50 protein-coding genes, 1 tRNA gene, 1 rRNA gene, 2 riboswitches and 1 other annotated feature (1 of these 55 running past the window's edge) are annotated in these 57,671 nt (G+C 30.1%); of the genes, 40 read left to right on the top strand and 12 right to left on the bottom strand.

Annotation, left to right across the window (positions count from 1 at the left end; all coding sequences use genetic code 11):
• Positions 1–230: 230 nt before the first annotated feature.
• The 5 genes from rrf to P8F83_RS00025 all read left to right on the top strand — a co-directional run bounded on the left by rrf (position 231) and on the right by P8F83_RS00025 (position 5,038).
• A 5S ribosomal RNA gene (gene rrf, locus P8F83_RS00005) occupies positions 231–347 on the top strand.
• A 5-nt stretch (positions 348–352) separates the two neighbouring features.
• Positions 353–427, top strand: a tRNA-Glu gene (locus P8F83_RS00010).
• A gap of 240 nt (positions 428–667) precedes the next feature.
• Entirely contained in the window at positions 668–3,616 is a 2,949-nt protein-coding gene (locus P8F83_RS00015; RefSeq protein WP_326512938.1) for an ABC transporter substrate binding protein, read from the top strand.
• A 131-nt stretch (positions 3,617–3,747) separates the two neighbouring features.
• Positions 3,748–4,440 carry a DNA/RNA nuclease SfsA gene (gene sfsA / locus P8F83_RS00020; RefSeq protein ID WP_326512939.1) on the top strand — a complete coding sequence of 231 codons (693 nt, stop codon included), beginning with the start codon at positions 3,748–3,750 and terminating at the stop codon, positions 4,438–4,440.
• Positions 4,441–4,507: 67 nt separating this feature from the next.
• On the top strand, positions 4,508–5,038 hold the full coding sequence (locus tag P8F83_RS00025) for an NUDIX domain-containing protein (protein WP_021803187.1): 531 nt from the start codon (positions 4,508–4,510) through the stop codon (positions 5,036–5,038).
• A 22-nt stretch (positions 5,039–5,060) separates the two neighbouring features.
• Here P8F83_RS00025 and P8F83_RS00030 read toward each other — a convergent pair whose 3' ends face one another.
• Both P8F83_RS00030 and P8F83_RS00035 read right to left on the bottom strand, forming a co-directional pair.
• Complete coding sequence (locus P8F83_RS00030; protein ID WP_238903711.1) at positions 5,061–5,399, bottom strand: hypothetical protein; 339 nt, start codon at positions 5,397–5,399, stop codon at positions 5,061–5,063.
• Positions 5,383–6,648 carry a DUF1576 domain-containing protein gene (locus P8F83_RS00035; protein ID WP_326512940.1) on the bottom strand — a complete coding sequence of 422 codons (1,266 nt, stop codon included), beginning with the start codon at positions 6,646–6,648 and terminating at the stop codon, positions 5,383–5,385. The genes P8F83_RS00030 and P8F83_RS00035 overlap by 17 nt, the downstream gene beginning before the upstream one ends.
• A gap of 105 nt (positions 6,649–6,753) precedes the next feature.
• Here P8F83_RS00035 and P8F83_RS00040 point away from each other — a divergent pair, with 105 nt between their 5' ends.
• The 9 genes from P8F83_RS00040 (at position 6,754) to P8F83_RS00080 (ending at position 16,630) form a co-directional block, all read left to right on the top strand.
• Positions 6,754–7,428 carry a beta/alpha barrel domain-containing protein gene (locus tag P8F83_RS00040; RefSeq protein WP_073020582.1) on the top strand — a complete coding sequence of 225 codons (675 nt, stop codon included), beginning with the start codon at positions 6,754–6,756 and terminating at the stop codon, positions 7,426–7,428.
• A 73-nt stretch (positions 7,429–7,501) separates the two neighbouring features.
• Positions 7,502–7,668: riboswitch (Lysine riboswitch) on the top strand.
• A gap of 131 nt (positions 7,669–7,799) precedes the next feature.
• Positions 7,800–9,092, top strand: a complete 1,293-nt coding sequence (lysA, locus tag P8F83_RS00045; protein WP_326512941.1) for a diaminopimelate decarboxylase — start codon at positions 7,800–7,802, stop codon at positions 9,090–9,092.
• A gap of 152 nt (positions 9,093–9,244) precedes the next feature.
• On the top strand, positions 9,245–9,466 hold the full coding sequence (locus P8F83_RS00050) for a DUF3006 domain-containing protein (RefSeq protein WP_073020587.1): 222 nt from the start codon (positions 9,245–9,247) through the stop codon (positions 9,464–9,466).
• Entirely contained in the window at positions 9,467–10,060 is a 594-nt protein-coding gene (gene lepB / locus P8F83_RS00055) for a signal peptidase I (RefSeq protein ID WP_238903717.1), read from the top strand.
• 27 nt (positions 10,061–10,087) lie between these two features.
• The gene (ftsH, locus tag P8F83_RS00060; RefSeq protein WP_315115414.1) at positions 10,088–12,088 is read left to right on the top strand and encodes an ATP-dependent zinc metalloprotease FtsH; all 2,001 of its coding nucleotides are present in this window, start codon (positions 10,088–10,090) and stop codon (positions 12,086–12,088) included.
• A gap of 33 nt (positions 12,089–12,121) precedes the next feature.
• Positions 12,122–14,272, top strand: coding sequence for a HelD family protein (locus tag P8F83_RS00065; RefSeq protein WP_326512942.1), 2,151 nt, complete (start codon positions 12,122–12,124; stop codon positions 14,270–14,272).
• Positions 14,273–14,424: 152 nt separating this feature from the next.
• Positions 14,425–15,231 (top strand): transporter substrate-binding domain-containing protein, encoded by an 807-nt coding sequence (locus P8F83_RS00070; RefSeq protein WP_326512943.1) that lies wholly within the window; start codon positions 14,425–14,427, stop codon positions 15,229–15,231.
• 24 nt (positions 15,232–15,255) lie between these two features.
• Positions 15,256–15,921 (top strand): amino acid ABC transporter permease, encoded by a 666-nt coding sequence (locus tag P8F83_RS00075; RefSeq protein ID WP_073020592.1) that lies wholly within the window; start codon positions 15,256–15,258, stop codon positions 15,919–15,921.
• Entirely contained in the window at positions 15,908–16,630 is a 723-nt protein-coding gene (locus tag P8F83_RS00080; protein ID WP_021803176.1) for an amino acid ABC transporter ATP-binding protein, read from the top strand. The genes P8F83_RS00075 and P8F83_RS00080 overlap by 14 nt, the downstream gene beginning before the upstream one ends.
• Before the next feature lie 66 nt (positions 16,631–16,696).
• Here the strand turns inward: P8F83_RS00080 and P8F83_RS00085 are convergent, their stop codons facing one another.
• Positions 16,697–17,293: a DUF2628 domain-containing protein gene (locus P8F83_RS00085; RefSeq protein WP_326512944.1), complete on the bottom strand. Its 597-nt coding sequence runs from the start codon at positions 17,291–17,293 to the stop codon at positions 16,697–16,699.
• A gap of 154 nt (positions 17,294–17,447) precedes the next feature.
• On the opposite strand from P8F83_RS00085, the gene P8F83_RS00090 reads away from it, so the two are divergent.
• Complete coding sequence (locus P8F83_RS00090) at positions 17,448–19,256, top strand: LTA synthase family protein (RefSeq protein WP_326512945.1); 1,809 nt, start codon at positions 17,448–17,450, stop codon at positions 19,254–19,256.
• Between the two features lie 42 nt (positions 19,257–19,298).
• On the opposite strand, the gene P8F83_RS00095 is transcribed toward P8F83_RS00090, so the two are convergent.
• Positions 19,299–20,480 carry a cation diffusion facilitator family transporter gene (locus P8F83_RS00095; protein WP_326512946.1) on the bottom strand — a complete coding sequence of 394 codons (1,182 nt, stop codon included), beginning with the start codon at positions 20,478–20,480 and terminating at the stop codon, positions 19,299–19,301.
• Between the two features lie 164 nt (positions 20,481–20,644).
• On the opposite strand from P8F83_RS00095, the gene P8F83_RS00100 reads away from it, so the two are divergent.
• Together P8F83_RS00100 and P8F83_RS00105 are read left to right on the top strand one after the other, a co-directional pair.
• Positions 20,645–23,428: an SH3 domain-containing protein gene (locus P8F83_RS00100; protein ID WP_326512947.1), complete on the top strand. Its 2,784-nt coding sequence runs from the start codon at positions 20,645–20,647 to the stop codon at positions 23,426–23,428.
• A 79-nt stretch (positions 23,429–23,507) separates the two neighbouring features.
• Positions 23,508–24,803 (top strand): M18 family aminopeptidase, encoded by a 1,296-nt coding sequence (locus P8F83_RS00105; protein WP_326512948.1) that lies wholly within the window; start codon positions 23,508–23,510, stop codon positions 24,801–24,803.
• A gap of 37 nt (positions 24,804–24,840) precedes the next feature.
• Here P8F83_RS00105 and P8F83_RS00110 read toward each other — a convergent pair whose 3' ends face one another.
• Positions 24,841–25,056 carry a hypothetical protein gene (locus P8F83_RS00110; RefSeq protein ID WP_326512949.1) on the bottom strand — a complete coding sequence of 72 codons (216 nt, stop codon included), beginning with the start codon at positions 25,054–25,056 and terminating at the stop codon, positions 24,841–24,843.
• Positions 25,057–25,195: 139 nt separating this feature from the next.
• On the opposite strand from P8F83_RS00110, the gene P8F83_RS00115 reads away from it, so the two are divergent.
• From P8F83_RS00115 to P8F83_RS00125, 3 genes are all read left to right on the top strand, one after another.
• A complete protein-coding gene (locus P8F83_RS00115; protein WP_326512950.1) occupies positions 25,196–25,570 on the top strand; it encodes a desulfoferrodoxin in 375 nt (124 codons plus the stop codon).
• A 119-nt stretch (positions 25,571–25,689) separates the two neighbouring features.
• Positions 25,690–26,511, top strand: coding sequence for a Cof-type HAD-IIB family hydrolase (locus P8F83_RS00120; RefSeq protein ID WP_326512951.1), 822 nt, complete (start codon positions 25,690–25,692; stop codon positions 26,509–26,511).
• A gap of 145 nt (positions 26,512–26,656) precedes the next feature.
• Entirely contained in the window at positions 26,657–27,424 is a 768-nt protein-coding gene (locus tag P8F83_RS00125; RefSeq protein WP_326512952.1) for a M50 family metallopeptidase, read from the top strand.
• Between the two features lie 66 nt (positions 27,425–27,490).
• Here the strand turns inward: P8F83_RS00125 and P8F83_RS00130 are convergent, their stop codons facing one another.
• The 3 genes from P8F83_RS00130 to P8F83_RS00140 form a co-directional block, all read right to left on the bottom strand.
• The gene (locus tag P8F83_RS00130; protein ID WP_315115291.1) at positions 27,491–29,278 is read right to left on the bottom strand and encodes an ABC transporter ATP-binding protein; all 1,788 of its coding nucleotides are present in this window, start codon (positions 29,276–29,278) and stop codon (positions 27,491–27,493) included.
• Positions 29,275–31,014, bottom strand: a complete 1,740-nt coding sequence (locus tag P8F83_RS00135) for an ABC transporter ATP-binding protein (RefSeq protein WP_326512953.1) — start codon at positions 31,012–31,014, stop codon at positions 29,275–29,277. The genes P8F83_RS00130 and P8F83_RS00135 overlap by 4 nt, the downstream gene beginning before the upstream one ends.
• Before the next feature lie 1,164 nt (positions 31,015–32,178).
• The gene (locus tag P8F83_RS00140; protein ID WP_021803161.1) at positions 32,179–33,774 is read right to left on the bottom strand and encodes a peptide chain release factor 3; all 1,596 of its coding nucleotides are present in this window, start codon (positions 33,772–33,774) and stop codon (positions 32,179–32,181) included.
• Positions 33,775–34,018: 244 nt separating this feature from the next.
• Here P8F83_RS00140 and P8F83_RS00145 point away from each other — a divergent pair, with 244 nt between their 5' ends.
• The 13 genes from P8F83_RS00145 (at position 34,019) to yidA (ending at position 46,034) form a co-directional block, all read left to right on the top strand.
• Positions 34,019–34,834 carry a Cof-type HAD-IIB family hydrolase gene (locus P8F83_RS00145; protein ID WP_326512954.1) on the top strand — a complete coding sequence of 272 codons (816 nt, stop codon included), beginning with the start codon at positions 34,019–34,021 and terminating at the stop codon, positions 34,832–34,834.
• Positions 34,835–35,668: a Cof-type HAD-IIB family hydrolase gene (locus P8F83_RS00150; protein WP_326512955.1), complete on the top strand. Its 834-nt coding sequence runs from the start codon at positions 34,835–34,837 to the stop codon at positions 35,666–35,668.
• Positions 35,661–36,725: a pyridoxal phosphate-dependent aminotransferase gene (locus P8F83_RS00155; RefSeq protein WP_326512956.1), complete on the top strand. Its 1,065-nt coding sequence runs from the start codon at positions 35,661–35,663 to the stop codon at positions 36,723–36,725. The genes P8F83_RS00150 and P8F83_RS00155 overlap by 8 nt, the downstream gene beginning before the upstream one ends.
• A 23-nt stretch (positions 36,726–36,748) precedes the next feature.
• Positions 36,749–36,931: riboswitch (cobalamin riboswitch) on the top strand.
• Between the two features lie 123 nt (positions 36,932–37,054).
• Positions 37,055–38,101 (top strand): nicotinate-nucleotide--dimethylbenzimidazole phosphoribosyltransferase, encoded by a 1,047-nt coding sequence (gene cobT, locus P8F83_RS00160; protein WP_326512957.1) that lies wholly within the window; start codon positions 37,055–37,057, stop codon positions 38,099–38,101.
• Positions 38,098–38,658, top strand: a complete 561-nt coding sequence (gene cobU, locus P8F83_RS00165; protein ID WP_326512958.1) for a bifunctional adenosylcobinamide kinase/adenosylcobinamide-phosphate guanylyltransferase — start codon at positions 38,098–38,100, stop codon at positions 38,656–38,658. Before cobT ends, cobU begins: the two co-directional genes overlap by 4 nt.
• 1 nt (position 38,659) lies before the next feature.
• Positions 38,660–39,400, top strand: coding sequence for an adenosylcobinamide-GDP ribazoletransferase (gene cobS, locus P8F83_RS00170; RefSeq protein WP_326512959.1), 741 nt, complete (start codon positions 38,660–38,662; stop codon positions 39,398–39,400).
• Between the two features lie 8 nt (positions 39,401–39,408).
• Positions 39,409–39,996 (top strand): alpha-ribazole phosphatase, encoded by a 588-nt coding sequence (cobC, locus tag P8F83_RS00175; protein ID WP_326512960.1) that lies wholly within the window; start codon positions 39,409–39,411, stop codon positions 39,994–39,996.
• 33 nt (positions 39,997–40,029) lie between these two features.
• On the top strand, positions 40,030–41,487 hold the full coding sequence (locus P8F83_RS00180; protein WP_326514806.1) for a cobyric acid synthase: 1,458 nt from the start codon (positions 40,030–40,032) through the stop codon (positions 41,485–41,487).
• Positions 41,478–42,419 (top strand): adenosylcobinamide-phosphate synthase CbiB, encoded by a 942-nt coding sequence (cbiB, locus tag P8F83_RS00185; RefSeq protein WP_326512961.1) that lies wholly within the window; start codon positions 41,478–41,480, stop codon positions 42,417–42,419. The genes P8F83_RS00180 and cbiB overlap by 10 nt, the downstream gene beginning before the upstream one ends.
• 47 nt (positions 42,420–42,466) lie before the next feature.
• The gene (locus P8F83_RS00190) at positions 42,467–43,375 is read left to right on the top strand and encodes an ABC transporter substrate-binding protein (RefSeq protein ID WP_326512962.1); all 909 of its coding nucleotides are present in this window, start codon (positions 42,467–42,469) and stop codon (positions 43,373–43,375) included.
• A 13-nt stretch (positions 43,376–43,388) separates the two neighbouring features.
• A complete protein-coding gene (locus P8F83_RS00195; RefSeq protein WP_326512963.1) occupies positions 43,389–44,393 on the top strand; it encodes a FecCD family ABC transporter permease in 1,005 nt (334 codons plus the stop codon).
• Entirely contained in the window at positions 44,390–45,157 is a 768-nt protein-coding gene (locus P8F83_RS00200; protein WP_326512964.1) for an ABC transporter ATP-binding protein, read from the top strand. Before P8F83_RS00195 ends, P8F83_RS00200 begins: the two co-directional genes overlap by 4 nt.
• A gap of 67 nt (positions 45,158–45,224) precedes the next feature.
• A complete protein-coding gene (gene yidA, locus P8F83_RS00205; protein ID WP_326512965.1) occupies positions 45,225–46,034 on the top strand; it encodes a sugar-phosphatase in 810 nt (269 codons plus the stop codon).
• Between the two features lie 39 nt (positions 46,035–46,073).
• Here the strand turns inward: yidA and P8F83_RS00210 are convergent, their stop codons facing one another.
• Positions 46,074–47,066 carry an LCP family protein gene (locus tag P8F83_RS00210; RefSeq protein WP_420022614.1) on the bottom strand — a complete coding sequence of 331 codons (993 nt, stop codon included), beginning with the start codon at positions 47,064–47,066 and terminating at the stop codon, positions 46,074–46,076.
• 156 nt (positions 47,067–47,222) lie between these two features.
• Between P8F83_RS00210 and galU the strand changes: the two genes are divergently transcribed.
• Positions 47,223–48,098, top strand: coding sequence for a UTP--glucose-1-phosphate uridylyltransferase GalU (galU, locus tag P8F83_RS00215; protein WP_286904975.1), 876 nt, complete (start codon positions 47,223–47,225; stop codon positions 48,096–48,098).
• A gap of 94 nt (positions 48,099–48,192) precedes the next feature.
• Here the strand turns inward: galU and trpS are convergent, their stop codons facing one another.
• The 3 genes from trpS to P8F83_RS00230 all read right to left on the bottom strand — a co-directional run bounded on the left by trpS (position 48,193) and on the right by P8F83_RS00230 (position 51,037).
• Positions 48,193–49,191, bottom strand: a complete 999-nt coding sequence (trpS, locus tag P8F83_RS00220) for a tryptophan--tRNA ligase (RefSeq protein ID WP_326512966.1) — start codon at positions 49,189–49,191, stop codon at positions 48,193–48,195.
• 268 nt (positions 49,192–49,459) lie between these two features.
• Positions 49,460–49,690, bottom strand: a binding site (T-box leader).
• Positions 49,691–49,742: 52 nt separating this feature from the next.
• Positions 49,743–49,898 (bottom strand): lmo0937 family membrane protein, encoded by a 156-nt coding sequence (locus tag P8F83_RS00225; RefSeq protein ID WP_021803142.1) that lies wholly within the window; start codon positions 49,896–49,898, stop codon positions 49,743–49,745.
• Between the two features lie 68 nt (positions 49,899–49,966).
• Entirely contained in the window at positions 49,967–51,037 is a 1,071-nt protein-coding gene (locus P8F83_RS00230) for a GerAB/ArcD/ProY family transporter (protein WP_326512967.1), read from the bottom strand.
• Between the two features lie 97 nt (positions 51,038–51,134).
• On the opposite strand from P8F83_RS00230, the gene P8F83_RS00235 reads away from it, so the two are divergent.
• The 6 genes from P8F83_RS00235 to P8F83_RS00260 all read left to right on the top strand — a co-directional run.
• Positions 51,135–52,532 carry a spore germination protein gene (locus P8F83_RS00235; RefSeq protein WP_326512968.1) on the top strand — a complete coding sequence of 466 codons (1,398 nt, stop codon included), beginning with the start codon at positions 51,135–51,137 and terminating at the stop codon, positions 52,530–52,532.
• A gap of 2 nt (positions 52,533–52,534) precedes the next feature.
• Complete coding sequence (locus tag P8F83_RS00240; protein WP_326512969.1) at positions 52,535–53,656, top strand: Ger(x)C family spore germination protein; 1,122 nt, start codon at positions 52,535–52,537, stop codon at positions 53,654–53,656.
• A 122-nt stretch (positions 53,657–53,778) separates the two neighbouring features.
• Positions 53,779–54,921, top strand: a complete 1,143-nt coding sequence (locus tag P8F83_RS00245; RefSeq protein WP_326512970.1) for an AlbA family DNA-binding domain-containing protein — start codon at positions 53,779–53,781, stop codon at positions 54,919–54,921.
• Between the two features lie 51 nt (positions 54,922–54,972).
• Positions 54,973–55,395, top strand: coding sequence for a hypothetical protein (locus P8F83_RS00250; protein ID WP_073020658.1), 423 nt, complete (start codon positions 54,973–54,975; stop codon positions 55,393–55,395).
• 125 nt (positions 55,396–55,520) lie between these two features.
• Positions 55,521–56,741, top strand: a complete 1,221-nt coding sequence (gene tyrS / locus P8F83_RS00255; protein WP_326512971.1) for a tyrosine--tRNA ligase — start codon at positions 55,521–55,523, stop codon at positions 56,739–56,741.
• Between the two features lie 98 nt (positions 56,742–56,839).
• On the top strand, positions 56,840–57,671 hold the 5' portion of the coding sequence (locus P8F83_RS00260) for a flagellar hook-length control protein FliK (protein ID WP_326512972.1). 1,007 nt of this gene lie beyond the right edge of the window; the window shows 832 of its 1,839 coding nt (coding positions 1–832); its start codon is at positions 56,840–56,842; the stop codon falls past the right edge of the window.

Consider the following 57,671-nt stretch of genomic DNA (forward strand, 5'->3'; position numbering starts at 1 on the left):
CATACTAATAGATCGAGGGCTTGACCAATAGTTAACTGGAATATATAATAATATTATTAAAGGAAACTCTTTAGCTAAAGCTAATGAGTAAGTTCGGGGAACTAAATCATAGATTTAGACCCACACTTATGTGCAATTTTGAAAGAATAAAATTCTTTCCTAAGTCCTTTCAGCGTAGCTGTTAGGATAAGCGATCATACAAAATGTGAAATTTTGAATGTCTGCTTATATTTGGTGATAATGGCATAAAGGTAACACACCTTCCCATTCCGAACAGGATTGTTAAGCTTTATTACGCCGATGGTACTGCATGGGAGACTGTGTGGGAGAGTAGGAAGTCGCCAAATATTATGGCCCCTTGGTCAAGCGGTCAAGACACCACCCTCTCACGGTGGTAACAGGGGTTCGATTCCCCTAGGGGTCACCATAATCTATATAACTCCCTATAGCTGCAGATATAAGGAGTTTATATATATGTAATAATTTTATTAATAAGAATTTATACCACTCATTAAAGAGTGGTTTTTTGTGTTAAAAATTTATATGCTAAATATTTAAATGACTTAAATAACTATCCTTAATAGACAATGGTTTTCCAATATATTATAATGTTAATAAAGAAATTTGTAGAAAAAGAATAAAAAGACATTTTTGGTGGGGTGATAGGGTGTTTAGGGACAGATATTTATGTAAAAATAAAAGGTACATTAAAACATTTATTAAAGAGATAATGGTTATTACATTCTTATTAAATTTATTAATATATCCTGAAACTGTACACTCACAAGAAATTAAAGATAAAAGAGTATTAATTCTAAACTCATATGATTCAGCCTATTCATGGACTAATAATGAAGTAGACGGGATAGTAGAGCAAATAAAAGATTATGTACCGGAGGTTAATATTCATATAGAATATATGGATTGGAAGAACTATCCCGAGGAACGTAATGTGGAATTATTTAAAGAGCTTATAAAATATAAGTATGGGAAAATGGATATAGATGAAATAATAACTACGGATGATTCTGCACTTGAATTTGTAATTAATAACAGAAATGAACTGTTTAAAGATGTGCCAGTTATTTTTTCAGGAGTGTATGAAGATGTTGCTAGACATATGATAAAAGGTCAGGATAACATCACAGGGATATTTGAAAGTATAGATGCAAAAGGAACTATAGAAGCAGCACTTAATATAATTCCAAAAGCAAAAAATATCTATTTAATACATGACAATACAGAAACTGGAATAGGGTCTTTTAATGAAGTAAAAAATGCATTAAATGAAATAGGCAGAAATATAAATTTAGTGCAATTAAACAATATAGCCATAGATGATTTAGATAATACCTTACCAGAAATAGATAAAGATAGTATAGTGCTGCTCTCATCGTATACAAGAGATATAAATGAAAAAACTTTAGATGTTGAAAATATGACGAGGCTTTTAAGTTCAAAAATTCATAGACCTATATTTCAACTTTATGAGATGAATTTAGGATATGGAACTTTGGGAGGAAGTCTCCTAACAGCAGAAGGACATGGTAAGGATGCTGGGAAGATGGCAGCTAGAATATTAAGTGGAGAAAAAGCAGATGATATTCCATTAAATTCGGAATATTCTACTGAAAATATATATGATTATAATGTAATGCAGATGTATGACATATCTGAAAAGGATTTGCCAGCTGGAAGTATTATAATAAATGAAAAGCCTAGTATGTATAAAACATATAAGAAGTTAATATGGATAGTTATTTCTATAATATTGCTTTTATTATCACTGGTTTTTATTATGCTTATAAATATTATAAGTCGTAAAAAAGCTGAGAAAAAATTAATGAAGAATAACTATGAATTATCGGCATTATATGAAGAACTGGCAGCATCAGATGAAGAACTTAGAACTCAATATGAGCAGCTTGAGGAAAATAAAGAAGTTATTCAGAAAAATGAAGAAATGTACAGGCTTATTTTTGAGACCACTAATGATGGTATATGGGAAATAAATCTAGAGACAGGTGAGAGATATTTTTCTGAAAGATGGCATAAGATCTTTGAATTACCTATTGAAAAAACTGTAGATATGGATAAGTGGTTTGAGCTTGTACACCCTGAGGATTATTATATAGCTAAAAATTCAATTGAAGAAATAGCAAGTGGTTGTACTGATAGTTTTTCATGTAGTTATAGGATACTTACTAGTAGCGGAGAGTATAAATGGATTCATGCTAGAGGCAAATCTATGAGAGATAATAATGGAAAACCTTTTAGAATAGTTGGCTCTCACTCTGACATACATGATAAAAAGATACATGAAGAAAAAATAAAACAAATGGCTTTTTTTGATAATCTTACTGGATTAGCTAATAGAACTCAGTTCGTAAATAATTTTAATGAAGTTATAACCAGATCAGATAGTAATGCACTAATATTTATGGATTTAGATAATTTTAAAAATATTAATGATTCTTTTGGACATACTATAGGGGATAAGCTATTAATAGAAATAGCTAATAGAATTAAAAAATGTACCAAAGAATCAGATATTGTTGCTAGATTAGGCGGAGATGAATTTTTAATTTTAATTACTAACGTTTATGAAAAGCAGAGTGTTGAGTCATATCTTAATAATATGTTAGAGGAGCTAGGAAATAGTATAGTTATAAATGGTATAAATATTATTACATCTGCAAGCTTTGGAGCTGCATTATATTCTAAGGATGGAGATACCTTTGAAGAATTATTTAAGAATGCTGATACTGCAATGTACAAGGCTAAAGAGTCGGGTAAAAGAAATTACGTATTTTTTGAACAATGGATGAATGATGATATAGTGGAAATGGTTATTATGGAAGATAATCTAAGAACAGCTCTTGAGAACAATGAGTTTATATTACATTATCAGCCTAAATATAATCCATATGACTCTAAGATAGATGGATTTGAAGCACTTATTAGATGGAATAATCCTAACTTAGGACTTGTATCACCATTTAAATTTATAGGTATAGCTGAAAAGACTGGATTGATAATACCTATAGGAATATGGGTGTTAGAAAATGCATGCTATTTTGTTAAAAGCTTGCATAATAAGGGTGAAAGAAATATAAGTGTAGCAGTAAATGTATCTGTAATACAATTGGTTCAAAAAGATTTTATTGATATGGTTAATGATATCATAAAAAGAAGTGGAGTTGACCCTAGATATATTAACATAGAGATAACAGAGTCAATTTTAATGGAATCGATAGAAACAAACATATCTAAAATTAATGAATTAAAGAAGATCGGTGTAAAAATATCTTTAGATGATTTCGGAAAAGGATATTCATCCCTTACTTATCTAAAAGATATCCCATTTGATACCTTAAAAATTGATAAACTTTTTGTAGATGAACTATGTAATGAAAAAGATGATAATGCTATAGTAGGCACAATAATAAAGCTAGCTCAGCAAATGAATTTAGAAGTTGTAGCTGAAGGGGTAGAATCTGAGGATCAGTATAGATATTTGATTAATAATAACTGTGATTTAATTCAAGGTTATTATATTTCTAAACCTATTCCTATAGAGGAAATTGAGGATGTTTTGAAAAAGTATAATAAATAAAATGTCATAATAGCCATCTATTTATCTAAGATAAGTAGATGCTATTTTTTAAGTAATAGCAAAAAAACTATCCACAGAGCTGTGGAAAAGTGTTGTGGATTATGTTGATAATAATAAAAGGCGGTAAATAAATGATATTTAAAAATAATATTAAAACGGCAAAGTTTATAAAAAGACCAAATAGATTTAATGCACATGTATTAGTTGATGGTAAAGAGGAGGTTGTACATGTTCCTAATACAGGAAGATGTAGAGAAATTCTTAAAGAAGGAGCTAGGGTTATACTTAGAGAAGAGTTAAATCCTAGTAGAAAAACAAGGTATGACTTAATGACTGTTTATAAAGAAGATAAATTAATCAGCATAGATTCACAGGTACCAAATAAAGTAGTACGAGAAGCTCTAGAAAATGGTGTCATACCTTTATTAAAAGTGTATAATTTAATTGAGAGAGAAAAAACATTTGGAAAAAGTAGATTTGATTTTAAGCTAAGTAATGATTTTGGAGAAGAGTACTACTTAGAGGTTAAAGGGGTTACTTTAGAATTTAGTGGTGAAGCAAGGTTTCCAGACGCTCCAACTGAAAGAGGAACAAAACATGTATTAGAATTAGTGGAAGCTAAAAAACAAGGAAAAGGTGCTGGAATACTTTTCTTAATTCAATTAGAAGAAGTAAATAATTTTAGACCTAATTATGAAATGGATGAGAACTTCGGGAAAGCGGTTAAATTTGCAAAAGAAAATGGAGTAGATATATTTGCATATAACTGTAGGGTTACCGAAGACTCTATAAGCATTTTTAAGGAAGTGAAAGTGAGAATCTAAATCTTTGATTTAGTTCTTCGAACTTACTCCAGTGAGGAAGTTCTAGTTTGATGGGGAGGAACAAAAAATGAAGTTTAAATTTTGTCCATTGTGTGGAAAAAAGTTAGAGATAAGAGATAGCTGGGATGAAGGTGGGGTTCCTTATTGTAGTAGTGATGATATGATGTTTTTTGATACTCCTAAACCATGCGCAGTAATAGCTGTGGTTAAGGACGATGAAATACTATTATTAAAGCAAAGCTATATTTTTAAAAATTCAAAGGTACTAGTTTCTGGTTATGTTGGAACTAATGAAACTGTTGAAGACACTGTATATAGGGAAGTTAAAGAGGAAACAGGTATAGAAATTGAAGAGATAAAGTATTTAGGCAGTGATTTTGTTAAAGATAAGGATTTATTGATGTTAACTTATATGGCTAAATATAAAAGTGGAGAAATTAATAAATCATCAGAAGTTGAATGGATTGATTGGAGCAAAATAGAGGATGCTTTATGTGAAATGAGCGAAGATGAAGTAGGTAAAAAAGTAGTTAAAAAGGTTCTTAAAGAGATTGGATATAAGGGAACTAAAGCTTTTACTTGTGAAATAAGCAGATAAAACCATGTTTATCTGCTTATTTCTAATTATATCTTTCTACAGATATAGTTAAAAGGTTGTTTTTATAATTTATTTCAAAATGATCTATCATCATTCCTAATAACGAAAGTTCTGAGGAAGAGTGAAAATCACCATTTAATTCCCAATAATATTCTTCAATTTCATGTAATCTAGGAACACTTAAAACTCTATTTATATCTTCTAAATCAGAAGAGGTAAAGGTATCTGTTTTGCCGCTGATTTTTATTTTTATGCTGTTTTCATTGCAGGTCTCAATATCTAAAGAAGTGGCTCCTAATTTATAAAAATAAGCAGTTAGCTCACTTAACATTTTTATACTTTTATCAATAGTGTTTTTCATTTACATTCTCCTTTTTAAATGCATGTATAAGAGGAAGCATAATTACACAAACAAAACCTCCTGACAGGCCATTGTTATATAAATTTAATCCTCCGTGGACATAGCCTATATTAGTAACTAAAAATACGTGTAAAAATCCAGCTATTACTCCATATATGAAACCAAAGTTACCGGCTATTGGAGCTAAACAAGTAGAAAATAGTATAGAAATCAACATTTGAGGTGAGTTCACATCAAGTATATTAATATAAGCTGATAGGGTTGCACCTAAAATAACGGGTAATGTGTTTTTGGGATGTTTACCAAAAGCTGAAAATCCTATTATTGTAAAAATTGCACCCATCAAAGGGCCATTTAACTCTCCTCCTAGTATAAATACTATAATTAAAGATAGCAACCCCATGATACCCATATTTGCATATACACGATTTCCATACATTAAATAATAATCACTTACGAGTCTTCCAGAAGATTTATTTATTAACCTTAGAGAGTTTACTATATTATATTTATTATTACCTGTTAATGATATTAGTAGTAATGATATGCATATAATTATCACAATTATAGATAAAAATTTGTGGCTATCATGAAATAAAATCAGGTTGCTTTCAAAGTCTATTCCCAAAGATCTATAAATTGACATTATAAACATTGCCAAAATGCCTCCTGAGAACCCTAAATTATATAGATTAAATCCTTGGTGAAGTCTTAAACAATAGGATGAAATAGGAGGCAAAATAAATCCAATACATATTCCTAATAAAAATCCAAGTACATAACCTTCAACAAAAGAAAATTGACTAGTGAAACTCAGTTGAGTTACAGTAGGTGATAATGTTGTACCAAGTAAAGCTATTAATATATAATTAAGAAAAGGTTCTTTTTTGTATTTAGAGAATAGCCAAACCCCTATAATAATTGGCCATATATTTATTATGTTTTTTCCAAAAAACGAAAATCCAGTAGTTAACCATAAAGACATTATAGTAGAACCATTTGGCTTTACTCCAATGCGTATTAAAAGAGCTATCATTGATAAACCAGTCAACCCAACATTTATGAAGGTAGCTCCAATTCCACCTATAGCGAAATAGTCGGTCAGAAGGATATCTGGAGTAGTTAGAATATTTTTTAATCCTAAATAAAGTATATTAAGTTCTGTAGAAATCAGTGGGATTATGATCATCAATCCATAAAGAAGAAAATAATAAAGATAATTTTTTATTAATTTTTTTGTTGCGGTCATATATACCCCCTTAAAATAAAATTTATAAAATTGAAGTTAAAACCATTTATTAGTATATTTATAAGTATTATAATATATTTATAATACTTTGTGGAGGGAAAACATATGTCGATAAAAGAATCTAAATTTGTACCAGAAATAAAAGGCATACTAAGAAACCATGTAATTGAAGTACCTACTATTATAAGAAATTGTAGTGGAATAAAGATATTTGGTAAAAGAATTAAGTCGTTACTATTTACAACTGATGTTGCTATAATAAGAAACACCAATGCAGATGCAATTATAGCTGTATATCCCTTCACTCCTCAACCATTAATAACTCAAGCATTAGTTATGGCAGCAGATGTGCCTGTTTTTTGTGGTGTAGGTGGGGGAATAACTCAAGGGAAAAGAGTAGTAAACTTAGCTCTTGATGCAGAGTTTAAAGGTGCTATGGGTGTTGTTGTCAATGCTCCAACATCAAATGAAATAATTAAAAAAATTAGAAATACTATTGATATACCTGTTATAGTTACTATGGTTTCTGAAAATGAAAACATAGAGGAAAGAATAGAGTCAGGAGCCACTATACTAAATGTATCAGGTGGTAAAGACACTGCAGCTATAGTAAAGAGAATAAAGGACCAATATCCTGAATTTCCAGTTATAGCAACAGGAGGACCTACAGAAGAAAGTATCAGAGAAACAATACTAGCTGGTGCCAATGCTATAACTTATACACCTCCATTAGGTGGAGATATTATGAGTGACTTAATGGATAAGTACAGAAATTCATAAAAAAGTGTTGACAAATATATTTAATATGATATCATTGTATCAATAAGTTGAATAGTATATATAGAATATATATACCTAGGGTAGAGGTGCTGTTAGTTAATAGTATTTAGATTGAGCCGGCAAGCTAAGATGTCTAGAGAAAGGAACAACAGCCGAAGAGGTAATACCGGCAGGATTTATCTCTGGTCATGTACATAATATGTGCCTGACTGTCACGTTATGTGGAGAGCTACAAGGTAGGCTGATTGTAATATTATCAATGGTGATTCATTTATAGTTGCCTTTTACAAGAACCTATATTGAGACTCTATCCGTCACAGATTTTTCTGTGACTTTTGTTTTTGGGGTAAATAAATAAGGGGGAATTAAAAATGAAATTATTTGGTAGCATGAAAGTAGAAAACAATCATTTGACAATCGGAGGAATAAATACAAGCACATTAGCAGCAAAATATGGAACTCCTTTATATATAATGGATGAGGAGCTTATACGCTCAAATTGTAGAGATTATTATAATGAGTTTCAATGCGAAGCTAGGGGCAATAGAGTAGCTTACGCAGGAAAAGCATTTTTAACTTTAGATATGTGTAGATTAGTTATGGAGGAAAACTTATATCTTGATGTTGTATCTGGTGGAGAACTGTTTACTGCAAAGAGAGCAGGGTTTCCTTTAGAAAAAATATATTTTCATGGAAATAATAAAACTATAGATGAAATTAATTTAGGTGTAAGTTATGGGGTTGGAAGATTTGTTGTAGATAATCTTTATGAAATGGAACAAGTAGATAGAATAGCTAAAGAAAATAATAAGGTACAAAAAATATATCTAAGAATAACTCCTGGAATAGAAGCACATACTCATGAATATATAAAAACAGGTCAAATCGATTCTAAATTTGGTTTTGCACCAGTTGGAAATATAATCATGGATGCAGTAAGAAAAGCTATAGATCTACAAAATGTTGAACTTTGTGGAGTACATTGCCATATTGGATCACAAATTTTCGATATTGAACCTTATGAGGATGCAGCTGAAATAATGTTAAATCTAATATATAAAATCAAACAAGAAACAGGATATGTTGTGCCAGAGTTAGATTTAGGCGGCGGTTTTGGTATATTCTATACTGATGGAGATAGTCCTAAAGAAACTGGTGATTATTGCAAAGCTATATTAGATAAAGTAGATAAGGTATGTGAAGACTTAAATATAGATAGACCTATAATTACTATAGAACCAGGAAGATCCATAGTAGGTAATGCTGGAACTACTATTTATACTGTTGGTTCCATAAAAGAGATTCCTGGAATTAGAAAGTATGTATCTGTTGATGGTGGGATGACAGATAATATAAGACCATCATTATATAGAGCTGAGTATGAATGTTTAGTGGCTAACAATGTAATAAGTGATTATAGAGAAAGAGTAGCTATTGCAGGTAAATGCTGTGAATCAGGAGATATACTTTTAAATTCTATTGAAATGCAGAAAGTTAATAGTGGAGATATACTAGCAATATTGTCAACTGGAGCATACGGATATTCAATGTCAAATAACTATAATAAGACTCCAAGAGCTGCAGTAGTTATGGTTCAAAATAACACTGAAAAATTGATTTGTAAAAGAGAAACCTATGAAGATTTAATTAGAAATGAAATATAATTAATAGAAGACGACTTAGTCGTCTTTTAATTTTCAAAAAATTTATAAAACTATATAGCTTTTTCTGTTTATAAGAGGTAAAATAAAACTCATACATTAAAACTTTTTAAAATATGATATAATTAAAGAGAACCTTTTAAGGAGGAGGAAAAATGTCATCAATCTATATAGTTGATAGGATTGAAGGTAGATATGCTGTATGCGAAACTGAAAAAAAAGAGATGGTTGATATAGAATTGACAAATATCTTTGGTATTGTTAAAGAAGGTAAGGTTATATTAAAAAGAGAAGATGGATATTATGTAGATGAAGAGGCTACAATTAAGAGAAAAGATGAGATTAAAAAACTAATGGAAGGTATGTGGGAGGAGTAAATGCAAGAGAATATTAACGAAGACAATGTTAGTGAAGTCAAAGATGTTGAAGAAAATATTAAAGAAGAAGAGACAAAAAAGGTATCTGGGATGAAAGGATTTTTATTTGATTGGATATTACCTGTAGTACTAGCTTTAATTGCTACATTAATAATAAATAAATTTCTTTTATTTAAAGTATATATACCAAGTGAATCAATGAAACCAACATTAGAAAAAGGGGATCAGCTATTTGTAACAAAAGTATATAATTTAGAAAAGTTACAAAGAGGAGATATAATAGTTTTTTATTCTAATGAACTTGGGGATACTTTAATTAAGAGATTAATAGCTTTACCTAATGATAAAGTAGAAATAAAGGAAGGAAAAGTATATATAAATGGAGATGAAACTAGTGAGGAATATGTAAAAAATCCATCAATATATAATGGTAGTTTTACTGTTCCAGAAGGAAAGTATTTCTTCTTAGGAGATAATAGGGCAAATTCTGCTGATGCTAGATATTGGGCAAATCCATATATCGATGGACATGAAATTAAAGGAAAAGCGCAAGTAAGGGTATTTCCATTTAATAGAGTAGGAATGTTAAAGTAGACGAATGAAAAAGAGGTGAAATGTTTTATGTTTAAAAATAATAAGATGTTAAAATACGTTATCTATGGGGTTATAGCTTTAGTTTTTGTTGTAGCTATAAATTACTCTAAAAGTGCGTTAATGACAAAAAAACTTAAGTATAATGAATTTAAAGAAATGATAAGTGAGAAGCAAATAGAAAAAATAGTGATTGCAGATAACATAATTACGATTACGCCTACTAAAGATAGTGAATACTACGGAAAGAGTGTTTATGTTATACCACTTAATGATGATAAACTCATAGAAGAATTGGATTCGGCTGGAGTAGATTATGAAGGAAAGCAACCTGAGGCATTTCCTATATTAGACTTACTATTATATTGGGTTGGACCATTTATATTATTATTCTTTTTATCTAGACTTATGTTTGGCAAAATGGATAAAAAGATGGGTGGAGGAGTTATGTCCTTTGGGAAAAATACAGCTAAACTGTATGCCGAGGATGAAACTGGAATAACCTTTGAAAATGTAGCTGGACAGGAAGAAGCTAAAGAATCTTTAAAAGAAATAGTTGATTTTTTACATAAGCCAGAAAGATATACACAAATAGGTGCTAGATTACCTAAAGGAGCATTACTAGTTGGACCTCCAGGAACAGGTAAAACTTTATTAGCTAAAGCTGTAGCAGGTGAAGCAAAAGTACCATTCTTTTCTTTATCAGGCTCAGATTTTGTTGAAATGTTTGTAGGAATGGGGGCTTCTAGAGTAAGAGATTTGTTTAGGCAAGCAGAAGAAAAAGCACCTTGTATAATATTTATAGATGAAATTGATGCTATTGGTAAAAGTAGAGAAGGAAATATAAGTGGAAATGATGAAAGAGAGCAGACATTAAATCAGCTTCTTGCTGAAATGGATGGTTTTGATTCCTCAAAAGGTGTAGTTATACTTGCTGCAACTAATAGACCTGAGATTTTAGATAAGGCTTTATTAAGACCAGGAAGATTTGATAGAAGAGTAATAGTTGATAGACCAGACTTAATAGGTAGGGAATCAATCCTTAGGGTACATTCAAAAGATGTAAAACTATCTAGCGATGTTAATATAGAAGCTATTGCAAAATCCACTCCAGGAGCAGTAGGAGCAGACCTTGCAAATATTGTTAATGAAGCTGCTTTAAGAGCAGTAAAACACAAGAGAACAGTTGTTAGTCAAGAAGACTTAGAAGAAGCTGTTGAAGTTATTATAGCTGGTAAGGAAAAGAAAGACAGAATTCTTTCTCCTATGGAGAAAAAGATTGTTGCGTTCCATGAAGTTGGGCATGCTCTAGTTGCAGCCTTACTAAAAAATACCGATCCAGTTCATAAGATAACTATAGTGCCAAGAACTATGGGGGCATTAGGATATACCATGCAGCTTCCTGAAGAGGAAAAATATCTTGTATCTAAAGATGAGATGTTAGATCAAATAGCAGTTATGCTTGGTGGTAGAGCTGCTGAAGAAGTAGAATTTAATATAATATCTACTGGAGCTTCCAATGATATAGAGAGGGCAACTCAATCTGCAAGAAGTATGGTATCAATGTATGGAATGACTGAAACTTTTGATATGATGGCTTTAGAAAATGTTAGAAACAGATATCTAGATGGAAGAAGTGTAGCTAACTGTTCTGAACAAACCTTAACTAGAGTTGATGAGGAAACTTTAAAAATCATAAAAGCTTGCCATAAAAAAGCTATAGAACTTCTTGAAACTAATAAAGAATTACTTGCTGATATATCAAATGCTCTTTTAGAAAAAGAAACTTTAATGGGTGACGAGTTTATGGAGTTTATATTTGAAAAATATCCAGAACTAAGAGCCATAAAAGAAGAAAAAGATAAAGAGAGACAAGATAGAGAAAAGGCTAAAAAAGCTGTATATGCGAAATCTATAAATAGTATAGATAATTCAGTTAAAACAGAAGAGGATAAAGAAGAGAAGATAGAATTTATTGAAATCAAAAATGATGTTGAAAGTGATGAGATAAAGTCTAGTGATGATAATTAAGATAATAAAAGAGTTTCCGTAGGAAACTCTTTTATGTCGCTATTAGGAAAGGATGTTATTATGGAAGATAAACTATTAAACCTTGATAAAGAAAAACAAGTAGAATTTTTAGTTGAAAAAAGAAAGTTAGATGAAACATTAGAAATTATAAAAAAAGAAATTCTGTTAGGAATTGCAAAGAGAAAAGCAATTACAGATTATATATTAGAATATAGAAAAAAGTTTGTAGAAGAATATAGAGATGATGAAGATGCTGTTATAGAATTTTTTGACCATGAGAGATATGCAAAAGAAGAGGCTTATAAAAGTATAGATAGAAAGTTAAGAGAACTTACTATTTTGCAAGAATCCCCATACTTTGGGAGGATTACATTTATAGAAGAGGATGAACAATATCCAGAGACAATGTATATAGGTAGATTTGGAGTTACTAGTGAAGTTGAGCTAGAAGCGGTGGTTATAGATTGGAGAGCACCAATAGCATCTCTATTTTATAATGGAACACTAGGGAAAGCGGTATATAAGGCTCCAATGGGAGAAATAGATACTGATATATTAGGTAGAAGACAGATAATAGTAAAAAAAGGTGAATTAAAAGGGATATTTGATTCAGCTGTAGATGTTAAAGATGATATATTACAAATGGTTTTAAGCTCTAATTCTGACAGTAAACTTCAGGATATAATAATGACAATCCAACAAGAACAAGATGAAATTATAAGAATGGATAGAAGTAGTAACATCCTTGTAGATGGGGTAGCTGGAAGTGGAAAGACAACTATCGCACTGCATAGAGTTGCGTACTTATTATATAATTTTAGAAAACAATTAGAGGGAAAAGTTTTAATACTAGGTCCTAATTTTATATTTATGGAGTATATTTCTCAAGTATTACCTAGCTTAGGTGAGGTTGGTGTTATACAAGATACCTTCTTAAATTTTGCACTTAATGAACTGGGTGATATTAAAGTGATGGAATTCCAAGACTTTATTGAAAAAGTACTAAATGAAGATAAATATTTCTTGGAAGAGATAAAATATAAGTCATCTGAGAAGTTTATGAACTTTATAGACGACATAATAGAAAAATCAGAAGAGGAATACTTTAAATATCAAGATGTTTATTCTTTTAATGAAGTAGTTTATAAAAAAGAAGATATACACAAGATGATTTCTGAAGACTTTAAATATATGCCTTTATTTAAAAGAAGTGAAAAAGTTAAAAGAGTAATAATGTCTAAAGTCAAAAATAAAAGAGATGAAAAAGTATGGCAGTTAAATAAGGAAATAGAAGAGTATAAAAATAATTTATCTAAAGATGAGTTGTTTTTGGAAGAAGTAAATATAGAGTTTAGAAGAAAAAATGGAATAAGAGAAATTGTTAGAGAACTTATGAATACAAGAAAAAATTTAGAGGTGTGGATAAATCCTGAAGATCCTGTAGAGTTTTATAATAAAATAAATGGAAATAAGAATTTAACTCACTTAGATATAGCTCCAATTTTATACTTAATGGTGAAACTGTGGGGAATTAAATATAAAGGAGATATTAAACATATAGTAATCGACGAAGCTCAAGACTACTCTTTATTACAATTTAAAGCTATAAAAGAATATATTGGGTGTAATAACTTTACTATATTAGGAGATTCAAATCAAAGATTAATAAAAGTTGAAGAAACTCCAGCTATGCTAAATTTAAATACTGTATTTGGTGATGTAAAAGAATTTAAGTTAAATAAAAGTTATAGATCTACTCAAGATATTATGGAATACGCTAATAGGTATTTAAAAGAAGATAAGATAGTTCCATTAGTAAGAAAAGGTGATGAGGTTAAAGAGTATAGTGTTAGAAAAGAAGAGATAGTAGAAATAATTAATGACTCAATAGAAGATATGAAAAATAGTGGAATAGATAGTATTGCTATTATAAAGAGAACATCAGAAGGTATAAAAGAGCTTGGAAATCAGCTTAAAGAGAAAAATAATTTAGTTGTTTTCAATAGAGAGGACATCATATATAAAGGTGGAATTGTTGTAATACCATCATATTATGCTAAAGGCTTAGAGTTTGATGGAGTTATTATTGTTGATGAAAGCACAGAAGAAAAAGAAGATTTAATTAAATATATTATGAGCACGAGGGCACTTCATAGATTAGTAGATATAAATCAGATAAAATAGTAGTAAAAGTCTATGTTAGAAATTAAGAAAAATGTTAAATATTTTTATAAAAAAATTATAAAAAAGTTATTGCATATTTATAAAGTTAGGTTGTATAATTATCCTTATAAAAAATAAAGAAGATTGCTTTTAATTAAGGGGGAAATTTATAAATGAAAAAAGGAATAGTTAGTAAGATTGTAGCAGCTAGTTTAGTAGGCGTTATGGCTATGGGGTTAATGGCTTGTGGTAAGAAAGAAGAACAAAGTAAAAGTGCACTAGATCAAATAAAAGCTAATAAAAAGCTAGTAATGGGAACTTCACCAGACTTTCCACCTTTTGAATCAAAAGATACAAAAGGAAATGTAGTTGGAATGGATGTAGAGATAGCTAAAGAAATAGCTAAAGATTTAGGCGTTGAGTTAGAGATAAAAGAAATGGGATTTGACGGATTATTAGGGGCTCTTCAAGGTAAAAAGCTAGATGTAATTTTATCTGGAATGACTCCAACTGAAGAAAGAAAAGGTGCAGTAGATTTTTCTAGTATGTACTATAAAACAGACAACGTATTTGTAGTTCAAGAAGCAAATAAGGATAAATATGCTAAAATTGAAGATTTAAGTGGAAAGAAAATAGGAGTACAAAAAGGAACTGTACAAGAAGAATTAGTTAATGCAAAAGTAACTAGTCCTAATGTTAATGCTTTAGAAAAAACAGGCGATGTTGTAATGAATTTAAAGAATGGAAAGATTGATGCTGTTTTATTAGAGCAACCAGTTGCAGAAGCTTATGTTAAAAACAATCCAGGGTTAGCTTTATCTAAAGTAACAGTTGCAGATGAAGTTGGTGGATATGCAATAGCTATGACTAAGGGTGAATCAGATTTACAAGCAGCTATAAATAAAACCTTAGATAGATTAGAGAAAGATGGAAGCTTAACTAAATTCTTTGAAGATGCAAATGCAGCAATGGGAGAATAGTATTAGCTAGACGGGGGTAGAGTCTTGAAATTTAATTTTGATTTTTTATCAAAATATAGCAATTATTTTGTAGTTGGAACTAAAACTACATTAATATTAGCATTATCTGCTGTAATCATTGGAACTATACTTGGATTGGTTTTAAGCCTTATGAAGTTATCTAAGTTTAAGGTTTTAAAAGCAATAGCAGTAACATATATTGAGTTTGTTAGAGGAACACCTCTATTAATTCAAATTTGGATCATTTATATAGGATTACCTTTAGTAACAGGGGTAGATTTACCGGATATAATGACTGGTATAATTGCTCTTTCATTGAATTCGGGAGCTTATGTTGCAGAAATAATTAGAGCAGGAATTCAAGCTATAGATAGAGGGCAGATGGAAGCTGCAAGAAGTCTTGGCATGAAAGAAGGATTAGCTATGAGAGAAATAATTATTCCTCAGGCTTTTAAGAATATTCTACCAGCATTAGGAAATGAATTTATTTCTATTATAAAGGAATCATCAATGGTTTCTGTAATTGGAGTAGCGGAACTTATGTATAATACAGGGACTGTAAGAGCAGCATCCTTTATACCTTTTGAACCATTAATAGTAGCAGCGCTTATATATTTTGTTATAACATTTATTTTAACAAGAATTATGGGTGTTGTAGAGAGGAGGTTAAAGGCAAGTGATTCACGTTAATAATTTACACAAATATTTTGGACAAAATGAAGTTTTAAAGGGCGTAAATGAACATATAAAGAAGGGTGAAGTTGTAGTAGTTATAGGTCCTTCTGGCTCAGGGAAATCTACCTTTTTAAGATGTCTTAACCTTCTTGAAGAACCTACAGATGGTGAAATAATTTTTGAAGGTAATAATTTAACTGATAAAAAAACAGATATTAATAAGATAAGACAGAAGATGGGGATGGTTTTTCAAAGTTTTAACCTTTTCCCACATAAAACTGTTTTAGATAATATAACTTTGTCCCCGATTAAAGTAAAAGGCTTAACTAAAGATGAGGCTGTTAAAATAGCAATGAACCTTTTGAAAAGAGTAGGTCTTGAAGATAAAGCAAATGCTTATCCGGCATCACTTTCAGGTGGACAGAAACAAAGAATAGCTATAGCAAGAGCTTTAGCTATGGGACCTGATGTAATGTTATTTGATGAACCTACATCTGCCTTAGATCCAGAGATGGTTGGAGAGGTTTTGGCAGTTATGAAATCTCTAGCAAGCGAAGGTATGACAATGGTTGTAGTAACACATGAAATGGGCTTCGCAAGAGAAGTTGGAGATAGAATTTTATTTATGGATGGAGGAAATGTGGTGGAACAAGGTACACCAGAAGAAATTTTCTCAAATCCTCAAAATGATAGAACAAAGGACTTTTTATCAAAGGTCCTATAAAAGGAATGGTTTCTTATAAAAAAAGAGTTGTGCACGAATTACCTAGTGCAACAACTCTTTTTTTATTTAATAAGAAAATCCATTAAGGCTAGAAGCAGCTAGTATAACTCCAAGTATAATAAGTAATACAAGAAATGCAGCTAGTATTCCGAATATAATTGGTATTGCAATATTAACTCCACCTGAATAAGCTATTCTTCTAGAAGCCATTTCTGAATCCGACGATATTGACTTAATTTCAGTAACTTTCTTGGTAACATGTATATTATATATTTTATTTCCTAAAACCCCGGAAGCTATAGAGATTGCTAGGCTAAAGATACTATCAAGAGGTGTATCTTTAAGTATAATATTTAGAAATAGGTTACCTGCAAATAAAGCAAAGCCATAAGCATACATTTTTCTATAAAGCATCCATATTGAACTAAAGAAAAATGCAGGCCAGTTCCAAGAAACTGAGGAAGTGGCCATCTTCATATTATACCATTTAGTTAAATAATAAGCTGATTTCTTATATCCAACAAATAATTCTAAATCCTTATCGGTTATTTCAGACGAATTATAATTATAACTTTCATTATAGGATTCTGTACTATTAAATGATGAACAGTACGGACAATCTAAAGTATTATCATATTCTTTTCCACATCTTGGACAAATCATAAAAATCCCCCTTAAGTAATATGAGATATATTCATTAATAATAAATATATCAAAAATTAAAAAATATTACAAATAAGATTAATAATATTTTCACTATTTTTTCGTAAAGAGTATTGTATAATAGATGTTGAGTATTTTTATGGAGGAAAATTAGATGAAACAAAGAAAAGTTGGTACATATGTAGATTTTATTGCTTTAATTACGTATATTATTATTATTTTGAAAAGTGCTATATATCTTTCTATGCTTAGGACAGTAGGATCTGCTTCTATAAATTTTAAGACTATGTATTTTGGAACTCCTGATATATTAGCACATTTAGTTATACCGATTGTAATAATAAGTTTTTCATATTTATTTAAAGGAAAAGCAAAAGTTGGCTTCAATTTAATTATAGATTTACTTATTTCATTATTTTTTATGTTTGATATTTGGTATTATAGAGCCAATGGAACTTTTTTATCTATAAGACACCTATTATATCTAGAAACATTTAATCCACTAGGAAAAAGTTTATTAAATTTTAGAGCTGTGGACATATTATTTCTAGTAGATATAATAATTTTTGTAGTAATTTTGTTGAAAACTTCAATAGAGTATAAAGAACTTAAAAGAAATGTAGTTGCTTTTGTATTGTTATTAACCCTGAGTAGTAGTTATATAGTTTATGCTCATTATACAATAGATATTTATGATAAAACAAATGGAGACAAGATGCTTTTTAGAACTTGTTGGGCACCATTTCAAAGCATGTCTAATATGAGTCCACTAGGATATCATGGGTATGATGTTTATAAATATTTAAAAGAGGTTAAAGATATTAATTTAACTAGCGAAGATAAGACAGAAATAGAAGATTGGCTTAATTTTAATAATGAAAATATAGCAGATAATGAATATAAGGGAATGCTTGAAGGAAAAAATCTTATAGCTATACAAGTAGAGTCTTTAGAAAATTTTGTAATAGGACAAAAGATTTATGATCAGGAGTTGACTCCTAATTTAAATAAGATGTTAGGAAATTCACTTTATTTCTCAAATATCCATGAACAAAATAACTCAGGAACTAGTTCAGATGCTGATTTGATGGTTAATACTTCAGTTTTTCCTATAAGAAATGGAAGTACATTTTTTGATTATACAGCTAGAAGCTACACAACTTTACCGAATATATTAAAGGATAAAGGGTATACAACAATGTCTACTCATCCTGAAGTTCCTGGAAATTGGAACTGGGCAGAAGCTCATAAAGGCAGTTTAGGATTTGAAAATATTTTGGATATTTCTTATTTTAATGTTGATGAGATAATAGGATTAGGTCTTTCAGATGAATCTTATTTAAGGCAAGTAGGCGAGAAACTAAAGGACTTGAAAAGTCCATTCTACGGATATATGGTTACATTGACAAGCCATGGGCCTTTTGAGATACCAGAAGATAAAAAACTTCTAAAGCTTCCTAAAGAATTAGATGAAACTCTTTTAGGCGGATATTTTCAAAGTGTAAGATATGTAGATGAGGTTGTAGGAAAATTCTTAAAACAGTTAGAAGCACAAGGGATGCTTAATAACTCAGTTATAATGCTTTATGGAGATCACACTGGTATACACAAATTCTATAATGATAAAATACAAGACATTAAACTAGAAGGTGACTGGTGGAAAAAGGTTGATATGAAAATTCCATATATAATTTATAATCCTTCACTTAAAGGAGAAGAAATTAGGGCTAATGGAGGCCAAGTTGATATGTTACCAACAATCTCTTATTTACTAGGAGTAGATAGAGAAAAGTTTGGAAAGACGACTATGGGAAGAGTTTTAGTTAACACCAATAGAGATACTACTGTGCTTAATTCAGGAGAAATAATTGGGACTCCAAAGAATCAAGAAGAAGAAAAGCATCTAAAAGAAACCTTAGATGTTGCTAATAAAATAATACTTGGAGATTACTTCAAAAAATAATTTAAACCCTCTTTAGATTCTTATTTCTAAAGAGGGTTTTCTTTATTCATTATAATCGTGATCTATTGTAATTATACAGTTATAATGAGGATGTTTTTCTTTGATAGCATTAATAATATTATTTTTTAAATCATCTTCAGTGGTTTGTTTTTTTAACAAATGATAATTAACTACTACATCAAAAATTAAATTTTTTTTATCTCCTTCTCCAACTATTCTAAAATCATGAATAGATTTTATCATTGGGTAGGAACTGATTATAATGTCTACATCAACTTTTGTAGCAGCTATTTCTTCTGTCTCTATACAAATAGGATCCATGTGAATAACTAAATAAATTTTAAGGTACTCAGATATTTCTCTCTCAGCAGTATCTATTATATCGTGAATTTTCATGATATTTATATCGCTAGGTATTTCAGCATGTATAGAAGCCATGGTTTTACCAGGTCCATAGTTGTGAATGACTAAATCATGAACACCAGTTATGTACTGATATGACAGAACTCTATCTTCTATGTCTTTTACCAGGTCGGGATCAGCAGGTGCTCCTAAAAGTGGGGTTATAGTTTCTCTAACTAATGAAAAACCAGAGTAAAGTATAGCTAATGCAACTACCACTCCTATATAACCATCTATAGGAAAAGTTATAAATTTTGACACTAAAAAAGAGAACACAACAACGCTTGTAGTAACCACATCACCAAGTGCATCTACAGCAGTAGCTTTTAGAGCCGTAGAATTTATTTTATTTCCGATAAGTTTATTAAAGCTGGATAACCATAACTTAAAAACTATAGAAGCGAATAAAAGTAGAAATGGAATTAGTTCAAAAACGACTGGTTCAGGATTTAATATTCTCTCAACGGAGGATTTTATAAATTGTACGCCTACTAGCATCACCATAAAAGCAACAATGAGAGCAGAGATGTACTCCATTCTTCCATGACCAAATGGATGTTCAGCATCAGCAGGTTTTGAACTCATAATAAATCCAACTATAGTTATTACGGAAGATGCTGCGTCAGATAGATTGTTGAAAGCATCAGCAAGTATTGCTATACTACTTGATAGAAGTCCAACAGATAATTTTATTACAAATAAAATAATATTAATAATTATTCCAATAATACCTGCTAGTAGTCCATAGGAGTTTCTAACTTTGTCATTACTAATGTCATCACTATTCTTTATAAATAGAGATACTAGCTTGTTTGAAATCATTTAATACACCCCATTCTAAATTAATACTTTATAATTATTCTATCTTAAATAAGTATTAATTATCAAATTAAATTTATTTATATAAAAATTACATAATTTTATGGTATAATTTTCATAAGAGTTTTTAGGAAAATTATAGAGAATAGGGAGAATAGTGAAGAACAATGAATAAGAAGAAAATATCAGCACTTATATTGTCATCTACTATTATAGCTAATGTAGCACATTCAGTAGAAATTGCTCAAGCTGCAACCAACACAGATAATAGTACTCAGGGGCAGGGTACAAGTTCCACACCTACATTAAACGGAATTAAAGTAAGTAAACAACTTATAGATATAAATTACTCAAAAGGTGTAACAACAGTTCCAAGGTATATTGTAATACACGATACAGATAATAGAAAATTTGGGGCAAATGCACAAGCTAACAGAGACTATTTCGCAAACCATCCAGATGCACAAGCTTCGGCACACTACACAGTGGATCAAAATAATATAATTCAAGTATTAGAAAATAATTGGAGAGGATGGCATGTAGGAGATAAAAGTAATCCTATAATAAATAACTCCAACACTATTGGAATAGAATTATGTGTAAATGTAGACAATGACTTCAATAAAACTTTAGAGAATGGAATTGCATTAACCAAGTATCTAATGGAGAAGTATGCTATACCAGCTCAAAATGTTGTTAGACATTATGATGTAACGGGAAAGATATGTCCTAAATACATGATATGGGACAAACCTCAGCTGTGGGATTATCTAAAGTCAGCTATTGGAAATGGAAACACATCAGCACCTACAGATGAAAAAGTTACTGCTACAGGAGAGGTTTATAATGTATCTAGTTCAGTAAATCTAAGAAAATCATCATCAACTTCATCGGAAGTATTAACTTCTCTAAAACTAGGACAAAAGGTTGATATATTTAAAGAAGAAAATGGTTGGTATAAGGTTAGAGCTAAAGTAACTAGTAACAGCTACAACTATGATGTTATAGGTTATGTATATAAAGATTATATAAAAAGCAGTTCTTTTGAAGAAGAGAATCCAAATAATAATACTCCTTCAACAGGAAATAAAAAAGGTAAGGTTATTAATATATCATCAACTCTTAATGTAAGAGGAAGCGCATCTACTTCAGCTAGCGTAATAGGAAGTCTTAGAAACGGCGATGAGGTAGAGATTAAAAACTCCTTAACTGGATGGTATGAAATAAACTATAGTGGAAAAAGCGGTTACGTAAGTAATAGCTATATACAAATAATTGATAATTCAACGACTCCAACAGAGCCAGAAAAAGAGCCAGAAGTTGAAAAAACTATAGTTGATCTTATTAAAGACAGACACAATATTATTGGAACTTCTGAAGTTACAAAGGAACAATTTAAGCAGTTCTTGAAGAATAAGAATATTAGTTATAAATTAAATTCTAGCATTGAAGAATTCGTAGATATAGCTTATGAAGAAAGTGCCATAGAAGGAGTTAGGGCAGATATAGTAATAGCACAATCATTACATGAAACAGGATATTTTCAATATGGTGGAATAGTAAAACCAGAGGACAATAATTTTTCAGGGTTAGGCGCAACAGGAAATGGTGATGAAAGAAATACATTTAGCAGCGTAAGAATTGGGATAAGAGCTCAAATTCAACATCTAAAAGCTTATGCTACAAGTGATGCACTTAAGCAAGAAGTTGTTGATACTAGATATAAGTATGTAACAAAAGGTAGTGCACCAACTTTAGAAGAGCTTTCAGGTAAATGGGCTGTACCAGGGTATGATAAAACAAAATATTCATCTTTAGAAGCAGCTGTTAATGCAAATGCCACATACGGACAAGTTGTATATAAATTAATACAAGATGCTAAAAAAGAAGTTGTAACAACTAAGCCAGATACACCTACTAATCCAACAACACCAGAAAATCCTACTAATCCATCTACACCAGAAACACCAGTAGTAAAGCAAACTGGAAAAGTAGTTAATGTATCTACTAATCTAAGAGTTAGAAGTGGAGCAGGAACAAATTATGGAGTTGTAGGATATATATTAAATGGAGAGACAGTTACTATTGAAGAGAAAAATGGAACTTGGTATAAGATTACTTCTTCAAAAGGAATACAAGGATACGTAAGCGGAGAATATATTTCAATAGATGGAAATAGCGGCAATTCCAATAATGGTAACAATAGCGGAAATGGTGGACAGACACCAACACCAACATCCTATAAAGCTAAAGTAAAGAATATAACTTCATACCTAAATGTAAGAAGTGGAGCAGGAACTAATAATGGTGTTATAGGTTCATTGAAAAATGGACAAGAGGTAGAGGTAACTGGAGAAGCAGGAGATTGGTTTAAAATAAAATTCTCACAAAATGGAGCTACAAAAGAAGGTTTTGTAAGTAAGCAATACATTGAGAAGGTTACTGAAAACAATACAGGAAATACTCCACCTCCAACTACTCAACAACCAGCACCTCCAAATAATAATGCTAATACAGGTAGTTCAAAAGGTAAGATAAAAGATGTAACATCATACTTGAATGTTAGAAGTGGAGCTGGAACCAATTATGGAGTTACAGGATCGTTGAAAAATGGACAAGAAGTAGAGATAATAGGAGAGTCTTCAGGTTGGTATAAAGTTAAATATGATGGAAGCAAAGAAGGTTTTGTTAGTTCACAATATGTAGAAAAGATTACTTCAAATATATCCAATAATTCACAAACTGAAAAAAGTGGGCAAGTAATAAATGTAACATCAAATTTAAATGTACGACAAGGTGCAGGAAATAACACTTATGTTGTAGGATACTTACTAAACAATCAAAAGGTTCAAGTAATTTCAACTGAAGGAAACTGGTATAAAATTAAATACAGTACTTCAACTGGAACAAAAGAAGGTTATGTTAGCAAAGATTATATAAAAATATTATAAAAAATCTTTAAAGTATAGGTATTAATTATTAAGGGAATTTATAATTATAACAAAAGATATAAAAGAGAAGGTGACTAACATGGAAAAAGTTATTGCAAAAGAATTATTAGACTTCTTATATGATTCTCCTACAGCTTTCCATGCTGTAGAAAATATTTCAGAAATCTTAATGAAGCAAGGTTTTAAGGAATTAAAAGAAGAAGACAAGTGGAAGTTAAAAAAAGACGGAAAATATTTTATGAAGAAAAATGACTCTGCATTAATAGCTTTTGTAGTGGGTGAAGATGCACCACAAGAAAAAGGTTTTAAGATTATAGGAGCACATACAGATTCACCAGGGTTTAGAATAAAACCGAAACCAGAAATGATAGCTGAAGATGTATATTTAAAGCTAAATACTGAAGTTTATGGTGGCCCTATACTAGCTACATGGTTTGATAGACCGCTAGCTCTTGCAGGAAGAGTAACATTAAAAAGTGATAATCCACTTTATCCTAAAATAGAATTTATAAATATAAATAGACCGATTTTAATAATACCTAGTCTTGCAATTCACATGAATAGAAATGTAAATCAAGGGGTAGAAATTAATAGACAAAAAGATGTACTACCACTTATGACTATGATAAATGATAGTCTAGAAAAAGATAATCTATTACTCCAAGTTATTAGTGAAGAGCTTAATGTATCTAAAGAAGAAGTAATTGATTTTGATTTATTTCCATATGAATTTGAAAAAGGTAGTTTAATAGGATTAAAGGAAGAATTTGTTAGTTCTGCTAGGTTAGATGACTTATCTATGGTTCATGCTGGTTTAAAGGCATTAACAGCAGTAAAACCATCTAAAGGAACCAATGTACTTGCATGTTTCGATAACGAAGAGGTAGGAAGCTCAACAAAACAAGGAGCTGACTCAGAATTATTAGCAAGTGTATTAGAGAGAATAGTAATAGCTCTTAAAGGAGATAGAGAAGATTACTTAAGAAGTTTAGCAAAGAGCTTTATAATATCTGCTGACTTAGCTCATGCAGTGCATCCTAACTATGGAGAAAAACATGATCCACAGTTAAGACCAGTTATAAATGGAGGACCAGTTATAAAAATAGCTGCGTCTCAAAGTTATACTACTGATGCTGAATCTTCAGCAGTATATGAAATGATATGCAAAAAAGCAGGAGTTCCATATCAAAAATTTGCAAATCGCTCTGATTCCAGAGGTGGCTCTACTATAGGACCTATAAATTCTACACATCTAAATATTAGATCAGTAGATATGGGGAATCCTGTATTAGGTATGCACTCCATAAGAGAACTTGGTGGTGTTAAAGATCACTACTATTGCATAAAATCATTTGAGGAATTTTATAAACTTTAATAAAAATGGAGGAATATTTTTAATTCCCCCATTTTTTCTAATCCTCTTTATATAAACTTTGGTCTGTATAATCGAATTCCATCCAAGATATGTTGTTTGAAACAATTGGATCCTTAGTAGGATCAGGTAAAATTGTATAATCTCCATTAGGAGAATAGCTTTTTAAATCATGCTCATCTGGCTCATAAAAATCTCTGTCATTTGGTAGATAGATTTTATTTTTATTAGTTATAATAGATTTATCTTTTTTCATTTTAGAACCTCCCTTCTAAATATATTTTTAACTAAAAATATAAAATTACTATTGTAAATCATAGGTAATTGAACTATAATACAGATAGGTAATAATTACTATTAAATAATAATTTTCATATGCATAAGGAGGAGTTTTTATGATAACAAAAAATGAAGTGTACAAGTGTCCAATATGTGGTAATATTGTGGAAGTTTTAAATGCAGGTGGTGGAACACTAGTATGTTGTGGATCACCTATGAAGCTTTTAGTTGAAAATACTCAAGAAGCAGCAGTAGAAAAACATATTCCAGTAGTAACTAAAATAGATGGAGGAGTACATGTAGTAGTAGGTTCAGTAGAACATCCAATGACAGATGATCATCTGATTCAATGGATTGAAGTAGTAACTCCAACTAAGGTACTTAGAAAGAATTTAACACCACAGGACAAGCCAGAAGCTACATTTGAAGTAGACGAAGAAATATTAGCAGTTAGAGAATATTGTAATCTTCACGGATTATGGAAAGCTTAATATATTAATTAAGGAGATAAGGTCAAAAGCCTTATCTCTTTTTAAATTAGTAAATAATATATTTTTAGTGTATAATAAAAAAAGCGATAAAAGTAATCAAAAGTTCAGGGAGTGAGGGAATGAAATATAAACTTATATGTATAGACATGGATGGGACATTATTAAATGACAACCATGAGGTTAGCGAAGAGAATAAGATAGCATTAAAAAATGCTATAGATAAAGGAATCAAAATAGCTATAACTACAGGAAGATCTTTTATAGCAGCAAGCCAATATGCAGAGGTATTAGGAATAAAGGCTTCTATAATAGCATCTAATGGAACATATATAAGGGAAAAGGATGAAGACAAAGTAATATATAAACATCCCTTTAACAGAGAACAATTCAATAAGGTTTGTGATGTAATAGAGAAATATGATATAAAGAAATACTTTAATACTTATAACACCATGATTACAAATGCAGAACCTCCAGAAAATCATGGATATGTGATATCTAATAAGATAGCTCCAGATAACTTACAAGTAAAGTTTGGAATACATAAGGACTTTAGAGAAGCTTATGATATATATATAGATGAGATTTTAAAAGCTATCGTAATCACTGAAGATACAGAGCTTCTAGCTAAAATAAAGCAAGAGCTACAAGCTGTAGGTGGATTAGAAGTAGTTAGCTCAGGATGGCAGAATGTTGAGGTAATGGCTGAGGGAACTTCAAAAGGAAAAGGAGTAAAAGCTTTTGGAGAAATCCTTGGAATAGATAAAGAAGAAATAATATGCATAGGAGATAATGAAAATGACATCTCTATGTTAACTTATGCAGGTTTAGGTGTAGCAATGGGAAATGCTACAGAAGAGGTAAAAAAACTAGCTGGCTATGTAACTGATACAAATAATAATTCAGGAGTAGCTAAGGCTATAAACAAATTTGCACTTTGATATTAAAGACTACAAAGGCTATATTATAAAAGCTTTTGTAGTCTTTTCACATTATAATCATAAAATCTCAAAATAAAGTATAAATATATTTATGAAGTATAGTAGATATAAAACATTAATGAGTATTAGATTATAAGGAGATAAAGTGAATGAATTAATTTTACTAATTATACTATATATGTCCATAGTAATGCATGAATTAGGGCATCTACTAGCATTTATTATATTTAACGTGAAAGTGAGAAGTTATGATATAGGAGTTGGAAAAACAATATTGCATTTCTTTATAAGAGAAGCAGAGTTTAATTTTAAACTGATTCCAGTTGGAGGTTCAGTAATACCTTTTGAGGAAGAATATGAAGATTTAGAATTATATAAAAAAATAATAATTTCTTTAAGTGGTGTATTTGTAAATTTAATAATAAGTATTTTAGGTTTAGTTGTTTTTGCGAAAGGTGATTTAAATATAGTGGCGTCCATAATCGGAGATACAATTTTACTTGTTAGAAACTATCTAAGTTATGATAATCTATCATTTTATAATACAAGCTTTACTCTACTATTAACTGAAGAAATGGATAGTATAAAATCTGTAATACTAAATGAAGTGATAATAATTAATTTTGTGCTATTTATTATAAACCTGATACCTATACCACCTTTAGATGGAAGCAAAGTAATTACAGAACCACTGACAATATTTTTTTCAACAATTGGAATTAAGAAAAAAGCAATATACATGATTATAAATGTATTATCTTTTTTTGGGGTAATTGTTATGTTTATTCCTAAGATTTCTAATATAATAATTATATTTATTAGGGATCACTTAAAAACCACAGTATTTTTGCAGGTATTGATAGTTACACTTATCTTTGTTTTGATATATGAAATTAAAACCTACAAAGAGTAATTAAGAGCTGTAAGCTAACAGAGAAATTCGTTAACTTACAGCTCTTTTATTTATGAACAATTGCCTTTAAGCACCTTCATTCATTAACTTATATTGTGAAGTATATAGATTGTAGTAAGAACCTTTTAATGAGATTAATTCATCATGGGTTCCACTTTCAACTATTCTTCCATCATCAATTACCATAATTTTGTCACAATCTCTTATAGTAGATAATCTATGAGCAATTACGAAAGAAGTTCTTCCGGCTAATAATTTTTCAATACCTTGTTGTACAAGTTTTTCTGTATAGGTATCAATATTTGAAGTGGCTTCATCTAAGATTAATATCCTAGGGTTAGCAAGTAGTGCTCTAGCAAAAGAAATCAATTGTCTTTGCCCTACAGAAAGCTTTGAACCTCTTTCACTGACCTCTGTATCATATCCATTCTCAAGCTTCATAACAAAGTCATGAGCATTAACTGCTTTAGCAGCAGCTATTACTTCTTCGTCTGTAGCATCTAATTTACCATAACGGATATTTTCTTTAATGGTAGAAGAGAAGAGGAAGGTATCTTGAAGCATTATCCCCATCTGAGAACGTAAGGATTCTAAATCCATTTTCTTAATATCTTTACCATCTACTAGAACACTTCCTTCTGTAGCATCATAAAACCTACTTATTAAATTAACAATAGTAGTTTTACCAGCTCCAGTAGGGCCAACTAAGGCTATATTTTGTCCTTTATTAGCTTTGAAGCTAACATTATTCAAAACTTTAGTTTTGTTATCATAGCTAAAGGAAACATTTTTAAACTCAACATTTCCTTTAATCTCTGGGAATTTTTCAGCCTTTTCAATTGAATATATGTCTGGATTTATGCTCATTATTTCAAATATTCTTTGAGCAGCTGAGAAATTAGTGATAAGTGTGTTATAGAAGTTACTTATATTAATTATAGGTCGCCAAAACATTCCTATATACATAGTAAAAGCTATTAAGGTTCCCATTGTTATTTCATTAGAGTCTAATAGTTTTATTCCATTTAAAAAGACTATTATAGTTCCAATTCCCCAAGATAGTTCAACTAAAGGCCAAAAGAAATCATTATATCTAACAGCTTCCATAAATTTATTAAGCATGTCATCTAAAAGGCTAGAGAAATTCTTTTTAGTTAAAGGTTCATTACCAAAACCTTGTACAATTTTTACCCCTGAAAAGTTCTCATGAGTATATGCATTTAAATTAGAACGCTTACTTCTATAAGCAACCCATCTTTTCCTTGAAGCTATTTCTATAGAAAACATAAGAACAGCTAGTATAGGAAGTAGAGTGATAGAAGCTAAGGCTAGTTTAACATTCATGAAAAACATTATAATAGTTACACAAATTAAACTTAATAATTCAGGAATCAAACTAGTTACACTGTTTGTAAATAAGTCTCCAAGGGCATTAACATCCCCTATAACTCTAGCTAATATTTTACCTACTGGTCTTGAGTCAAAAAACTGAAAACCTAATTTCTGAATATGCGAGTATAAGTCATTTCTTATACTTACTAAAGCGTTATTAGTAACGGAAGACATCATTAGTATTCTTATTCTTGAGGCTATCATAGAGCCTATATTTAAAGCTATAAACAAGATAGCCATTATAATTAATCCATTAAAATCACTGTTTGCAACATATTTATCTATAGATATCTTAAGAAAATAAGGATTTAATAAACCTATAATCATTACAAATACCAATAAACTAATTACAATAAAAATCTTTAAAGCATAGGGTTTAAGGTAAGAAAATAAATTCTTAAGCACCTTAGATCTAGAAAGGGTTAAGACCATTTCATCTTCTTTTATACTATTTATACTCATGCAATCACCTCCTGAGTAATAGTCTCAAAATCTTTAAATTGTTCTTTATATACTTCGTAATATTTTCCTTTTAATTTTAGAAGCTCTTCATGAGTTCCTTTTTCTATAACTCGACCGTTATCTAAGAACAAGATAATATCAGCATTTTTAACAGCGGAAATTCTGTGTGCAATAATAAAAACAGTGGAACTATTATTTAAAGTATTAAGATTTTTTAATAGTTGAAATTCTGTTTCCATATCTAGTGCTGAAGTTGCATCATCTAGAATTAATATTGGTGCTTTTCTAACTAAAGCTCTTGCTATAGAGATTCTTTGCTTTTGTCCACCAGACAAACCAAGACCTCTTTCACCTATAATAGTTGCGTAACCATCTGAAAGTTCAGAAATAAATTCACTAGCACAGGCAAGGGTAGAAGCCTGTAATAGCTCTTCATCATTAGCATTTCTATTACCAAAACGTATATTTTCTTCAATAGTATCTGAGAATAAAAATACATCTTGAGGTACTATAGATATAGCATTTCTTAAAATATCAAGTTTAATATTCCTAACATCAATACCATCAATAAGAACCTTACCTTCAGATACATCATAATATCTTCCCAAAAGATTTATTATAGAAGTTTTTCCAGAACCTGTTGTACCCATTAGAGCAACTGTACTACCGACAGGAATATCTAAATCTACATTTTTTAATATCTCTTCTTCTCTATATTTGAAAGAAACATTTTTAAATTTAATATTTCCTTTTATTGAAGAAGGGGATAGTGGACTATCTGAATCTTTAATAGCTGGATCTATATCCATTATTTTGAAAATTTTATTAGCTGATGCATTGTTTTGAGCAATCATATTTGTAAGCCATCCAAGCATTCTCATAGGCCAAATTAAGTTCCAAATGTATCCACTAAAAGCAACCAAAGTTCCTAAAGATATTTCCTTTGTTATAACCAATGCTCCACCTAAAGCAACCATGATTACTAAAGAAATATTAGTCAGCAGCTCTATTGGAGGGAAGAAATCTGCAATTATCTTTGCCTGTTCCATGTTAAGTTTATAATTCTGCTTGTTCATCTTAAGGAATTTTAGTATTTCATGTTTTTCTCTTCCAAAAGCTTTTACCAATCTAACACCGGCTATATTTTCTTGAGCTGTTGTATTAATGATAGCTCCTTGATCGCTTATTTGTTCAAAGGAATCAAGCATCTTCTTTTCAAGTTTCATGGCTATAAGGGCTATTGGTAACATTATAACTAAACAAGCAAGTGCAAGTTTCCAGTTTAAGTAAAAAAGAATTGCTGTACTGAAAATAAAATATAGGGCGTTCTCAAAAAATAACCTAAGTCCAAAGCTTATGGTTCTCCAGATATTTTCTACGTCTTCTCCAATTCTAGACATAAGCTCACCAGTATTCATTGTGTCAAAATATTTAAATGGAAGCTTCTGAATATGATTAAACAAATCCTCCTTCAAATCCTTTGTAACTTTCACTGATAAATAATCAAATAAATACTCTTTTATATAACCAAAAAGGGCCTTTATAATATTGATTATTAATATTCCACCTATTAAATAGGGAATTAAATTTCTTTCTCCATTAGCTATAACCTTGTCTATAAAAAGCTTTTGAAAGTATGGCTCAAACATACAAGCAATTATAACTAAAAGCATTGATATACTAGGTACAAGTAAAATTAATTTATACCTAAACACATAATTCATAACTCGTTTCATTAACTAAAACCTCCTCTTAAAATAAAAAAATTGTCAAGGCGACTTTGGAGCCGTCAATTTTTTTTGCGCATCTGCCTTTCTGAACGCATGTGAAGAAAAAATAGCCACCTATAAGTATTCAATTAATCTAGTCCTTGTAGGCGCTCAATTCTCTTTATTATTTTTAGGGTACATAGATTGTAATAGAGGTTTTTAATGAATCTAAGGAGTGCATCTATCACAATAATGCTCATAATTACCTGAAAAATAATAAAAGCCGTGGAAACTCCACGGCTAAAATAGAGGGCAAAAAGCCCATAAAAAAACCATGGAGCGACAGTCCACGGTTAAAAATACCCTTTTACTTGATGGTTACACTAAAAGAGACAGGACTATCGATAAAATTATTTAATTCTATTAAGTTACTAAAGTTTCTAAATCTAATAATTGTTAACATGTTTCCTACCTCCTTATAATAATTAAAATTAATTCTTTCTTAGGATAACATTCCTGTAAAACATTGTCAACCTCTAAAAATTAAAAAATTAAATTTTTATAAATATTATAAAAATTTAATTAGTTTTAATGATATAGAAAATTTTTTTAGTGCCAAGCTAATTCTTTAAGCCTCTACAGAATAGATGTATGAAAGGAATTAATGAGACTTGAGAAGAAGTCTCCACAGAATAGATGTGTATAAAACAGCAAAATAGCGGAACAGTGGAAAATCGGAAAAGTGGAGCATTGGAACAGTTAAACAGCGATATGATGGAAATCAGAAATTCAAGAATATATCCTTTTAAAAATTAAAAATATTTTAGAAAAAACTGCATAATGAGCTGGCAGAAAAGGTAGACTACCCTATGTCGTAATGTCGTAATGTCGTAATGTCGTAATGTCGTAATGTCGTAATGTCGTAATGTCGTAATGTCGTAATGTCGCAATATAAGAATGTCGTCTGAACTATTATTTGATAGGTGTGTTTTTCAGGGCTTGTCTAGTTTGTTAAGATAAAAAGTTAGAGAAGGACTTTAAAGGGGCTTAAGAAGAAGCCTCAACAGAGTAAAAGTTAAAATTAGGCTCTTGAGAAGATATGAAAAAAGTTTGATGATAAGCTATGGAAAAGGTAGAAGTAACCCATTTAATAATTGAAAAAAGATGGACTAAGCCATCTTTTAAATTAAATTAATCGTCATTTTTACCTACATCAGATAATACTATACCTTTGTTATGATCTAAAGCCCAAGATATACCCCAATCATTTTGGAATATAAGTAGGTTTCTATCTTTAAAGTCTTTAACTTTTTTAGTATCTGAAGTTAGGTTAAGGCTATCCATATCTATGTTTGTATTTTCAATCCATCTAACATAGCGATAAGCCAGTCTATCCATTTTTATATCAACATTATATTCACTTTTTAATCTATACTCTAAAACTTCAAACTGAAGCACACCTACAACTCCAACTATTATTTCTTCCATACCAACATGAATTTCTTTAAATACTTGAATAGCTCCTTCTTGAGCTATTTGAGAAACCCCTTTTATAAATTGCTTTCTCTTCATAGTGTCTATAGGTCTTACTCTAGCAAAATGTTCTGGAGCAAAAGTTGGTATTCCTTCAAATTTAAATTTATTTTTACCTGAACATAAAGTATCACCAATAGAGAATATACCAGGATCAAATACACCTATAATATCTCCAGCATAAGCTTCTTCGATTATTTCTCTATCTTGTGCTAAGAATTGTTGAGGTTGAGATAGTTTCATTTTTTTAGCACCTTGAATATGATTAACATCAAGACCTTTATCAAATTTTCCAGAACAAATTCTCATAAAGGCAATTCTATCTCTATGAGCCTTATTCATATTAGCCTGTATCTTAAATACAAAAGCAGAAAAATCTTCGCTGAAAGGATCTATTTCTCCATTACTTGAATTTCTTGGAAGTGGAGAAGATGTTAATTTTAAAAAGTGTTGTAAAAATAATTCTACCCCAAAGTTTGTAAGAGCTGATCCGAAGAATACAGGAGTAAGATCTCCATCTTTTACTTTCTCTATATCAAAATCATCACCAGCTATATCTAATAATTCTATATCTTCTTTAAGTTTGTCATGAAGTCCATCACCTAAAAAGTTTCTAAAGGTTGGATCATCAATTGATCCTTCCATCATTTCAACTTCTGTTTGACCATGATTTCCAGAATTAAAGATAGCTATAGCCTCTTTATCTCTTTCATAAACACCTTTAAAATCTTTACCTGAACCTATAGGCCAGTTCATTGGATAAGATTTTATTCCAAGCTCTCTTTCGATGTCTTCTAATAGTTGGAAAGGATCTTGAGCTTCTCTATCCATTTTGTTTATAAAAGTAAATATAGGAATACCTCTTAATGCACAAACATGGAATAGTTTTTTTGTCTGATCCTCAACCCCTTTAGCGGCATCTATAACCATAACAGCAGAATCGGCAGCCATTAGGGTTCTATATGTATCCTCAGAGAAGTCCTGATGCCCAGGAGTATCTAATATGTTTATACAGTATCCATCGTAATTAAATTGCATAACAGAGGAGGTAACAGATATTCCTCTTTGCTTTTCTATTTCCATCCAGTCTGATACTGCGTGTTTTGATGCTTTTCTCGCCTTAACAGAACCAGCAAGTCTTATTGCTCCACCATATAAAAGTAATTTCTCAGTTAATGTGGTTTTACCAGCATCAGGGTGGGAAATGATAGCGAAGGTTCTTCTTTTTTGAATTTCTCTAATTAATTCTGTCACTTTGCTTCCTCCTTATTTTAATTTAAAAGATTTTTTGTATCTATAATAAAATCATTATATTTCTGTAACAAAACAAACTACATTATATCAATTGGAAGGAGAAATTTCAACTTATATGTCTTAGCATCTTACAAAATAATTAGAAAAATGTATAATATTTATAGGTATACTTTTGGAATATAGATGAATATGAGGTATATATGTATAGAATGGTTTTAATTTTGAAAGGGAAGGAGAATTATAAATGTACAAGTTAGTTGCAATTGATATAGACGGAACTTTATTAAAAAATGATAAAACAATATCAGAGAGAAATAGAGAATGTATAAATAAGGCGATGAAAATGGGGATAAAGGTAGTTATAACTACAGGAAGGCCTATACTTGGAATAATGACTTATCTTAAAGAGTTGAATTTAATAGGAGAAGATGAGTATGCTATAGCAGATAATGGAGCAACTGTATATAATACTAAGGACTTTTCCTTGATTCATGAAAGAGCTCTAACTGGTAAGGATATAAAATATATTTATCCATTTATGAAAAAGTACAATACAGAAATAGAACTTCATGTCCCAGAAGGTGGATTGGTTGAAAAGGATGCTGGCACTGTGTTCCCTAAAAAAAGAATGCCCTATATGGAATTAAAAACAATAGATATCCTGAAGGATGTTAAGGATGAAGATAAGATATTAAAGCTTTTAGTATTTGGTGAGTCTCATGTAATAGAAAGCATGTACTCTAGTATACCAGAGGAACTTATAGAGAAGTATACAGTTGTTAGGGCTTTAAATCATATGTTTGAGTTTATGTACAAGGGTTCCACAAAGGCATCTGGAATAGCTGTTTTGGGGAAGCACTTGGGAATAAAGAGAGAAGAAATTATCTCAATTGGGGATGAACTTAATGATTTAGATATGATAGAGTATGCAGGACTTGGGGTTGCTATGGGAAATGCTCGAGAAGAGGTCAAAAATAAGGCTGATTTCATAACTAAAAGTAATGAAGAAGATGGAGTAGCTTATGTTTTTGAAAAATTTTGTTTTGGAAGTGAGATTTAAATGTATAAGTTAGTAGCTGTAGATATTGATGGTACCTTACTAAATGACAATAAGGAGTTAACTAAAGAAACAAAAAGAGCTATAAATGTAGCTGCAAAACTGGGAGTCAAAGTAGTAATCACCACGGGGAGAATAATACAATCAGTAAAAGAACTGATTGAGGAATTAGGCTTAGAGGGTGAAGAAGAGTATGTAATTGCTAATAACGGCTGTACAATATACAACACAAGAGATTATTCTCTAGTTTATGAGAAGAGTCTTAAAGATAAAAATCTTAAAGAGGTTTATAAAAAGTATAAAAGAAAAGAGACTGTTATAGAAGTTCATACTTTAAATGGAATATTAACAGAAGATATAAGTGAACATAGGTATCAAATTAATAGATATCCTGAGATGGAAATACTTCAAAAAGATTTTCAAAAGGATAAAATAGAGGATCAAAAATTAGTAAAGATTTTAGTTAAAGGTGATGAAAAATATATAGAAGAACTAACCAAAGTAGTTCCAAGGGAATTACATGAAAAGTATGCAATTGTAAGAAGCTTGGATCATTTACTAGAATTTATGTACAAGGGTTCTAGTAAAGCTAAAGGATTAGAAGTTTTAGGAGAGATTTTAGGAATAAAAAGAGAAGAAATAATAGCAATAGGTGATGGCACTAATGATTTAGAGATGATTGAATATGCAGGACTGGGAGTTGCGATGGGAAACGCGAAAGAAGAGGTTAAAAAAGTAGCTAATTTTATAACAAAGAGTAATGAAGAAAATGGAGTTGCTTATACTATAGAGAAATTTATACTTAATGATAGGGAAAGGAAGGGCAAAATTGGCTAATAAACATGGTGGTGATATTTACACAGATGGTGTTTTAAAAGGAAGGCAAATATTAGATTTTAGCTCTAATATAAATCCATTAGGAGTACCAGGGAAATTTAGAGAAGCTTTAGATGAAATTTATAAAGAAGTAGTTAGGTATCCAGATTACAAATATAGAAAGCTTAAGGAAAGTATTATTACTTATGTAAAAACATATTATGAGACTAATTTGGATATGGATGAAATAATTTTAGGTAATGGTGCTTCGGAGGTTTTGGATTTATTTATATCTTCAGTTAAAAGCATAGGAATTATAGTTCCATCTTTTGTAGAGTATGAGGAATTTGCTTTGAAACATGATAACAGAATTACTTTTGTGCCTTTAAGTGAGGATTTTAAATATAACTACTCTTCAATAAGAAAAAGTCTAGAGGTCTTAGACGGAATAATAATAGGAAATCCGAATAATCCCACTGGAAATCTGATTGATAGAAAAGAATTTATGGGTTTATTAGAATATTGTAAAGAGAATAATAAAAAAGTAATTGTAGATGAAGCTTTTATAGAGTTTTGTGATGAAGAGAACTCCTTAGTTAACTTAGCTAAAAAATACTCTTGCTTATTTATTGTAAGAGCATTTACTAAGTTTTTTGGAATGCCCGGTGCTAGGCTTGGATATGGAATTTCTAGCAATAAGGAACTACTAAAGAAGTTTTCAAATTCTCAACTTCCGTGGAATATAAATACATTAGCTGAATTAGCACTACAAAAGTCCTATGAGGATAGGGAATACATAAATAAAAGTAAAGAGTGGATAAAAGAGGAGCTTCCTTATATGCTAACTAAGCTTAAAGATATTAGTGTAATTAGCAGAGTAATACCAACAAGCTGTAATTTTGTTTTATGTGAGTTAAAGGGTATTGATGAAAATAAATTATATGAAATTATGCTAGAAAAGGGAGTACTGATTAGAAAATGCTCTAATTTTAAAGGACTTAATGATAATTTTGTAAGATTTGCAATAAAGTCAAGAGAACTAAATAATATACTTTTGGATTTGTTGCGAGAATTATAGTTAATATGATATTATAAAAGAAAATTTAATAGTTATTCTATGGTGCCTTTTCAAAAGGTTAAAAGGGAAATGGGTTAAAAGCCCATGCAGCCCCCGTTACTGTATTGAGGATGAAACCTATATGAACCACTGAAGTGAGAGCTTCGGGAAGGATAGGGAGTAGGAAGAATCAGAGCCAGAAGACCTGCCATAGAAAGTAAGGTTTATTTTTCGGGAGGGAAAAGATGCCACGGGATATTGATTTTTAGTAGTTAAGTAGTTAACTATTTATTTTCATACATTAAACCAGTGGGATTATCACTGGTATTTTTTATTTTGGGGGAATAATCATGGGATTAAATTTAGAGGCAATGAAAGAGGCAAAGTTAAGATTAGATAGGCTTATAAAACCTGTAGGAAGCCTTGGAACTTTAGAGGAAATAGCTATAAAGTTTGCTGGTATAACAGGAAGGGTTAACAATAAGATAAATAAAAAGGGGATTGTTATATTTTCAAGTGATAATGGGGTATGTGAAGAAGGTGTGGCATCTGCTCCTCAGACTGTAACAGCTATGCAGACTATAAATTTCTTAAGAGGAATAACGGGTATAGGTGTTTTAGCAAGGGTGAACAATTGTGATTTAAAGGTTATAGATATAGGAATAAAAGAGGACATAAACTATCCAGGGCTTATAATTAAAAAAATAAGAAAAGGAACTTCTAACATGGCAAGGGGAGAAGCTATGACTAGAGATGAAGCTGAAAGAGCCATAAATATAGGAATAGATATTGTGAGGAAATGTAAGGAAGAAGGTTATGATATCATAGGCACTGGAGAGATGGGAATAGGGAATACAACATCTTCATCTTCCGTATTAATAGCTCTTACTGGATGTTCAATAGATGAGGCAGTAGGTCGGGGAGCTGGTCTTCATGATGATGAATTTTCTCATAAAAAGAAAGTTATAAATAGAATACTGGAGGTTAATAATCCTAAAAGTGAAGATCCACTAGATATACTTCATAAGGTTGGAGGATTTGATATAGCGGGAATGGTAGGACTGTATTTAGGTGCTAAAAAATATAAGATGCCCATTGTGATAGATGGATTTATATCAGCTGTAGCAGCTCTTTTAGCTTATAGAATTGATAGTGAGGTTAGGGATTACATGTTTCCTTCACATATATCTAGTGAACTAGGATATAACCTAACTATGAAGGAATTAGGATTAAATCCAATATTGAATTTTTCAATGAGATTAGGAGAAGGATCCGGATGCCCATTTGCTATGCATATTATAGAAAATTCTCTAGCTATAATCAATGAAATGGGAACTTTTGAAGAAGGAAATGTGGATATAAAAAACTATGAACATTATTGGAGGGAAGAAGCATGATATTGGTTACTGGAGGAGCTAGAAGTGGTAAATCCTCATTTGGTGAATCCATCTTAAAAGATGTGAATAGGGTTTTATATATAGCTACATCTATTCCAAAAGATGAAGAAATGGTTGAAAGAGTTAAAAATCATAGAGAAACTAGAAATCAGAGCTGGGATACCCTAGAAAGTTATAAAAATTTAGAGGAGCAGCTTAAAGAGGGATATACAGGAATAATGGTTGACTGTATAACTATAATGGTTACTAATTTGCTCTTCCATGGAATGGAGTCTTTTGAGGAAGCGGATTTTAAGAATATTGACTTTAGAAAAAAAGAAGAGGAAATCATAAAAGAAATAAGTTTAATGGTAAAAAGCTTTAAAGAATATGAACTTAAAAACACTACCAAAATAGTTCTAATAACTAATGAAGTTGGAGCTGGATTGGTTCCTGAATATAAGCTCGGAAGAGAGTTTAGGGATATAGCTGGAAGAGTTAATCAATATTTAGCTAAAGAAGCTAAAGAAGTTTATTTTGTTGTAAGTGGTATTCCTATGAAGATAAAAGGTGAGTAGTATGAAAAACTTTATTTTAATACTTCAATTCATGACTAGAATTCCTATAAATATAAACCTTAAGGTTGAGAGAGAAAATTTTCAAAAAGGTGTGGCTTATTTCCCTTTAGTAGGTTTAATAGTAGGAGGATTAGAGGCATTAGTTTATTATGTGTCAGCTAGGATTTTTTCAGTAAGCATAGCTAGTTTTTTTGCTTTAGTTACTCATATAGTTGTTACTGGAGCTATACATATAGATGGATTTGGAGATACCATAGATGGAATATTTTCAGGACGAAGTAAGGAAAAGATTCTTGAGATTATGAAAGACTCTAGAGTAGGAACCTTTGGTGCAGTAGGAATTATACTACTGATACTAGGGAGGTTTATAGCCATTAAAGATATGCCTTTTGATACTGCAATAACAGCTATAGTTTTAGCACCTATTATAGGGAGAACCTTTGTAACTTTTCTTATGTATAAAAGAAAATACGCTAGAGAAAAAGAAGGGTTAGGAGATTTATTTATAGGGGTTTTAGAGAAAAAAAGTTTTTTAATTGCTCTTGTTATAGGATGTATTTTAACTTTAGTAATAGCTAAAGAACGTGGAATTATTTTATTGATAGCAGGTTTTGGAGTAAGTATATTATTTAGAAACTATGTAGAGAAAAAAATAGATGGAGTTACTGGGGATGTTTTAGGAGCATCTATTGAGTTAAATGAACTTTTAATTTTACTATTATTCACAAGTAGTTTGTTTTAGGAGAGAATATGAAAATAGTTTTAGTTAGACATGGGGAAACAGAGGGCAATTCTAAAGGACTTTATGAAGGCAAAAAAGAAGTAAGTATAAATGATAATGGAAGAAACCAAAGTAAGAAGTTAGGAAATCTACTTAAGGATTATAAGTTTTCTAAAGTTTATTGTTCTCCTCAAAAAAGATGTAAGGAAACTTTAGATGTTATAATAGAAACCTTAGACTATAAACCTGAATCTATTGAATATAAAGATGAACTAAAAGAGATAGATTTTGGGCTTTGGGAAGGCTTAAGCTATAAGGAGATAGAGAAAGTATTTCCTAGGCAATGGGAAGAGTTTATTAATGATTACAAAGAATTTTCTTTTCCTGAGGGGGAAAGCTTTATAGATTTTTACAAAAGAACCACTAAAATCTTAGGTTTTTTAGATGATGGCAGTTATTTAATTTTAACTCATGGGGGTGTAATAAGAGCTGTTTTAAGTAAGTTATTAGGATCTGGAATAGAGGGATTTTATTCTATAAAACCTAAACAAGGAGCTTATAGCGAAATAAATTATTATAAAGACTTTGTAGAGATAGAATATATTAATAAAGATTAAAAGGAAGCAGGGATTAGTTTGAATAAGAGTATAATGCTACAAGGGACAGCGTCTACTGTTGGAAAAAGTATATTGTGTACTGCTTTATGTAGAATTTTTGCGGAAGATGGATATGATGTTTATCCTTTTAAAGCTCAAAATATGTCTCTAAACTCTGGGGTAACACCTGAAGGGGATGAAATAGGAAGAGCTCAAATAATGCAGGCTGAAGGAGCTTATAAAGTGCCTAATGCTAAGATGAACCCAATTTTATTAAAGCCAACATCAGATAGAAAATCCCAAGTTGTTTTACTCGGAAAGCCTTGGGATAACTTAGATGCAGTAGATTATTTTGAAAGGAAAAAAGTTTTAAAAAAAGAGATAATAAAGGTATATGAGGAAATATCAAAAGAACATGAACTTATTGTAATTGAAGGTGCTGGAAGTCCAGCTGAGATAAATCTATCTGATGAGTTTGTAAATATGGGAATGGCTAAAATAGCTAATAGTCCTGTATTACTAGTTGGAGATATTGATAAGGGTGGAGTTTTTGCTTCAATTTATGGAACAGTAATGCTTCTTCCAGAGGATGAGAGAAAACTTATAAAAGGAATAATAATTAATAAGTTTAGAGGAAGTATAGAACTTTTAGAACCTGGATTAAAACAAATTGAAGAATTAACAGGTATTCCTGTAGTAGGAGTTATACCGTATTTCAAATTAGACTTAGAGGATGAAGATAGTGTAACAGATTTTAATAAATTTAAGAAATCAGGGGACTTGAAAGTAGGAGTAATTAAATTACCGTACATGTCTAATTTTACTGATTTTAATTCTCTTGCATTAAGCCCTAATGTAGAATTATCTTTTGTAAGTTTACAAGAAGATTTAGAAAAATATCATCTTATAGTAATTCCAGGAAGTAAAAGTACTATAGCTGATTTAAAGGCGTTAAAAGATAGTGGTATGGACAAAAAAATAATTGAACAAAGAGAAAAAGGAAAGTTTATATTTGGCATATGTGGAGGGTATCAAATTCTTGGTAGAGATATTTATGATTCTATGAGATATGAAACTTCATTAGAAAAAGAAGAGGGATTAGCTCTTTTAAATGTAAAAACAGAATTTTATAAGGATAAAAATACGGTCATATCTAAAGGCGTTGAAAGTATGTTTGACTCAGAAGTGGAAGGTTATGAAATACATATGGGAAAAAGCCAAACCACAGAAAAAGCTTTTATTAAATTAAGTAATGAGGATGTAGATGGGGCTGTATCAAAAGATTCAAAAGTTATAGGTACTTATTTTCACGGCATATTTGATAATGAAGAATTTACCTTAAGATATTTAAATAAGGTAAGAAGATTTTTTAATATAGATGAGGAAAAAGAGAATTTCAATTATAGAAAATATAAAAATGAACAGTATGATAAGTTAGCTTCTATTGTTAGGGAGAGTCTTGATATGAAAAAAATACATGGTATTTTAGATGAGGATATAAAATGTCAGTAGTATTAGCTTTTTTATTAGATTGTTTATTAGGAGATCCTTATAAATTTCCTCATCCAGTGAAGTTTATGGGAAAGTATATTCGGAGATTTGAGAAATTCATAAGAAAGAAAACTCCTACTGAAAATAAACTGAGGTATTTTTATGGACCACTCCTTACCCTTAGTACGATAGCTATATTTTTTATGTTGACTTTCATAATTTTAAAGTTATTAAAAGAATTAAATTATGTGGTTTACTTAATAGTAAATATAATCATACTTTGGACTACTATTGCACCAAGATGCTTAAGTGAGGAAGGATATAAGGTTTATTTACCTTTAAGCAGGGGAGATATAGAAGGAGCAAGAGAGAGAGTAAGTTATTTGGTTTCAAGAGATACTAAGGAACTTAGTGAAAAGCAAATCTGTAAGGCAGCTATAGAAACTGTACTAGAGAATATTTCAGATGGAGTAATTGCTCCACTGTTTTATGCATTTATAGGAGGAGCACCTTTAGCTATGGCATACAAGGCTGTAAATACTCTAGACTCCATGGTAGGTTATAGAAATGAGAAATATGAGAATTTTGGATTTTTCTCTGCAAAAGTTGATGATGTATTTAATTTTATTCCAGCTAGAATAACTGGAATATTAATAATAATGGCTTCATTTATTCTTAGATATGACTATAAATCTTCATTTAAGATTTTCTTTAGAGACAGAAAAAATCATAAAAGCCCTAATTCAGCTCATCCAGAGTCAGCAGGGGCAGGGGCATTGAATATAAGACTAGGAGGTCCTACAAGTTATTTTGGAAAAATTGTAGAGAAACCATATATAGGAGAAGAAGTTGATGAAATTAAAGGTGTGCATATAATAAAATCTATTAAACTACTTTATGTATCAACTGTTATTTTCATCGGAATTTACGCTTTAGTTTTTATAAATATTTAAAAGAGGGTAGTTGAGAAGAGATTATAAAATAATTGGAGGAAAAACAAATGAAGATTAATAAAAAAATATTAGCAGTAATAATAAGTATTATGACTATAATTTTATTAGTAGGATGTACTAAAACACAAGAAATAAAGAAAGATGAAGCTATTAAAATAGTTGATTCTTATAATAGAGAAATTTCCTTAGAGAAGGTACCGGAAAGAGTGGTTTCATTATCACCTGGTGCTACAGAAACTATTTATGCATTAAGCTTACAGAATTATTTAGTTGGTAGGTCAGATTATTGTGATTATCCAGAGGAAGCAACACAAATAGAATCTGTTGGACAGATAACTGAACCTAATATAGAGAAAATAGCAGAACTTAATCCAGACTTAGTTATAGCGAGTGCACATTTTAGTAAGGAATTAGTGGATAAGATAGAATCTTTGGGAATAAAGGTAGCAGTACTTTATGGAGAGGATTCTTTTGATGGTGCTTATAAAAACATTAAAGATATAGCAGTAGTGCTTGGAAAACAAGAAGAAGGCACTAAAATTGTAGATGACATGAAAAAGAAGGTTGAAGAAGTTGAGAACAAAGTTAAGGATTTAAAGAAACCATCTGTTTATTATGTAGTAGGTTTTGGAAAGGCAGATTTTACAGCTGGAGGAAATACTTTTATAGGTCAAATAATTGATAGAGCTGGTGGAGAGAATATAGCTAAAGATATAGATGGATGGAATTATTCTAAAGAGGTTTTAATGGAGAAAAATCCAGATATTGTAGTTTTATCAGATAAATATGACTCTAAGTCAGGTTTTACAACTGGAGAAGGTTATAAGGATTTAAATGCAGTAAAAGATGGTTGTGTATATGAAATAGATGACAATATGTTATCAAGGCAAGGTCCAAGACAGGCGGATGGCTTAGAAGCTTTAGCAAAGATAATTCATCCAGAAGCTTTTAAGTAGAAAGGTATTAGTTTTGAAAAGGAAAAGATTATTTACAAGTTTAGTAATTTTCACATTTATCATAGGGCTGGGATCTTTGACTGTAGGTTCTGCAAGTATTTCTTCCCTTGAAGCTATTAAGATTATAATTAATTATTTTATTAAGGTTTCTGAAGGCAGTATGAGCGAAAAAATCATTATGAATATAAGAGCTCCTAGAGTTCTTATGGCACTATTTACGGGAGCGGGGCTCGCTATTAGTGGCGTAACATTTCAAGGATTGTTTAAAAATCCAATGGGTGATCCATTTGTTTTAGGAGTTTCATCTGGAGCAGCACTAGGAGCAACTATAGGTTTAATACTTAATTTAGAAAAAAATAATTATATATTAATAACTTTACTAGCTTTTGGAGGAGCTATAGTGACTTTAATGTTAGTTTACAATGTAGCTAGGGTAGGAAGTAAGATACCCATAGAAATACTATTGTTATCTGGTATAGCAATTAGTTTTTTATGTAATTCATTAATATCATTAATTATGATTCTTAAAAAAGAGGCTATGGATAAAATAATATATTGGACATTAGGAAGTTTAAATACTTCAAGCTATAAACAAGTCTTATTAATAGTACCAATAGTAGTGTTAGGAAGTCTTTTTATATATAGAAGATATAAGGATTTAAATATACTGTCAATGGGAGAAGAAGATGCCTATAGTTTAGGTGTAGAAGTTGAGAAAGTGAAAAAAGAATTAATTATAATATCTTCACTTATTGTAGCGGCTTTAGTTTCTGTAACAGGGATAATAGGCTTTGTAGGACTTATAATTCCACATATAGCTAGAATGATTGTTGGAAGTAATCATGGGGAGCTAATACCATTTTCATTTATATTAGGAGCCTTATTTTTAGTTGTTTGTGATACAATTTCAAGAGTTATAATTGCTCCAAGTGAACTACCAGTAGGAGCAGTTACCGCTTTGCTTGGTGCACCTTATTTTATCTATCTGCTCTGGAAAAAGAAAAGAGGATCATTATGAGTTTCTTAGAGATAAAAAATTTGAACTATGAAGTTAGAGAAAAAAAGATATTAAAAAACATAAATGTAGACTTTAAATCTGGAAAATTTTATTCTATTATTGGGCCAAATGGAAGTGGAAAAACTACCTTTATTAAGCACTTAGTTAAAGGAATGGGTCTTAAAAATAACATATATTTAGATGGGAAAAGTTTAAATGAATATAGAGCAAAGGATTTTGCAAGAAAGATAAGCTATGTTCCTCAGATAATTTCTTATGAAATTGACTTTAGTTGCTTTGATGTTGTTATGATGGGAAGAAATTATGCACAAAATAGTTTGTTTAAATTGAATAATAAAGATATTGAAAAAGTTGAAGAAGTTATGAAAGTTACCGATACATATTTTTTAAAAGATGTAAGCATTAAAGATATAAGTGGGGGAGAAAGAGGTAGAGTGATTCTAGCAAGGGCCTTATGTCAAGAGGCAGAATGCATAATATTAGATGAACCTCTAGCCCACTTGGATATAAATCATCAGATTAATATGATGAGAATGCTTAAAGAAATAAATAAGAGACTTAATAAAACTATAATAATGGTTAATCATGATATAAATTTAGCAATAAAGTATTCAGACAAAATTATAGTATTTAATAAAGGGGAAATTGAAAAAGAATGTAATCCAAATGAGATACTTGATAAGGAGCTTCTTAATAATGTTTATAAATTAAACCTTAAGGATGAAAACATTAACTTGGAACAATTTTTTATTAATTTTTATTAAAAGGTTGGTAAAGATACAGTTATAGTTTAAAATAACTTTAGATGAAAAATTAGGGGGAGTAAGTTATATGTATAAATTGGTAGCCATAGATATGGATGGTACTCTTTTAAGAGAAGATAAATCTGTATCTGATAGAACAAGAGAAGCTATAAAAGCTGCAAAAGCTAAAGGGGTAAAAATAGTTTTAGCATCAGGTAGACCTATAGAAGGAATAAACAGATATCTTGAAGAGTTAGATTTAATATCAAAAGAGGATTATGTTTTAAGTTATAATGGATCACTAGTATTAAATACTGAAACTAAAGAAGTAATAAGCAGTGATATATTATCAGGAAAAGATATACATGATTTATATAAAATTAGTAAAGAACTAGGAGTAAATATTCATGCTTTTTCTAGAACTCATGGTTTAATTACACCTAAGACTAGTACCTATACTGAGGTGGAGGCTGAGATTAACGGTATTAGGATTAATGAGATGGATTTTAACTTAGTAGGCAAAAATGATGAAATAGTTAAAATAATGTTTATTGATGAACCAGAAATATTAGCAAAGGCAGTGGATAATCTTCCTAAGGATTTATATGAAAAATATACAATAGTGAGAAGTACTCCATTTTTCTTAGAATTTTTAAATATTAATAGTAATAAAGGAACTGGTATGGAAGCCTTAGCTAATTACTTGAATATTAAAAAAGAAGAGATTATTTGCATAGGAGATGCAGATAATGATAGGCATATGGTAGAATATGCAGGGCTAGGAGTAGCTATGGAAAACGCTATTGAGGATATTAAAAATATTTCTCAATATGTAACATCATCAAATAATGATGATGGAGTAGCAGAAGTTATAGAAAAATTTATACTAGATGTTTAAAAAAAGACCTTTTGCACTATTGCAAAAGGTCTTTTAAAATTAACTTTCAAATATAAATTGATGCATTTGTTCAACAGTTTTTGCCTTATCAAAGGTTTGATAATACACTCCATTAATCATTTGACCAGCACCATTATCATCTCTAGGGAATCTATCTTGAACAAGTCCACCAGATAAAGATACTGATGAAGTAGCTAATTTAAGAATATCACCACTATTTAAACTGGTTTTTACTAATGGTAATAATTCATTTAATATTGCTGGATATTGAGTTTTATTAGTTGATTTTATAGTGTTAAATAAAGCTTCAAAAATTATTCTGTGTCTATGAGTTCTTTCTTGATCTCCGCCATCATATCTTATTCTAGCATAGGCTAAAGCTTGAATACCGTTAACATGTTGGGGACCAGTGCTAGTTATATTAGCAGCATTTGTTTTCTTTTCTGCATTAAGACTACCTATATAACTATTTATGTATTTTAAATCACCAGAAGTTATATCTAGATCTATCCCACCTAATTGATCAACTACTTTTGGTAAACTATCAAAATTAACAGTGGCAAAATCTTTAATATTTAAATCAAAATTTGTATTAATAGTACTTATAGATAATTCAGGTCCACCAAAAGCATATGCATGATTTATTTTATCTTTACCATGGCCTTTAATATCAACATATGAGTCTCTCATGATTGATGAAAGCTTTAATTTGTTATGAACATTATCTACAGAAAGAATCATTATAGAATCTGAACGACCTGTTTCACCATCTTCTGAATCTATACCTAATAAAAGTATGTTTGTAATATTTGTATCTTTATATTTTTCCTCAACTTCTTGAGAAATATCTAAATTATCCTCATTAATTTCAACCTTATCAACTTTACCAAGCATAGACATGGTTAATCCTACACCTATACCAGCAATTATTAAAACTACTAGCAATAATGATAATATAATCCATTTCTTTTTATTTTTCTTCTTCTTTTTATTAGGGCCTTTACTTCTTCTTTTTCTATCCTCCACAATAATACACTCCTTCCCATGATTTGTATTTTAACACAATCGTATCTTAGTGTAAATTACAAAATTATTTCAATAAATAGATACATTGTAAAATATAGACTTTCAATAAAATTATATGGTAATATTTTATTGAGATATTTTATTTATGAGAGGAGAGTTAGTATGAAAGTTAAAAAGGCTATAATTCCAGCTGCAGGACTTGGAACAAGATTTTTACCTGCAACAAAGGCTTTACCTAAAGAGATGTTACCGATAGTTGATAAACCAACCATGCAGTATATAATAGAAGAGGCAATAGCATCAGGAATAGAAGAAATATTAATAATAACAGGTAGAAACAAAAAATCTATTGAGGATCATTTTGATAAATCTATAGAACTTGAAATGGAACTAGAAAAATCAGGAAAACAAGATTTGCTGGATTTAGTAAGAGATATATCTGGAATGGTAGATATTCATTATATAAGACAAAAAGAGCCTAAAGGATTAGGGCATGCAATTCTTTGTGCTAAAACTTTTGTTGGAAATGAACCATTCGCAGTACTTCTAGGGGATGATGTAGTACATAGCGAGAATCCATGTTTAGGACAGTTGATAGAGTGCTTTAATGAATATAAAACAACCATACTTGGGGTGCAAACGGTTCCTGAAGATGATGTAAATAAGTATGGGATAGTAGATGGTATCCATATTGAAGATAGGGTTTATAAAGTAAAAGATTTAGTAGAAAAACCGTCTAGAGATGAAGCGCCTAGCAATGTTGCTATTCTTGGAAGGTATATAATAACACCACAGATATTTAATATACTAGAGAAAACTAAACCTGGAAAAGGTGGAGAAATCCAGCTTACAGATGCATTAAAAGAACTTATATCTCAAGAGGCTATGTATGCATATGATTTTGAAGGAAGACGATATGATGTTGGAGATAAACTAGGATTTTTACAAGCTACAGTAGAGTATGCCCTTAGAAAAGATGATTTGAGGGATGCATTTTCAGAGTATTTAAAAACTAAACCATGGGAAACCGTAAAATAATTTCAGTTACTATTATATTATACAAGTATATAAAAACGTCAAGACTTAAACTAGTTTTGACGTTTTTATATGCATTAATTTGCTTATAAATTAATTACCTAGGAATAAGACCTATTTTCTTTTGAACTTTTCTTAGGACTTTATTAGCGGTATAATTTGCTTTTTCTGCTCCTGTTTTATATATGCTTTCCAGATAATTTTTGTCTGCCAAAAGATTTTTGATTTTTTCTTGTAAAGGGGTTAATTCTTCAATTATACTTTCTGCGACATCGCTTTTTAATTGAGCGTATCCTTTATCAGAATAATCAGCAGCTATTTCTTCTGGAACTATACCTTTAATTGAACTTAAAATGTTTATAAGATTTCTTATTCCTGGTTGTTCATCAGAATAATTTATTTTTCCAACTGTATCTGTAACAGCCCTACTAACTTTCTTTCTTATGACATCAGGAGGATCCATTATTAAAATATAAGAGTTAGGATTCTCATCAGATTTAGACATTTTCTTTTCAGGTTCTTGTAAACTCATAATTTTAGCACCGGCTTTAGGTATATAAGGCTCAGGTATTTTAAAGGTTTCACTGTAGGCATTATTAAATCTATTAGCTATGTCTCTAGTTAGTTCTAAATGTTGTTTTTGATCTTTTCCAACTGGTACTAGATCAGTGTTGTAAAGTAATATATCAGAAGCCATTAATACAGGATAATTAAATAGTGCAGAACCTATTGAATCACCCAATTTTTGTGATTTATCTTTATATTGAGTCATTCTGCTAAGTTCCCCAATATAGGTATTACAGCCAAGTAACCAAGAACATTCACTATGAGCTGGAACGTGGGATTGAATAAACAGAGTGTTTTTTTCTGGATCAATTCCTGCACCTATATAAATAGCTAATACTTCTAAGGTTCTTTTTCTTAAATCAGCAGGTGTTTGGCGAACTGTAATAGCGTGTAAATCAACTACACAAAAATAACAGTCATATTCATCCTGTAACTTAACCCAATTTTTTAAAGCTCCTAAGTAGTTTCCTATAGTTAAATTTCCAGAGGGTTGAATTCCACTAAAAATAACTTTTTTTCTTTCATCCATAAGTTGGTTCTCCTTCCATGTGCGTTTAATAAAAAATATCAAATTTTACAATATAAAAAAGTCGCCAAGGCGATTATGAGCCGTCGACTTTTTTGCGCATCTACCTTTCCAAACGAATGTGAGGAAAAACTGGCAGGCGCTCAATTTTCTTGTTTTTTATTCTTTAGGAGATTCATGTAGACTTCTTATATTCATATATAATTTAAGTTATCCACAACTTTGAAATAATATAATTTCCTAAAGAATAAAAAAAGCCCTATGGAAAAGTCCATAGGGCGTTATTTACGCGGTGCCACCTAAATTCAAGAGTAGTAATCTCTTCTTTGAAGATACATTCATATCCTGTCTATATAACGTTAGACGAACGTTTTAACCTACTAAAAGTTTCAGTTAAAAACCTCGAAGATCCATTCAACTTAAGTATACATACTGCATCCCACCATAAACAGCTCTCTTAAATGTAACTTTTAAGTTTACTACTTCTTTTCACAGGTTATGATATAATTTTATAATATAATTATATGTTATTAATAGGAATAATGTCAACCAACTCAATAATTCTTTCTTCTTCCAACAAGAGCATCTATTATAAAGACTATAGCAGCAATAACTAGTAAAACATTTATTGCGTAGCCACCTACTTTAAATAGAAGACCTAATAGCCAAAAGAAAACAACTATACCTCCAAGCCATTTTAAGAATCCCATTATATCACCTCCATTTAAATAGGATATATTAATAGTATGTCTAATTGGCCCTAAATTAATGTACAGGATCATTTAAGTTTTTTTCTAATACTATACAAAAATGAAGCTATAACTGGAATTATTAACATAAATAAAATATTTATTAATGTATAAAACTCTAAGAATAAACTTAGCGTAAAGATATTTTTACATAGGTAATAACTAATAATATAGTTAATTATAGATATTGTTATAAAAAATTTATTAGGATTTTTGATTTTGTCTTTATAGATAATGTAAATAGCAAATATACTAAGTAAATACTTTATTATAAAGCCTAATACATTTTGTAAAAGAACAAAAAACTCACCACTCTCAAAGAATTTTCCATACTCGACTCTTTGAGCTTGAGTAAACTCAGGGAAAAATATATTCGCCCCTCTAAAATGATTAAAAAAGCCTAAAATACTAAGAACTGAATAAGTTGAAATTACTGATACTACAATCATGGTAGGAGCGTAATACTTTTTCAACTCACTTTTTTCTTCAATTTTTTTTATATAAGGCAAGGTTATTCCAAAAGAAGAGAAATAACCTAATATGTATAGTATAGAAAGTAATGAATTAAAATTAAATGGATTACCGAATACAGGGGTAACATAGTTAATTTTAATATAGGGTATAAATAAAAATGCTAATATTAACATACACAAAAACATAGTAGCAATAGAAATTAAAGAAAGCCTAAGGATGGATGAGAATCCCATACAAAGCATATAAGCAGACGCTGATATAAAAAATAGTAATGCAAACCAAGCAGGCGTTTCAATAAATACAGTGTTGTGTATTGAAGTTGAAAATATGGAGACACTTTCAATAGCATTAAACATTAATAAAAGCGAAAAGCAAAACAAAAATATTTTTCCTAAATATTTTCCGTAGGAAGATTCAAATAAATCATTCATACTTGAAATATTGAATTTTATAAATATATTAATTATATAATAACCTAAAACACCAATAAGTATGGATGAAAAAAGAACTAATAACCAACTATCTCTTCCCCCTAATGATAAAAATAGTATCGGATATGTCTTTATAGATATTAATGTAACGCACAAGACTAAAAATATATGGTGTTTACTTGTGTATTTTTTCAAAATATTCACCTCTTAATTAGTAACTTTTAAAAATAGTATTTGCAAATTTGGGAATATTAAACCTAGAAAGGAAAAATAATAAGGAATGGTGATGTTTATGAATAACTACTTAGAAGAACTGAAAAAAACATATGAAAATACCTTTGACGTAAAATATAGAGATATAGAGACCCCACTTGGAAAAGCAACATTGATATTTATTGATGTATTATGTTCTAGCGCATTTATAAGTGAATATATAGTAGCTCCATTAACTTCTAAAAATTATTCTATTAAAAATGTTGATGATATATTAACTAAAGTAATAACAATGAACTTAGCAGGAACTGTTAAAGATATGAAAGATGCTAATGAACATATCTTAATGGGTGATGTTGTTATTGTTTTTGAGAAAAGTGACACTATGATTTATTGTGAGACTAAGAGTTTCGTTAGAAGAGGAGTAGGGATTCCTTTAACAGAGTCAGTAGTTAAAGGGCCAAGAGAAGGATTTGCTGAAGCTTTTGTTGATAATGTTGCCTTAATTAGAAGAAGAGTAAGAAATGTAAATTTAAAACTTGAACCTCTTATATTAGGAAAAGAATCTAATACATCAGTATGTATAGCATATTTAAAGGGTGTAGCTCCAGATAATTTGGTACAGAAAGTTAAAGATAAAATACAACAATCTAACTATAACTTCTTGCTAGATACAAATTACATAGAAAACACATTAACTGAAAAAAGAAGTTTGTTTGATACCATAGGATACTCAGAAAAGCCAGATGAGATTTCCGCAAAGATTATGGAAGGTAGAGTAGCAATAATAGTAGATGGGACTCCTTTTGTAGTAACTGTACCATATTTTTTCGTGGAAAACTTTCAAACTCCAGATGATTATTATTTAAATAGATATTTTGCTAATTTTACAAGAATATTAAGGTGGTCAGCATTTTTTATAGCTATGTTTTTACCTGCCTTATATGTGGCATTTATAACTTATCATTTTGGAATGATACCGACTATGTTTATATTTAGAATGGCTGTTGCAAGAGCTGGAGTACCATTTCCAACTTTCGTTGAAGTTATTTTGATGATGTTATTCTTTCAACTTATAAAGGAGGCAGGACTTAGATTGCCTCAGCCTATAGGAAGTGCTATGAGTATTGTATCAGCATTGATATTAGGAGAAGCGGCTGTAGGAGCTGGGCTAGCTTCTAGAGTAACAATTTTGGTTGTTGCAATAAGTACTTTGTCATATTTCTTAATACCAAAGACCTATGGAGCAATATCTTTATGGTCAATTATATTAGTAATAGTAGCGTCTTTATTTGGTATACCTGGATTTATTATAGGATCCATGATATTAATTAGTCACTTAGGTTCATTACAGAGCTGTGGATATTCATTCTTGTTCCCATTAGGAAGTATAAAAAGATACGGATTTAGGGATGTTATACTAAGAGGTAACTTAGAGGATATATCTAAAAATGTAATAAAGGATGAGGAGGAGTAGGTATGAAACTAAGAAAATATGTGACTGTACTAATAATTATTATTACTACAACCTTCTCATTTACAGGCTGCTATAATTATCAAGATATTAACAAAGTTACATTTGTTACTGCTTCAATAATGGATATAGATGAAGATGATAATGTTTTAATATACTTGGAGTGTATAAATCCATATAGAAGTACTAATGAGAGTTCAGATAAAGGGCAAAAGATGATATATGTAGGAAGAGGTAAGACTTATCTTGAAGCAATTAGGGATGTAAACAGAACCTCAGCCTATAAGATAAATTTTTCTCAAAATAGAGCACTTATATTTACAGAAAATGCAGTCACAAAGGGGATAAAAAAACATATAGACTTAATTAATAGAGACCAGGAGTTTTTAGTAAAACCTTATATGTTTATATATTACGGAGCAGTGGATTCATTACTGAGTTATGGGCAAAATAAAGACGAATATTTAGGCCTGTTTTTAGATGAGTTAACTTTAAAAACCAAGGCTACGCCTAGAGTTATAACTGAAAATACAAATGATTATCTGACTGAAAGGTTAGCTGGTAATGGAATAGCGTTGATGGGAGGTTTAAAGTTTAAAGAGGAGCTAGGAAAAAGTAATTTAGAGTTATTTGGAGGAGGAATATTAAAAAATGATACTTTAGTTAAAAATATAGATGTTGAAGATACTTTAAGTTATAATTTCCTAAATGATAAAGTAAGAACAGGAACATTAGAAATAAAAAACCCCCAAGCACCTAATGAGTTTATAACTTTAGAAATTCTCAAAAGTAAAACAAAAACAGACTTAGAATATGATGGAGAAAGAATTAATTTATACAAAACTGTCTATTTAACAGTTACTATTGCAGAATCTCAGCATAGATTAGTTATAGATGATACTGTAATAGAGATTTTGAAAAGAAATGAGATTAATAATATGAAACAATTTCTTAATGATGTTTTTAATAAATATAAGAATGAAGGGGTAGATATATTTGAAATAGATAGATTGTTAGAGCGGAAATATCCTAATTTGGTTTTGGAAGATACGATAGGAATAACAGATTTAATACTAAACATAAAAGTTGATATTGAAGGAGCTACTAAAATAAAAAATACATATTGAATATGGATATAAGTCATTTCTAAAATATAACTAATTTATATTTTAGAAATGACTATATTTTTTATACTTATTTGGTTATTATATAATATAATGTATATAAGGAACTAGTAAGGGGCATAGTTATGGATAGAAAGAAACTACTTTCTTTAATAAAAAGAGATGAAGGAATAAAATTAGATTATAAACAGAAAATAGATATAAATTCTGAGTATGGTAAGAAAGAACTAGCAAAGGATATATGTGCTATTGCTAATTCAAGAGGGGGAAGAGGTTATCTTATAGTTGGTATTGAAGATAAAAGTAAAGAGATAACAGGATATGAAAAGCAATACTCTTTTACTGAAGAGCAAATACAACAAATCATATCAACAAGATGTGAACCACCTATACCAATTAAAGTTGATGATATTTATATAGATGGAAAAGAAGTATCTGTAATAACTATATATGATGGGCAACAAAAGCCTTATCAAATAAGAGAAAATGGTGCGTTTTATATAAGAAGAGGCTCAACTACTGATGTAATGAGAAAACAAGAGTTGCTTTCATCATTTCAAGAAAATTTGAATCTTATTTTAGAATCTTATCCAGTTATAAGAAGTAGTCAGGAAATCTTAGATAATGATACTATAGAAAAGTATTTTAAAAATAAGGGGATAATCTTAAATAGTGATAACAGAGAATTTTTACTTGAAAGTTCATCTATAATATATAAAGATAGAGATTCAGGAAAATATTGCTGTACTTTTGGTGGTTTATCGGTATTTTCTAATTTTAATAACTTGTATATTCCCCATAATATGGTTAGAATAAAATTAAACAATAAAAACAATATAGTAATAGTTCAAGGCAAATTATTAGATATAATAGACAAATGCGAAAAAGTATTATCTGAAGAATTACCCAATAATTATCCTAAAGAAGCTGTAATTGAAGCATTGAAAAATGCGGTATTGTATAGAGATTATACGCATACAAATAGAGATATAGAGATAATTATTAGCAGAAAGTCAATAAGTGTGATTAGTCCAGGAAATTTGATCTATTCTAAAGAATCTAGTCAAATACCAAATGATTTAAGCAGAAATTCATGGCTTTATGAAAAATTAATTACTTTAGATGATAAAAAGAGGTTTTTGCAGACCAGAAGGGGCTTTTATTTAATGAGAAATTCTTTTAGTGGAAAAGGGAAAGTAAAAATTATTAATTCAAAGGCTGAAGGAACCTTTAAGATCATTTTTCCAGGAACATCTGTGTTTGAATAATAAAAAAATAGAAATATCTATTTTTTATTAAATATATAAGGGGTGGTACCAATGATTCATGTATTTTGTGGACAACGAGGATCAGGAAAAACCAAAAAGCTTATAGATTTGGCTAACGACAATGTTCAATTTGCAAGAGGAGAATCAGTTTATATCGATGATGACAATAGAGCTATGCTAGTTTTAAATCGAAATATACGATTTATTTCAACAGATGATTTTAAATTAAAAGATTATGAAAGTTTTTATGGCTTCTTATGTGGGCTTATATCTGAAAATTATGATATAGAATATATCTATATTGATGAGTTATCTAATATTGTAAGAGGAAAGGACCTATGTAGCGCTAATTCTTTATTTGAGAAAATTAATGAATTAAGTAGGAGGTATGAAGTTAAGTTTTTTATAAATCTTAATCATGATTGCGAAGATTTACCAGAGTTTATAAAACAGTATAACTATAATTACAACTAAAATTGAAAACAATTACCTTGATATATAAAGCCCCAATGGGGCTTTTAATTTTAAGTATATGTTGATTAATAAATGAATTATTTATATACTAATATTATCTTTGTATGAGTTCTAGGAGGAATAGTATGGAAACAGTTTTGGATGAATTAATGGAGCGTGGGTATATAAAACAATTTACTCATGAAGCTGAAACAAGAGAATTATTAGAAAAAGAAAAGATTACATTTTACATAGGATTTGATCCAACGGCAGATTCACTACATGTAGGGCACTTTATCGCAATGATGTTTATGGCGCATATGCAAAAAGCAGGACATAGACCTATAGCTCTTCTAGGAGGAGGAACTGCAATGGTTGGAGATCCTAGTGGAAAAACAGATATGAGACAAATGCTTACAAAAGAACAAATAGAGTCTAATGTTTCATCTATAAAGAAGCAAATGGAAAAGTTCATTGATTTTGAAGATGGAAAGGCTCTAATTGTAAATAATGCAGATTGGTTATTAAATTTAAACTATGTAGATTTTTTAAGAGAAGTAGGAATGCATTTTTCTGTTAATAGAATGCTTACAGCAGAATGCTTTAAACAAAGACTTGAAAAAGGATTATCCTTCTTAGAATTTAACTATATGTTAATGCAAGGATATGATTTTTATGTATTAAATAAAGAATATGGATGTAAAATGCAGCTTGGTGGAGATGATCAATGGTCTAACATGATAGCTGGTGTTGAATTAATAAGAAGAAAAGCAAGTAAAGATTCTTTTGCAATGACTTGCACACTACTTACTAATAGTGAAGGACAAAAAATGGGTAAAACAGTAAATGGAGCATTGTGGTTAGACCCAGAAAAAACTTCTCCTTATGAATTTTATCAATATTGGAGAAACGTTGGGGACTCAGATGTTCAGAAATGTTTATCCTTATTGACATTTGTGCCTATGGATGAAGTAAGAAGGTTAAGTAGCTTAGAGGGTGCAGAAATTAATGAAGCTAAAAAAGTTTTAGCTTTTGAGATTACTAAATTAGTTCATGGAGAAGAAGAAGCTAATAAAGCTAAAGAAGCATCAGAAGCCTTATTTGGTTCAGGCGTTAATATGGATAATGTACCTACAACTACTATTTCAGAAGATAGTATAGGGAAAAGTATATTGGATGTATTAGCAGAATCTAAAATTGTTCCATCAAAGGCAGAAGCTAGAAGATTAATACAGCAAGGTGGACTTTCCGTTAATGGAGAGAAAGTAACAGATATAAAGAGAGTGCTTACTATTAACGATTTTCAAGACGGTTCAGCACTTATTAAAAGAGGAAAGAAAAACTATAATAGAATAGTTGTAGAATAAAAATTGAAAGCAATAAGATTTTTTAACTTATTGCTTTTAGTTTTGTATAATAAGATACGATAATAATATATAGTATTTTGTATGGGAGTGGAGCTAAGATGCCTGGTATTTGGAATATAAATTCAGTATATAATGTAGGTTCAAAAAAATTATCATCTAAGTTAACATTTGAAGTAGGCGAAAAATTTGCAGGCAGGGTAATGAGGATTAGTCAAAATAAAGGAGAGTTTACAATAAAGCTTCTTGATGGATGGCAATTCATAGCTCAACTTGACGAAAATTTAACACCAGAGCAATTAGAAGGACTACTAAAGTTTCAGGTACTAGGATTTCAGGACGGGAAATTAAAATTAAAATTAGTTAGGCAAGAAGATAAAGCAACTAGTGAGGAGAACAATCCACTCAATGCATTAATTAAATCTCAAGGTTTAGCGAAGGAAGAAATAGAAACGTTAAAGCAGTTAGTAAAGTTTAATATACCACTAACTAAAGACAATATATCAAAATATTCGTCTATATTTAATTTCAATGAAAAAATAAAACTTGATGAAAAAGAAGTAGATAATTTTATAAATAATTATATCTCAAGTAAAAATATACCTATTGACTCCGAAGAATCTAAAAGTATTAGGGAAAAACTACAAAGTTTTTTTAAAGAGTTTAAGAATATGAAAGCAGAAGATATTTTAACTTTTATAGAAAATGATATAGATTTAACCGAATCAAACATAAAGGCATTTAATAGGATATTTAAAGGTGATGAATCTATAGAAAAGATTCTTTTGAAAGCTCCAGTAGAAGGGAATGTAATAGAAGAAAGTACTAGTAATGATGTGGTAAAGAATAGTATGGGCAATACTTACGAAGCTAACAATAATGATTTGAAGAATATTGCACCTAAAGAAGTTTATACAAACTCCAGTCAAGAGA

This window comes from Clostridium intestinale (genome assembly GCF_035905475.1).
Lineage (GTDB): Bacteria > Bacillota > Clostridia > Clostridiales > Clostridiaceae > Clostridium_T > Clostridium_T intestinale.

Bases quoted from the DNA above. Each gene is read 5' to 3' on its own strand.
- sfsA (WP_326512939.1), top strand. From the start codon at position 3,748: ATGATATTTAAAAATAATATTAAAACGGCAAAGTTTATAAAAAGACCA.
- P8F83_RS00025 (WP_021803187.1), top strand. From the start codon at position 4,508: ATGAAGTTTAAATTTTGTCCATTGTGTGGAAAAAAGTTAGAGATAAGA.
- P8F83_RS00030 (WP_238903711.1), bottom strand. From the start codon at position 5,399: ATGAAAAACACTATTGATAAAAGTATAAAAATGTTAAGTGAGCTAACT.
- P8F83_RS00035 (WP_326512940.1), bottom strand. From the start codon at position 6,648: ATGACCGCAACAAAAAAATTAATAAAAAATTATCTTTATTATTTTCTT.
- P8F83_RS00040 (WP_073020582.1), top strand. From the start codon at position 6,754: ATGTCGATAAAAGAATCTAAATTTGTACCAGAAATAAAAGGCATACTA.
- lysA (WP_326512941.1), top strand. From the start codon at position 7,800: ATGAAATTATTTGGTAGCATGAAAGTAGAAAACAATCATTTGACAATC.
- P8F83_RS00050 (WP_073020587.1), top strand. From the start codon at position 9,245: ATGTCATCAATCTATATAGTTGATAGGATTGAAGGTAGATATGCTGTA.
- lepB (WP_238903717.1), top strand. From the start codon at position 9,467: ATGCAAGAGAATATTAACGAAGACAATGTTAGTGAAGTCAAAGATGTT.
- ftsH (WP_315115414.1), top strand. From the start codon at position 10,088: ATGTTTAAAAATAATAAGATGTTAAAATACGTTATCTATGGGGTTATA.
- P8F83_RS00065 (WP_326512942.1), top strand. From the start codon at position 12,122: ATGTCGCTATTAGGAAAGGATGTTATTATGGAAGATAAACTATTAAAC.
- P8F83_RS00070 (WP_326512943.1), top strand. From the start codon at position 14,425: ATGAAAAAAGGAATAGTTAGTAAGATTGTAGCAGCTAGTTTAGTAGGC.
- P8F83_RS00085 (WP_326512944.1), bottom strand. From the start codon at position 17,293: ATGATTTGTCCAAGATGTGGAAAAGAATATGATAATACTTTAGATTGT.
- P8F83_RS00090 (WP_326512945.1), top strand. From the start codon at position 17,448: ATGAAACAAAGAAAAGTTGGTACATATGTAGATTTTATTGCTTTAATT.
- P8F83_RS00095 (WP_326512946.1), bottom strand. From the start codon at position 20,480: ATGATTTCAAACAAGCTAGTATCTCTATTTATAAAGAATAGTGATGAC.
- P8F83_RS00100 (WP_326512947.1), top strand. From the start codon at position 20,645: ATGAATAAGAAGAAAATATCAGCACTTATATTGTCATCTACTATTATA.
- P8F83_RS00105 (WP_326512948.1), top strand. From the start codon at position 23,508: ATGGAAAAAGTTATTGCAAAAGAATTATTAGACTTCTTATATGATTCT.
- P8F83_RS00110 (WP_326512949.1), bottom strand. From the start codon at position 25,056: ATGAAAAAAGATAAATCTATTATAACTAATAAAAATAAAATCTATCTA.
- P8F83_RS00115 (WP_326512950.1), top strand. From the start codon at position 25,196: ATGATAACAAAAAATGAAGTGTACAAGTGTCCAATATGTGGTAATATT.
- P8F83_RS00120 (WP_326512951.1), top strand. From the start codon at position 25,690: ATGAAATATAAACTTATATGTATAGACATGGATGGGACATTATTAAAT.
- P8F83_RS00130 (WP_315115291.1), bottom strand. From the start codon at position 29,278: ATGAGTATAAATAGTATAAAAGAAGATGAAATGGTCTTAACCCTTTCT.
- P8F83_RS00135 (WP_326512953.1), bottom strand. From the start codon at position 31,014: ATGAAACGAGTTATGAATTATGTGTTTAGGTATAAATTAATTTTACTT.
- P8F83_RS00145 (WP_326512954.1), top strand. From the start codon at position 34,019: ATGTACAAGTTAGTTGCAATTGATATAGACGGAACTTTATTAAAAAAT.
- P8F83_RS00150 (WP_326512955.1), top strand. From the start codon at position 34,835: ATGTATAAGTTAGTAGCTGTAGATATTGATGGTACCTTACTAAATGAC.
- cobT (WP_326512957.1), top strand. From the start codon at position 37,055: ATGGGATTAAATTTAGAGGCAATGAAAGAGGCAAAGTTAAGATTAGAT.
- cobU (WP_326512958.1), top strand. From the start codon at position 38,098: ATGATATTGGTTACTGGAGGAGCTAGAAGTGGTAAATCCTCATTTGGT.
- cobS (WP_326512959.1), top strand. From the start codon at position 38,660: ATGAAAAACTTTATTTTAATACTTCAATTCATGACTAGAATTCCTATA.
- cobC (WP_326512960.1), top strand. From the start codon at position 39,409: ATGAAAATAGTTTTAGTTAGACATGGGGAAACAGAGGGCAATTCTAAA.
- P8F83_RS00180 (WP_326514806.1), top strand. From the start codon at position 40,030: ATGCTACAAGGGACAGCGTCTACTGTTGGAAAAAGTATATTGTGTACT.
- cbiB (WP_326512961.1), top strand. From the start codon at position 41,478: ATGTCAGTAGTATTAGCTTTTTTATTAGATTGTTTATTAGGAGATCCT.
- P8F83_RS00190 (WP_326512962.1), top strand. From the start codon at position 42,467: ATGAAGATTAATAAAAAAATATTAGCAGTAATAATAAGTATTATGACT.
- P8F83_RS00200 (WP_326512964.1), top strand. From the start codon at position 44,390: ATGAGTTTCTTAGAGATAAAAAATTTGAACTATGAAGTTAGAGAAAAA.
- yidA (WP_326512965.1), top strand. From the start codon at position 45,225: ATGTATAAATTGGTAGCCATAGATATGGATGGTACTCTTTTAAGAGAA.
- galU (WP_286904975.1), top strand. From the start codon at position 47,223: ATGAAAGTTAAAAAGGCTATAATTCCAGCTGCAGGACTTGGAACAAGA.
- trpS (WP_326512966.1), bottom strand. From the start codon at position 49,191: ATGGATGAAAGAAAAAAAGTTATTTTTAGTGGAATTCAACCCTCTGGA.
- P8F83_RS00225 (WP_021803142.1), bottom strand. From the start codon at position 49,898: ATGGGATTCTTAAAATGGCTTGGAGGTATAGTTGTTTTCTTTTGGCTA.
- P8F83_RS00235 (WP_326512968.1), top strand. From the start codon at position 51,135: ATGAATAACTACTTAGAAGAACTGAAAAAAACATATGAAAATACCTTT.
- P8F83_RS00240 (WP_326512969.1), top strand. From the start codon at position 52,535: ATGAAACTAAGAAAATATGTGACTGTACTAATAATTATTATTACTACA.
- P8F83_RS00245 (WP_326512970.1), top strand. From the start codon at position 53,779: ATGGATAGAAAGAAACTACTTTCTTTAATAAAAAGAGATGAAGGAATA.
- P8F83_RS00250 (WP_073020658.1), top strand. From the start codon at position 54,973: ATGATTCATGTATTTTGTGGACAACGAGGATCAGGAAAAACCAAAAAG.
- tyrS (WP_326512971.1), top strand. From the start codon at position 55,521: ATGGAAACAGTTTTGGATGAATTAATGGAGCGTGGGTATATAAAACAA.